Source organism: Lysinibacillus sp. OF-1, assembly GCF_028356935.1.
Classification (GTDB): Bacteria; Bacillota; Bacilli; order Bacillales_A; family Planococcaceae; genus Lysinibacillus; species Lysinibacillus fusiformis_D.
The window spans coordinates 346029-403499 of the sequence record NZ_CP102798.1 but is presented as its reverse complement, the minus strand read 5'-3'; the positions used below and the strand labels follow the sequence as shown (position 1 = coordinate 403499).

Genomic DNA, 57471 nt, shown 5'->3' with positions numbered 1-57471 from the left:
TACTGGTTGCTGGGCATCATAGGGCCTATCCCTCCGCCGCTCTTGATAAGAGTATGAGATTCAATTTCCATCGTTGTAACACAGTATAAACATAGAGTTTTTTTCTGTCAATATGTAAATTTTATTTTTTCCGAAACTTCTGTCAGCTCTTATACGTAATATGAACGCATACACTAATTTAGAAAAAAATTTGAAAGGAGTATTTTTATGGTAAAAGCCGTGATCATTTTTCTCTTAGTTGGATATTTAATTGGCTGTATTCACGGCTCTAAAGTGGCACAATTTTTATCGGGGGTTGATTTAAAAAAAGCTGGCCATGGCAATGCAGGTGCCTCTAATGCTACACTTTCCCTCGGCTGGAAATATGGCGTTTTAGTAGCCCTAATCGATATTGGCAAAGGCGTTGTAGCTATTATCGGTGCACACTTTTATTTAGCAGATGCTCCGCATTTAACCGAAGGAGAAATATGGCTCCTGACCTACATTATTGCTGCAGGGGTTATTTTGGGTCATAATTTCCCATTTTATATGGGCTTCAATGGTGGGAAAGGAACTGCCTCTATTATTGGAATTCTACTTGCTGTAGATTGGAAGATTGGTTTATTTGCACTTATTTTATTTGTCATTTTATCCTTTGCAACTAACTATTTAATTGTCGGTGTTCTAGAGTTTTATCTCGTCTTTTGTACGGCAACATATTTATGGATTCCTGGAATTGGCCCAACTATAATTGCTGTCCTTCTTTTTGGCATAGCTATTATCCTGCACATCGAAAATATCCAACGATTAGCGAAGGGTACAGAGCCTAAAGTAACGTCTGCATTTAAGAAAAAGAAATAATATTACAATGGATATTTTTGTATTTTTTATGACCGTATATTTTCTCTTTATCTACTTATATCGCTGTAAAAAGCAGCTATTCTGCATACTTATTTTTTTACAATAAAATAGACAAGTTCTTATCTTAATAAAACATTTTACTAACCGATGTTATGGATAATAATCGTCATATTTATCGTAGAAAGGATGAGAAAATATGTCTTCACCCAATCAAACAGCTACGAAACGGAATTTAAAGCCACTATGGATTGGCTTGGCCTTTGCTTTACTAATCATCATTACTTTTTTACCTAATAACGGTGACTTACCGATTGCTGGACAACGAGCTTTAGCCATCTTAGCATTCGCAGTCATCCTATGGGTAACAGAGGCCGTGTCCTATCCCGTTAGCTCAGCCATGATCATTGCACTTGTAACTGTTCTACTAGGGCTCGCTCCATCAATGGACGATCCTGCTACAGAATTAGGAACTGCTGGCGCTTTAAAATTATCCTTAAGTGGATTTAGTAATTCCGCTGTCGCATTAGTAGCAGCAGCTCTTTTTTTAGCAGCAGCCATGCAAATTACCAACTTACATAAACGGCTTGCTCTCTGGATCCTTTCACTTGTAGGAACAAAAACAAAAGCTATCGTATTCGGCGCCATTTTAGTTTCTATAGCCCTCGCTTTTTTTGTTCCTTCTGCCACAGCACGTGCAGGCGCAGTCGTACCAATATTGCTAGGGATGGTCGCAGCATTTGGTTTACCACGCGATAGTCGACTCGCCGCTTTACTTGTTATTACTTCGGTACAAGCCGTTTCCATTTGGAATATCGGTATCAAGACAGCAGCAGCTCAAAATATGGTCGCTTTAAACTTTATTCAGGAACAATTTAATGTGGATATCTCCTGGGGTGCTTGGTTGCTCTATGCTGCCCCCTTCTCAATCATTATGTCTGTAGCTCTATTTTTCATTATGATCGCTTTAATTAAGCCTGAGACTAGCAATATCGAAGGTGGTAAAGAGGTCATCAAAAAACAGCTTTCAGAGCTTGGCCCATTGAAGGCTCCTGAAATTCGCTTAATCATAACATCAATCGTTTTGCTATTTTTCTGGGCAACTGAAGGGAAATTGCATCCCTTTGACACAACTACAGTCACAATTATTGCCATCGCTATTTTATTAATGCCTAAAATCGGTGTTTATTCATGGAAGGAAGTTGAACCTCATATCCCGTGGGGGACAATTATCGTCTTTGCCGTAGGTATTATGCTAGGAACCATTTTACTTAAGACGGAAGGTGCATCATGGTTATCCGATAAAGTATTTGGTTCACTTGGGCTAGATACGATGCCAATACTAGCAACCATCGCACTCGTAACATTATTTAATATTTTAATTCATTTAGGCTTTGCAAGTGCAACAAGCTTAGCCTCTGCACTGATACCTGTATTCATCGTACTAGCCTCTACATTAACAACGAATGTTGATCAAGTTGGCTTTGTCATCGTGCAACAATTCGTCATAAGTTTTGGCTTCCTATTACCAATTAGCGCACCACAAAATATGCTTGCCTATGGGACAGGAGCATTTACAACAAAGGATTTCTTGAAATCTGGTATTCCATTAACGATTATCGGCTTCCTTCTAATTCTTCTGTTCTCAGCTACTTATTGGAAATGGATTGGATTATTATAAAACTCTAATATGCTCACAACAAAAAGCCTTGAAGCACAATTGTCCTTCAAGGCTTTAATGATGGTATTTTATTGTTTCGTAAACGCAGGGTCCTTCATTGTCCCACTTTTTGCATAATGAACATGCCATGACAGTGCTTTTTCTAGATCGTGTGGCGTATGATGTCCACCAGTCGCCTCATTGGCATCATTATAATACTGCCATAGTTGCTCACGATAATCGGGGTGTGCACAATTATCAATGATAAGCGCCGCTCGCTCTTTCGGGGCAAGCCCACGTAAATCAGCTACACCCTGCTCAGTTACGATGACATCCACATCATGCTCAGTATGGTCCACATGTGAAACCATAGGGACAATACTTGAAATGTTGCCACCTTTAGCATACGATTTCGTCACAAAAATCCCTAGACGTGCATTACGTGCAAAGTCACCAGACCCTCCAATGCCATTCATCATCTTTGTACCAGAAACATGTGTTGAATTAACATTGCCGTATATATCAACTTCCAATGCTGTATTCACTGAAATAAGTCCGAGTCGACGAATAATTTCTGGTTGATTGGAAATTTCTTGTGGACGTAATACTAATTTATCAGCATACTTTTCAAAGTTCCCATAAACACGGTTTCCTACTTGCTCTGAAAGGGTAATAGAAGTAGCGGAAGCGAAATTTACTTTCCCTGCATCGATTAATTCAAATACTGCATCCTGTAGAACTTCTGAATAAACTTCTAAGTTCTCGAACTCAGAATCTTTAAAGCCTAACAATACGGCGTTTGCTACCGAGCCTACTCCTGATTGAATTGGTCGCAAGCTCGTTGTTAAGCGACCTACTTTAATCTCTTCACGTAGGAAATTTAATAAATGATTCGCCATTACATCTGTCTCCCCATCAGCAGGAACAATTGTTGATGGCGCATCTAATATATCTGAAATAACGATGCCCTTTACTTTATCTAAATCTAGCGGAATCCCAATTATACCAAGACGATCAGACACATTTTGCAAAGGAATTGGATCACGCTTACCTTGTGGCGCAGGTACGAAAATATCATGCACTCCCTCTAATGCATCAAGCTGTGCTACATTTAATTCAATGATGATTTGGTCTGCTTCTTGTACAAAAATCGGAGAGTTACCAACTGAAGTTGTAGGAATTAATAAGCCGTCTTCTGTAATGGCAGCAGCTTCAATAATCGCGAAATCAATAGGACCTATAATACCTTGGCGAACAAGTTCAGCATTATGAGAAAGATGGGCATCTACAAATGTGATATCACCGCTATTGATTTTATTACGAATACCAGCATCTGCTTGGAAAGGGCCTCGTTTACGAATGACACCTGCTTCTGCTAAATATTGGTCTACTTCAGGACCAAGTGATGCACCTGTAAAGACATCTACTTGAAATTTCTCTTTTTTAGCTTTCTCTACAAGTGCAAGAGGTACGACTTTTACATCGCCAGCACGTGTGAATCCACTCATCCCTAATACCATACCATCTTTAATCCAAGATGCTGCTTCTTCTGCTGTTACAATCTTGCTCCGCAATTGTTCATGGCGAAGCTTTTTCGCTAACTTTTCTTCCATTCCTTATTCCCCCATCCCACTATATTTTTGTTCAACTTGCATATTTGGTTCCATTAAATGTGTGACATTCGTCAGAAGCTATATCTTTATCCAAATAATGTTGCATCAGATAAACACTAACATCCGTTGAATAAAGAAATTGTATTTTTTGGTAGCACAACCAAATAAACAGTCGCTTCAATAATTTTAAACTATTTAGAATATTTAATCTATATTAAATGAAATATTTTACTTTACGAGATAATTTCTACATTTGTAAACTATTTAAATATAACTATCTATCTTTTTTTCATTCGATTTTGGCGACAAAGCGTGCTATGCTCTTGATATAAAGCACGCATAAAGGAGAGAGTTTTTAAATGGTTAAAGAATTATTACGCAATCATTCATCGGTACGTATTTATGATGGACAACCAATTTCAAAGGAAATCATCGAAGATTTGATCGCAACAGCACAAATGGCTGCAACATCCCATTTTGTGCAGGCCTATAGTGTTATATGGGTAACAGATGCAGATAAAAAAGAAAAATTAGGTTTACTCTCTGGTAACCCACGTCAATATGAAACTTCAGGTGGTGCATTTGTCTTCTGCGTCGATTTCAAGCGTCTTCAAATGGCAGGAAAATTAGAGGGAGTAGACATTGTGGCTGATTCAGCTGAAAATGTCCTTGTTGGTGTCGCAGATGTTTCATTGTTTGCACAGAATTTTGTTATTGCAGCAGAGTCAATGGGGTATGGAATTTGCTATATTGGAGGAGTACGAAATAAACCTTCTGAAATAAGTGAATTGTTTAATTTACCTGATCACGTTTTCCCATTATTCGGTCTGACAATCGGTGTCCCAGCTCGTCGCAATGAAGTAAAACCACGTTTACCTGTATCTGCCATACTACATGAAAATGAATACAATGTTGAAAAATATGAAGAGCTTTTACCAGCTTATAATGAGACAATGGAAATGTATTACAATAATCGTTCATCAAACAGAAAAATTGATAATTGGACTAAACAAATGGCTGATTTTTTAGTCGAACAACGACGTCCTCATATCAAAGAGTTTTTAGCTACAAAAGGATTTAACTGGAAATAACCAAATATAAATGGGGTTACTATCGTATGATTAGAACCCCATTTTTTTCATAATTTTATTACTCATCGATATTAAGGCTAGTGATTTTGTCTCGATATAGATAGTAAGTTCACCAATAAATTAAACGAAAAGCCTCTTCCCTTTTCCAGCTATTCCATTCATATTAATAAATGATCCCTAATGGATGAAAGGAGTTAAATGAATAATGTCCAATATCAATAAACATCTTGCTCGTACTTTAGAACAACAACATAAAAGAAGTGTAAGAGGTTTATTTTTAAAAATAGAGGAATTAAATAATGCATGTACACAGCTAAGAAAACGATTAGAGCCTAATGTTGATTTGACACTGTATAAACAGGCTATTGATTATGTTAATCAGTTCGTTTCCCATACCTCTATTCTCAACTTAAAATTTATTACCAATACACAAAATTTAGAAGTAGCTGTTTTACATACTCTTTTTTTATCCTATATTTTAGAACGCGAATCCACACATTCTTTTGCGTACGAAAATAGATTACTGCAAGGCTATTTACATGAAATCTTTACATTAAATGACCACGCAAAAACACTCTTTATGAACCATAAAGAAAAAATGCTAACTTTTATTCAAGAGGACAAATCCACATAATAAAAGACGATCTTGATATATCGAAGATCGTCTTTTGTTCTTTTATTGTAATCCCTTAATCATGAGGGATCGAACTGGCAAGAATTGTTCACCTGTATCGCCATATGTGAGAATGACCTCATCACCTTCTTGTAAATATATTGCTAAAGGCTCTGTTTCGGCACTAATTAAATAATTTTCACCATTATTTAATAAGAAAGATACCATTGTAAAATCACCTAGACGTTCTTTGTAAACACGCATTACCTTCCCGCTCACTTGTTTCTCTTCCGCATTTGAGCTACCATCTACTGTATTTCCTCCACGACTTAAGGCCGTTTTATATAGCTTTAGTGCCTCTTTAGGAGTAGTAGCATAAACAGATATTTCAGGATTGGCAGCAGACACGATGAAGTAGTTTTGTAAAAAGCCGTTGGAATCTAGCACCGCTGTCAGCCAGCTTGCTTCACCATAAAAGTTATATAACACTGGCATTTCACCAGTCCATTTTTTCTCAATAAATTTCTTCTCGATAATTTGTAAATTACCCTGTGAATCCATATAACTTGAATCTAAATTTCCTGTATAGTATGTGGCATCCCCTGTACGAGCATTCGTTAAGGAATAGCCTAACATTGAATCTACACCTTCTTTAGGGCTTGTAAAATCAGTAAAGTAATACATATCACCCTTCTCATCGAAAATTGGACTTACATTCGATTCTGTTCCTTCATCGGAAGGGATCTTTACATCCTTTTTACCAAACATACTGTTCCAAAAACCGTGAACATAATTACCAAAATAACTGTTTTGTAAACTTACTGTCTCTGGTGAAACTGCACCATCAATAAATTCAGGTATTTTGTCCAGTTCAACCGTTTCCGATTTCCCTGTTAGTGCATCAACTAAAACAATCCCTTTCACATCAAAGCCATTACGCGCGGTAATAAATTCACCATATGAACGAATGTAATAAGGCTTACCTTCATCATCTACTTCAAGCTGAACGTCTCCATAAAAAATAAGGAATGGATGTTGTAAACGCATATGACGTTCTAAATTAGCATTTAAATATGCAGAAGGAACATATTTCATTTCCTCTTTAACGAATTTAGGATTATCTGCAGAATCTGTGGCACTCATAATAAAGTAACCAGGTGTTGTATCCCCATTCATCCATTTAAAGAATCCTGAAAATTCAACAGGTGCGATATAAACATAATCACCCTTCACTTTTTGGATTTGTAAGCGTCCTAACTCATAGTAACTAGTGTTTGGCACTTGCCCGAAAGCTTTTTTCATTTTATTGCGAGCAAATTTCGGTGGTACACTTGCAGGTGTTTGTGTCTCATCGAATGGTTTTATTTCAACTTCTTCCTTCATTTCTGAGGATTCAAATTTTTCATTAGCATTCCATAGAGGAGCCGATAATACATACACAGCTACGCCTAAACTTGCTAAAAATAAAATACCTTTTATTTTCCGTTCAATACCACTTGCAAGCAGGGCGCCAGCTAACGTTAATAAAATAATAGCAGGCCAAAAAACAAGCCAGTTTACATCAATTTTTGTTACATATAGAGTGATTGCAGTAGCTAAAAATCCTAGTACAAAGACACCAATAAAAAAGTATCCAATCACCTTTCTTGATTTACCATCTTCTCGCTTCTTTGTAATAAGCGGTGTCACTAACACACTCGCGATCAATGCAATGACTGCAGAAGCTATCAGTAGCTTAGTCATTTGGTTCATCCTCTCTTCAGCTTTCTGTCTACTTATTTACGGTTACATACTAAAAAAGTTTCATACATACGTTGTACAGAAAGGAATTCTACCATAAATATTGAATTTCAAAAGGAAAGGAGCTGAAAAATTTGTTAAAAAAATTTCTAATAGGTTTCATTATTTTATTTGGTCTTTATTATATATTTCTCTTTTCCCATATTGCCGAAAGTTTAAAACTCATTTTTAAAGTGATTCCCATGTTGCTCATCATTATTTTAGCTGCGATTCAGAAGCCATTACATATTAAAAAATACCAACTTTTAATTATTGCTGGGCTTATATTTTGTATGATTGGGGACTATACATTGCAGTGGTTTTTAATTGGTCTGACTAGCTTTCTTATAGGTCATGTCTTTTATATTTTTGCTTTCTCTACCGCAAACGAGCGGCAAGTACCCACGTGGGCAAAAATACTCTTACTGCTTTACGGAGCGAGCATGGCCATCTGGATTGCAGGGTCTGTCTTTAAAACAGGTGAAACGATACTTGGTATCGCAGTGATTGCCTATATTTCAGTGATTCTCACTATGGGATGGACGGCCATAAAAACCGATTCTACATTGGCGACAATTGGTGCTCTGTTATTTATTGCTTCTGATTCTTATTTAGCTATTAATAAATTTGTCACGCCACTAGCTTTTTCACACGAAGTAATCATGCTAACTTATTATAGCGCTCAATTACTTATTGCATTAAGTATCCTTCAATATTCCGAAATCCGAAGTAAAGTGTTACAATAATATCAATTATGCCTTGGCATAATGCGCCCAGAATCAACTTTGTGAATGCACAAAGAATTTTAACATATACACATTAGGAGGCCATACTTATGAAAGAACAAGTAATCGAGCGATTAATACGCTATGCAAAAATTGATACACAATCAGACTTCACAAGCGAAACAACTCCTTCTACCCAAAAACAATTTGACCTGTTACATGTCCTGAAAGACGAACTTGCTGAAATTGGCTTAACAGAAATTACATTAGATGAAAATGGCTATTTATTTGCTTCATTAGAGGCTAATACAGATAAAGAAGTACCAACTATCGGCTTTTTAGCCCATGTTGATACAGCTACCGACTACACGGGCACAAATGTGAATCCACAGCGCATAGATAATTATGATGGTGGAGATATTCAGTTAAATGAACATTTAGTGATGTCCCCAACTGACTTCCCTGAGCTTAAAAATTACGTGGGTCAGACACTTATTACAACAGATGGCACTACGTTATTAGGGGCTGATGATAAGGCTGGTATTGCTGAAATTATAACAGCGATGGAATACCTCATTAAAAACCCTACTATTAAACATGGAAAAATTCGTGTAGCCTTTACACCAGATGAGGAAATTGGACGTGGCCCACATAAATTTGATGTTGCCGCGTTTGGAGCAGACTATGCCTATACAATGGATGGCGGACCACTTGGTGAGCTACAATACGAAAGCTTCAATGCCGCTGGCGTAAAGGTTGTTACAAATGGAACAAGTGTACACCCTGGTTCTGCGAAAAATAAAATGGTGAATGCTATCACAATGGCCATTGCCTTCCAAAATGAAATGCCTGCTGACGCAGTTCCTGAAAAGACAGAAGGTTATGAAGGTTTCATTCATTTAATGGGCTTTAAAGGGGCTCTTGAGCATACTGAGCTATCTTATATCGTGCGTGACCATGATCGTCAAAAATTCGAAGAGAAAAAACAATTAATGCTCGATACGGCTGCAAAAATTCAAGCACAATATGGCGAACATGCCCTAAGTATTACTATTGAAGATCAATACTACAATATGGGCGAAAAAATTGAGCCTGTAAAAGAAATTGTTGATATCGCACGTGCCGCAATGGAAAAATTAGATATTACACCAAATACCTTACCAATTCGTGGTGGTACAGATGGTTCACAATTATCCTATATGGGCTTACCAACACCTAATATTTTCGCTGGTGGCGAAAACATGCATGGTAAATTTGAATATGTATCTGCTGAAACAATGGAAAAGGCAACACAAGTTATTATTGAAATCGTTCAGCTCTTTGAACAACAAGCTAATTAGTCTATCTTATTTCTGATGAATTTTCGAGTAAGTTCAATGATTCTAGACTCACGCTAAAGAACAATACTCATCGTTACGAAGAAAGGCTTTTCCTTTCTTCGTCATTTTTTTAGCAATAATTACTGAATTTTCAATTTACATAAAGGGTTTAAGCTCTAAACTCAAATTGAGGTGAACGATATGAAAGAAATTGCCTTAGGCATTTTAGCTTCTCTTTTCTTTGCCGTGACTTTTATTTTAAATCACGCAATGGAAATGCAAGGTGGCAGTTGGCTATGGAGTGCATCACTAAGATTCTTTTTCATGCTACCCTTTTTACTTATCATTGTCTTTTATCGCAAAGGCTTTTCACAGCTTTCAGGTGAAATGAAAGCACAGCCTATAGCTTGGTTACTTTGGAGCTTTGTTGGATTTGTTTTATTCTATGCACCATTAACCTTTGCCGCAGCGTTTGGTCCAGGTTGGTTGGTTTCTGGCACATGGCAATTTACAATTGTTGCTGGTGTATTATTAGCTCCCCTCTTTGTTTCAGTTATTGCGGGTAAAACAATACGTCAAAAAATACCTTTCATATCTCTTCTAATTTCATGTGTCATCTTAGTAGGTATTCTACTTATACAAATACCTCATGCACAATCGGTTTCGTTTAGAAGTTTAATGCTCGGTATTTTACCTGTCATCGTCGCAGCATTTGCCTATCCTCTTGGTAATCGCAAGATGATGGAGATTTGTGGGGGACGGATCGATACTTTTCAACGAGTACTTGGTATGACCATTGCTTCAATGCCAGCATGGATCATCATAGCTATTTATGCCAGTCTTACAGTTGGACTGCCCTCAGCAAGTCAGATGTTCCAATCATTACTCGTAGGAATTAGTTCAGGTGTCATTGCAACAGTATTGTTTTTCATAGCAACCGATCGTGTAAGAGACCATCAAGGGAAACTAGCCGCTGTGGAAGCAACCCAATCAACAGAAATTTTATTTGTTATTATCGGTGAGGTTTTATTATTAGGTATTGCATTCCCTAGCCCTATTGCACTTGCAGGTCTGGGCGTCATCATCGTAGGTATGCTATTACATAGTTACTATACTATGATCATTGGGAAAAAAAATGCTGTTCAACAGAATATATCTTCCTAACAGTCCTTTTATGGGCTGTTTTTTTAGTAGGCGTAATAAATTTACCAACAAAAAAGACGACTCCATCCTATTAAATAGAATGAGTCGTCTGAGATTTTCACGTTCCCAAAAAATGAGGGGGGTTTTAGGAGCGTAATCATGAACTAGCAAACTTCTGGAGAAAAGTAGCTAAAGTTCATCCTCTCTACACTGTATTGTAGCGGAGGAATAATCTTTATACGATAATGATAATCATTATCAATTAAATTGTCAACAATAATCTAATAAAATTTTTCCCTTTTTTAAAAAGATTTTTTTAATGAACGACGGTACTGCCATTGCTTCAATTGAAAATGTAGAAAACAACCAATACAAAAACCTGCGATTGCGATAGATGATGCGATTGCAACCATGCTAGTAAAGATATAACCGACAACAGCCCAATTCAACATATAACCTAACAAGCCTACCCCTAAACAAAAGCTAGCAATGCTGGAATTAAATTTTTGCTGTTGTGCATCCTCTGGTATATAAGCAGATGGGGCCTTTTTTAGAAATAGCTTACCGACACGAATAATAGGGTTATAATGGCATATAATACCCAATAAATTTGCAGTCAGTGGAATGACTAGAAGCCATGTAACCCCTGTTAGCCATGTAAAGATAACACTTAAAAGAATGATCCATTGATTCAGTCGAACGAGTGGTCTTGGAATTGCATGAGGCACTGACATTCTAAAACCTACCTTTCAGATATGTTTAATTTATTTTACTGCATGACATTCCATTTGTGAAGCAAAATTGATTACTTTATAATGAAATTAACAGAGTTCAAAGGAAAAGAGGATTACCATGCCAGCTTTAACGATGGATCAAGTTCAACAATTAAATTCCTATAGCATCTACACAGCTGAACCTAAGCGGACTTTATTTACATTAGCTGATATACATAAAGATTTTTACCATCCTGATTTTTTGAACCTCATGATGGGTATAACAGATGCCGCAACAGAAACGGCCGCTATTTCTCATTTTGCTCGCCGCTATGGTATGTTCTTTGCTATGCAATTTTATATGCTTGCCGCTTATGATGAGGTATGGGATGGCAAGCCACTCGAATTACGTTTCGATGCTGCAAAGGAATTCAATAGCTTTACCGTTGCCATGTTCGCCAATCCAAATGATTGGCGTTATGTTGAGGAAGATGAACGTCAAGCGGTCATTGAGAAAATCCTTTATGATGGCCATGTGATTGTTCAACAGCTTCGTAAAGTAACATCGATTTCCCCTCTTACCATTTGGGAAAACTTCTTTGGTTATTTGCTATGGCACTATCATGTTTTGTTATCTAATCCAGGCTTGGCCGATCAAGCCATGGACGATATTGAAGCTTTAGAAAATCCAGAAACATGGGCACGCTTCTCAAATAAATCTTGGTGGGCGCAATATACAGGCTGTCAGAGCCCTACGAATTTAATCAATATTCCTGTTAGAAAATCTTGTTGTTTTTCTAAAGATATCCCTGGTTTAATGGCCTGTGGCTTTTGTCCAATGAAGAAATAATAGACTCTCGTAAAAAAGCCTTACCCTCCACCAATTTATGCGAAGGGTAAGGCTTTACTTTATTTTTCGTATACAACAAACCAATCATTGTTTTCTTCAAACATCCTCGTACCAAGAAAGCCTTGTTTTAGCAGTTGCTGTTGTGCGGCTGTATCCCCCATTGATATTATTTGTTTGTCAGTAAATACTGGGGACAATTCCTGTTGTAAGTCTTTATAGAAAATATAACGGAGCTTATCAACATATTTAATTTTCAAGCCTTTAATAACGAGATCTTGCGAAAATTTATCTTTTAAACTTGGTATATTATATGGCTTTACAGTGGAGCAAACATAATCATATTTTTCTAAATCAATCGCATTCATTACTACTGTAGCCAATGTTTTTTGTAAGCCATAACCTCGATATTTCGGTGAAACATTCGATATTTCTTGATATAAAACACGCTGAAATTCATTTTCCGTAATTCCACAATCATAGCCTAGATGTTCCTCATCAATAGGCGGATTTAACAGTGCTCGAAAGGCAATTAATTCGTCCTCTACATAAGCACCAATCATCATACCGTTGCCATTTAGAATATATTCAAATTCCTCTGTACTTAAAGGCTGCAAGATACTTTGATCTGCTAATGCTTCATAAACTTCAACCTGTAACTCCTCAATTTGTTGTAAATGCTGAGGCGTTAATTTTATGACAAAAAACGGCGTCTTATCAAGCATACCTTCATAAATCTTTTCCATATTACGCCTCCTTAGGCTGTTACAACAGTTGAGAACTTACATAGTTCCTGGATTACATCCTCATCCACTTCTACACCTAGCCCAGCCTGTTCATTTAAGCAAATAAATGGAACATCATAATGTAGATTCCCTACATCTTTAGAGAATTTTAGCGGGCCTGTTAACTCTACACTTGTCATAATTTTCTTAGAGAATGCTACATGAAAACCTGCAGCAGAGCCAACAGATGATTCTACCATGGAGCCAATTTGACATTCAATTCCCGCCATCTCTGCCATGACAGCTAGCTTCATCGCAGGGTAGATGCCACCACACTTCATTAACTTAATATTTACTTTATCAGCGGCACGCTTGGCAATAATTTCACGCATTTCACGTACACCACGAAGTCCTTCATCAATCATTAATGACACATCGGATTTTGATTTAATCTCAACCATTCCATCAATATCTTCACTATCTACCGGTTGCTCTAACCAATCAATGTTTAAATCCTTCATAGCACGTAAACCCTGTAAGGTAGTAGACGCATTGCCCCACCCTTGATTTACATCCACTCGGATAGCAATATCTTCACCTACACGTTCACGTACTGCTTTAATGCGTGCAACATCACGAGTTACCTCTGTGCCTACTTTCATTTTAAAAGAACGATAGCCCATTTCTACTCGATTAGCAGCCTCTTCTGCCATCTCTTCAGGCGTCCCAATACTTAATACATGGGTAATTGGGAATTTGTCATGATAACGTCCACCTAAAAGTTGGTATACAGGGACTCCTAATGCTTTCCCAGTGATATCAAAGCAAGCAATATCAAGTGCTGCTTTTGCAGCTGGTACGTCTTTTACAATTTTATTCATTTTTTCGTGCAGCTTTTCAAAAGCCATTGGATTTTCTCCAATAACCGCAGGAGCAAGTTGATGTTTTAGCACAGCATATGTGCTTTCCCATGATTCCCCTGTTACATGCTCATCAGGAACTGCTTCCCCGTACCCCACAATACCTGTATCGGTAGTCACTTTTAAAATAATAGAAGGCATTGTATCATATGTAGCATAACTAATGATAAATGGATCAATTAGAGGTAAATGTATTGCAAAGATTTCTACTTGTTGGATTTTCATCATAATCAATCTCCCTTGTCGTTATATATGTCGTTAATACGTCGTTAAATATTTAAAAAAATAGAAAAGGAACGATGCCCATGTCTACCAAAATAGCGATTATTTGTTCTAAAGCATTTATGAATCGTATTATTAGTATCGCACAAAACATAGCCGATGTTCAATTAGAATTTTATCTTTACAACCACCCATCTGAAGCACCAACTTTAATGAAGCAAATTAAACCATGTGACGCACTGCTATTAGGAGGAACATTACCCTATTTACATGCCCAGTCATTACTTTCGGAAATCCCAATACCATGGAATTATATTAAACAAGATGAAACAGCCATTTCTACAACACTCTTATCACTAGTAGCCAAACATAGTGTAGCAATCGATAGAATTTCCATTGATGTCATGAATCCAGCATTCGTTGACAATGTTTTAACAGAAATAGAATATACTGGACCTAAGCCACATGTTCAGCATATATCGATTACAGAACCAACTGAACATATTTTACAGCGTCATATCACCTTGTGGAATGCCAAAAGTATAGAATTTGTCATTACAAGTATTCATAGTGTTTTCGATGAATTACAAGCACTTCACATACCCGCAATGCGTATGCTAGATACTACAAATTCTATTCTGCAATGTCTAGAAGAAACTAAATCCAAGTCATTACTAACCAAATCCGAAGCCTTTAAAGCCGTTGTCGGTCTATTAGAAATTCAGGGGGATTCTTCAATCGAATCAACTATTTTAAATCAAATTGCTAAGGCTACCTTTTCAACGTACAAGCAAATTGCTGCCCACACCTTTGAGCTCTACACAACCGCAGGTCATTTACAAAATGCACTAGAAAGGGAAAGCTTAGAAGAACTAATACAACAAATCGAACAACCATTTAAGCTAGCATTCGGTTATGGTTACTCCATTTTGGAAGCAACACAAAATGCACAGCAAGCTTTAACATTTACGAAGCCTTTCGAGATTTTCATTCTTGATGAACATAAAAATCTATTAGGACCTTTTCCGAATTCAGAAGGTAAAGTGTCTTTAAAAACAGATGATCCCTACGTTTTACAAATGGCTAAGCTAACAAGCCTCAGTCCATTAAATATCTCTAAACTAATCAATTTCAGCCATGATCGACAATCCGCACAATTTACATCACAAAATCTTGCTGAATATCTTCAAGTTACACGGCGAACAACCGAACGTATTATCAAAAAATTAGTTGATAATGGTTATGCAAACGTTGTCGGTGAGGAAATGACCCATCAACAAGGTCGCCCTCGTACCATTTATGAATTGAATTTTGCGACCTACTAAATGATGGCATCAAAAGAAAAAGGAATTCTCGTAGATAAACATGTATCTACGAGAATTTTATTTTAATCTGCAATCGCTACATTCTCAGAACTTTCTAGCTCTAATTCTTTTTTACGCTTCTCAGCTTCTGCTATTTCCTCTGGTGTTAATTTAACAATGGCAAATCCAATATATCCATAAATGATGGAGATAATAGGTACAGCAAAATTAAGAATGGCATATGGTGCGTACTCCATAGCACTTACACCTAAAGTAGCTAGAATAAATACACCACAAGTATTCCAAGGGAAGAAAACAGATGTTAATGTTCCCCCATCTTCTAATGCACGAGATAGATTTTTAGAATGCAAACCACGTTGTTGATATACCCCCGCAAACATACGTGAAGGGACAACAATTGAAATATATTGCTCAGAACAAGTTGCGTTTGTTGTTACACATGCTGCAATAGTTGAAGCAATAAGGCTTCCAGTAGACTTAGCAAACTTCACAATTACGTTCATAAGCGCTTTTAACATTCCTGAATACTCTAAAATACCACCAAAAGTCATCGCTACAATGGTCATTGAAACCGTATTCATCATTGAATCTAAACCACCACGGTTAAATAAATCATCCACCATGTGATTACCTGTCGAGATTTCGAATCCAGCTTGCAATGCTTGTACAGCACTTGCGGCTGAACCACCTTGTACAAAAATTTGCAGTAAGAAACCTGAAACAATACCAATAATTAAAGCTGGAATTGCTGGCACCTTTTTAGCTACTAAAACAATAACACCCACTGGTACAAGTAATAGTAAAGGAGAAATGACAAAGCTTTCTTCCATCACTTTTAACGTTGTTAAAATTTCTTCTGATTTCATGGAAACATCTGCAAATTTTCTACCGAGAATTCCAAAAACAACAAGCGAAATAATTAACGCTGGAATTGTTGTATAAAGCATATGCTTAATATGCTCAAATAAATTAGTACCTGTTAAACCTGCTGCTAGATTCGTTGTATCTGATAGTGGTGACATCTTATCTCCAAAGTATGAACCTGAAATAACCGCACCAGCAATCATAGCCGCTGGAATACCCATACTTAAACCAATACCCATACCTGCGACACCAATTGTCGCCATCGTTGACCATGAACTACCAATAGCTAATGACACGATTGAACATAACAGCATGATTGTCACTAAGAACCACGCTGGAGAAATTAATTTTAAGCCATAGAAAATCATCGTTGCTACGACCCCGCCGCCAATCCATGCCCCAATTGTCAAACCTACTAAAATAATAATGACAATGGCAGGTAATGCCAGTCGTATCCCCTTATACATCATTTCTTCAATTTCTGACCATTTGTATCCATGCATTTTGGCAACAATTGCTGCTACAGTTGTGCCAACAAGAAGAGGTACGTGAGGACTTTGCTCTAAAACAACTACTGTAATCAACATTGTAATAATCATAATTGCAAAAGTTAGTAGTGCCCAACCTGCATTAATATCCTTTTTCATTCTTCCATCCCCTTTTTTTGCACCAAATCCCATTTCGGTTTTTCAAAGACGCAAATAATTTTTTACGTTTTTTAGCTTAATATTCAAAAAATTAAAAGTCAACGCAAAAAATTTATGCTTCTCTAGCAAATCCCTTTGTTTTAGCGTAATAAAACGTTTTCAAGTAGCAATAAAAAGCAATGCAAACCCTTGAATATCCATACATTTCAGGAAATGTTCATGCAAAAAAAGCTATATGAAAAAATAAATTACATTTTTTCATATAGCTTAAAAATTATTTTTTTATTCAGGTTTTTTTTCTAATACACAAGCAAGTACTTTTGCAGCATCCATTAAAGCACTACGATCAAATGTCATCTTAGGATGATGTAATCCTGGCGTTAGGTTTGCCCCGATTCCAATCATCGCTGCTTTTAATTCTGGCTTTTTCACTGTATAGAAATGGAAATCATCACTACCTGGTGTCGTTATTTCATCCGCTAAATGTTCTTCACCTAAAGTTTCAATGATGGCAGCCTTCGCCATGTTTGCCGCAATTGGTGAAACTTCAGCACCTGGCGTAAAATCAACCCAATTCCAAGTCATATCAATTTCAAATTGTCGCTGTATTGATGTTAAACCAAACTCAATTTTGCTGCGTAGCAATTCGAGTTGTTGATTGTGTTGTGCTCGAATATCCATTGAAAAGCTAGCATTACCTGGAATAATATTTGTACTACCTCCATCTGCGATAATTTTCGTTAACTTCGCAGAATGTGGTTCAAATGGAGATAAATGAATACTGTGTAGCATTTGTTGCACAGCCATAATGACATCAATCGCATTTTTACCTTGGTGAGGTCTAGCGCCATGTGCATCAATGCCTTGAATAGTCCCCTCTAAAAAATAAGCTGCACCATGATGGATTGCTGGCGAAACTTTACCAAGTGGTAATTCTTCAATTGGTCTTAAATGGACTCCAAATAAATGTGTTACCCCATCAACCGCTCCTCGATCGAAGGCTGCACATGCACCATTTCCTAATTCTTCAGCAGGTTGGAAAATGAAACGCACACGATGTTGCAATGGGCGATCCTTCAGTAGTAGTAATGCCCCAAGAACCATTGTCATATTGGCATCATGTCCACAAGAATGATTCGCTTGCCATTTTCCATCAACTTCTTGCCATAAAGCATCGATATCAGCGCGGACTGCAATTATTTCTTCACCTGTTCCAATTTCAGCTATTAACCCAGGTATGTCACCTAGTAAACGATAACTAATCTGTAATTCATCCAGTATCGAAGCGATTTTCTTAGTTGTCTCGAACTCCTTCCAGCTTACTTCTGGATATTTGTGAAAATGATCAAACCATTGATAAATCGTTTCTTCTACTGTTAAAGCTTTTGACATAACTACACCTCTATACGCATTTTTGTTTCCCATTATACATGAATCTATTTCAGAAAAGTACATATGCCTTAAGACCTAACTAAAATAGTAAAGGGATGTATTTCATTATTATGCTCCTAACAAGCTGTTTATAAATAGAGGTGCAGAAAGTAATGGGCTATGTTAAAAGTTATCATCACTTTCAACATAGCCCATCAAATATTCATTATAAACTTGTAAAAAACCCTTCTGGATATTCTTCATAATGTACCTTCACCATTTGCTCCTCATTTTTTTCTTCCTCTTCATAGAAATCAAACTCTTGATCCATTAAATACGTTTCAAATTTTGAATTTAACAATTTCCCCATTGTATCACTCCTTATTTGATTGAATTTTCTGATAAAAGAATTATACAATAGTAATTTAGCAAAGTGCAATAAATAATACACATTATGCATTATAAATATAAAACTGATCTCATCATTAGATAGAACACCATTTTATTCCATATAATAAAAAACTGCATCTAATAATTATTAGATACAGTCTTCCACATCATTTTATTGAATTACACCGCAAGCAATTCTTGCTCCAGAATTACCTGCTGGATCTGTTTTATAATCGTCAGCTGATTCATGAATAACAATAGCACTGCCATCGCTATCTAATAACGAATTTGGTTGATCTTTTTGTAAAGTCAATCCCTCAGCTAGGAAATCTAAATCAACATTACCATCCTCACCAATCTCTAAATTTGGTAAATCCCCTAAGTGATAGCCGTTTGGATTTAATTTACCATGCTCTTTATTAGTTGGATTAAAGTGTCCACCAGCCGATTCAAATTTAGGTGGTTCACATTTCCCTACTTCATGAATATGAATACCATGTGTGCCTGGCGGTAAGCCAGTTAAGGCCAGCGTCATTCTAACGCCATTATCCTCTTCTTGAAAAAACGCATTCCCATAGCTTTCGTTATTTGCACCAATCACTTTTGCAGTAGCCGTTAAGGGGGACGTCGCATTTACAGGTAACTTTTCTTCTTTATTAAAGAAACTACAACCACCAACAAAAACTAATAAAGAAATGCCAATTAAACTTATTTTTTTCATAAAAAATTCCTCCTCTATTTCTGATGATTACCAACTTACCCAGTACTTATGCACAAAACAAATAAATACGACCTCCTCCTCTCCTAGGAAAAAGGAGTATTTTTAATCTCTGTACATCGTTTTTAGTATGAAATATTTTTGCTGAATCAAAAAAGGACTTCCCAAAGCTTGAGAAATCCCTTTTCATAGTTAATCTAAAATTTTTACTGTTACGTGTTTCACACCCCATTGGAGTGCTTGTCCTTCAGTAGGAATAAATACATCAATTTTATTACCCTTAATAGCTCCCCCTGTATCAGCTGCTATCGCTTCACCATAGCCTTCCACCCAAACTTTTGTACCAAGAGGAATAACTCTAGGGTCTACTGCAATGACTTTTAAGTTGGGATTAGATCTAATATCTGTGCCATTTGCGGTAATACCTGAACAACCTTCACAATAGGCCGTATATGCAGTCGCACGCATTGTCAATGTTTTACCAGAACCAGTTGCTGGAGCACTTGCCGGAGCACTTGCTGGTTTAGTTGTAGTCGTTGTAGCAGGTTTTGCAGCTGCAATTCCCTCAGAAGTTTTGGGCTTTGGTTTTGCAGCCGAAGCCTTAATAGCCAATGACTCACCAGCTAAAATTAAATCTGAACCAAGGTTATTCCATGCTTTTAGTTCATCAACCGTCACATTATTTGTACGAGCGATTGAAAATAATGTGTCACCGCCTTTGATGACATATTCATCTTCATTTGCCGACTCTGTTTTTGTTGTCGTGTCCTTCACTAAATCCAGCTCTGGATAGAACCACAACGACTCCATCTCATTTAGTTGCTGGAATTCTCCAACCGTTAAATTATAAATCTCAGGAATTGCCCATAGTATATTGCCTGGTGATTTGTCCTTCGCAGAGGAAGGACTTGCATACAGACTCAAACCAAAGGTCATCGCTACTGCTAAAGCTAATGCTTTTTTCTTCATGTTTAGTAATACCTCCATCATTTTATTATTTGTTGCAAATCTGCTGCTAGCACGCTAGAGTTGAAAGCTCTACTATGACAGCAACCATAAGTTTGCAAATTAATAACTCAGGGTTATCCGCCTGATATTAGGAATTATTACTATAAAAACGGAAAAATATACAATTTCAATTAATTTTTTAGTAATTCGCAGATTTTGAGGGTAAAAAATCTATAATTTTGTAGCACAGTTTCGGACTTTTTTATATTAGATATTTGCTATTTTTAGCCGATAAATAAAGAAAGGGGGGGGAATGTAGAAATGGAAATTAATTCACTCATGTCATCACAGCTGATGGAGCTTCAACAAACCGTACAAATGAGCGTAATGCAAAACGCACTCAATTTGAACACATCTACAGCTATTGAATTATTACAAGATCTACCTCAGCAAGTTCCTACACATCCATACAAAGGATCAAGAATAGACATCTCAGTCTGATAATGCAGCTATATTTAGCGGAAGGTGGTCCTTATATGATCCGGGTAATTGTGATGGACGATGAACCATTAGCTCTTGTTAATATAAAAAAACATTTAAATGCATTTGATGACATTGAGGTCATTGAAACGTTTACTACAGCAAAAGACTTACTGATAGAAGGACCTACCTTAGACTTTCAAGTAGCCTTTTTAGACGTTGAAATGCCAGGTATGAGCGGTTTAGAAGTTGCACAACTAATAAAAACATGGGACAAAAACATCTGTATCATTTTTGTAACTGCCTATCGAGACTATGCTGTTCAAGCATTTGATGTACAATCTCTTGATTACTTATTAAAGCCGATTTCGAAATCTCGCTTAGAAACGACGATTAATAGAATTCAAGAGCTGTTCCAGAAAGATCTAACATCAGCAGCTCAAACTCATCAAAAGCCTTCGCTTACGATCAGATGCTTTGGGGAATTTGTCGTTTCTTATGAAGAAAAAGCAATTCATTGGAGAACGATTAAAACAAAAGAATTGTTTGCCTTTCTTTTTTTACAGCTTCATATGCCAGTACCTCGTGATACCATCCTAGATACACTTTGGAGTGATACGGATATTAAAAAGGCAAGAGTCCAATTGCATACTACCGTTTCATACTTGCGTACAACGCTTTCATCGTATGGTTACTCTGATGTGATTGAATATACGAATGGCTGCTATATTTTGAAACTAGAGGATTTTCAATGTGATGCCCATGATTTGGAGTATATTTTAAATACTAAAGCAGAAACAGGAAGATTGGATATCGAGAAGGCGGAGGAGCTCATCCAAAATTATCATGGTGAGTTTATGGCGACATTGGACTATTCATGGACTGCTAGTAAAGCTAACTTAATGAATAAACAATTTACTCAATTACTCGATGAATTGATTCATTATTACACTAAAAACCGGAATTTTAAAAATAGAGAACGTTCATTATTGTTAGCTTTAGAGTTAAATCCATATTCCGATAAAACTGTTCAGCTATTAATTCGGCATTACACTGAGATTGGTAATCGTGCTGAAGCCATAAAAATGTATCATTCTTTTAATAGCCTTTTATTGTCAGAATTAAATGTATCACCCACTCAGGAGACAACAGACCTTTTTCAAAATGTTGTACAGGCACAAGCAAAGGAGCTTGAAAAAAGTATATAACCCATCATGTTGAGGATAGGAAAAAGCATGCTAGTGTACAGTACTAGCATGCTTTTACATTATTTAACAATCATTTGTCTCATATTTCTAACTACACATAAACAGTTACGTCCTGATTGTTTAGCTTTATACAAAGCATGGTCTGCAATTTCTATCAATTGGTTAGGACTCTGGATATTTGGTGTAAAAGCCGTAATTCCAGCAGACATGGTTACGGGTCTACCACATGCAGTTTCTTGTAAGGCTTGCTTAATCCGTAGACTTTCTGCTAATTGTACAGCATCATCTATGTTCATTGAAGGCAGGATGACCATAAATTCTTCTCCGCCATATCTAAAGCAAAAACCTTGATCCCCCACACTGTTTTGCATATTAATAGCAAAGGCTTTTAAAACTTCATCCCCTACTGTATGACCATATGTATCATTTATACTTTTAAAATCATCTAGATCTATTAAGATGATGGCATGCGGAACCTTATCTACAATCAATTCATGTAAAGTTTGATCCATTCTTCTGCGATTAGGGATTCCTGTTAATGAATCTAAGTTTAATTGCTCTGTTAAATCAGAAATTTTACTTTGCGAGCAAATCACCATTTTTTGTACATTGTTTTTCAACAGCTTTGCTTCATAATACCAATCAGCAATCTCCTCAGTCTCCTGGCCCTCTTCACCTACTTCAATTTTTGTTGAAAGATCTTTTAGAGGCTGTGTAATTTTGATAGCTAACCATACAGTTAGGCCCAATACAGCTGCTACAACTATGATGATTGGGACAATAATTTTCTTAAAAAACAAACTAAAAGAAACCATTCTTTCATCAAGTAAAGTATCAACTACTTGTTCCATATACGGTTCTAATGAATGATCATTTGTCTTAGCACCTTGTAAATAGTCTTCCGTAATTGTAGAGACTTCCTTTACATAGATTTCTTGCATGTCTGTTTTATTTTCCTTCAAAATTTCATTAAAATTTCGATAGCTACTCCAAATACTAATACTAGATGTCGCGAGTACAACGACAATCGTCATACTAACAATAAGAAACGATAACTTTAACTTGAATTTACCCACAATAGATCATTTCTCCCATTGAGATGATTTTTTCGTTAAATCTTATCTATGTTTCAACTCAAAATTTAATATATTTATTCAATCATCATAAGCCATATCTCTTAAAGAAAACTTAAAAACTAATGAGATTTTACTTTTTTTCAGATTAATAGGAAAAAATCGATAGTACTACGACCCCCATATAGTTCTATTTATATAGGTTTAAAGTATTCTTTTACACCCCTTCATATTTCCTTTTTTCCAATTCCATGGCATGGTAGATGAAGTTATTTAAGAAATACATTAGGAGGGAAAATGGCTGTGTTGAGAAAAACGACTATCCGACATCTACTTATTATAATTGCCATTTTTATAGTCCTTACTTCTTTACGATTGCTATGGTTAAACTACTTCCTGCCCTCTAATCATCAGCCTAGTGCCCAAGGTGGTATTGTAGATCTGAACAATCAGGACCTTTTGAATGAAGAAGTTCTTTCTTTAAATGGCGAATGGCTCTATTCCCCTGGACAGTTCGTCAATCCTGAAAATAAAGGAAGTAGTCAAAAGACCAATATCGAGGACCATACTATCCAAACTCTTCCTACACTAAAAGGCGGGAAAACAATTCACCCCTATGGTACTTATCAACTAAAAATTCTGCTACCTAATCTTGCAGATAACAGCCGATATGCCATTCGTATTCCTGCTATCTCAACCGCCTCTTCCTTGTATATAAATGGCGAACTTGTAGGACAGTCAGGTAAAGTGGCAGATAACAGGCAGGATCATAAAGGGCAAGCTGCACCCTACACAGTTTATTTTACAAATACGCATTCTGAAATTAACATCATGCTTCATGTATCTAATTTTGATACATCTAAAAGCCCAATTATTAATAAAAGGATTTCATTTGGCACTGCGTCAGCGATGACTCATCATCAATTAATTACAGGTCTATCTCTTTCAACAATTGTCGTTATGCTAATACTGTTTGCTCTTTTTAGCATACTTGTATTTCTGTTCATCTATAGGAAACCTATCGTTTTACTATTTACATTTGGCTTTCTACTACCCTTGGCAGATGAATTAATTACGTTTGATCGCTCTCTGCTAGATTGGTTGCACCTTGATTATGTATGGTCCTATAAGCTTTCTTCTATTATTTTTCTCGGAGCCTCTTTTTTCTTTGTTCAATTTATGAGAGTCCTCTTGGTTAAATATCACAGCACTAAAACATTTCAATGGATTGTTGCCTTTTATGTACTAGACGCTGTATTCATTATAATTTTACCAATGTCGTGGCTGGTACCTACTAAAATGATTTTCTTTGTACTTTATCTAGTGTCCTTTCTCTACGTCGTGGTACTGGCTCTTAGAGAGTATTTAGAAAACCAAAAAAGGAGCTCTGCTTTTATTGCTCTAACAGCTGTTGGTACAACAAACGGTATTTTATGGGGATTAATCAAATCTATTTACGTATTTGACATACCTGTTTATCCATTTGATTATTTATTTGTTATGCTCGGTTTTTCTAGTTATTGGTTTAGACGTTTTCATGAGAACTCCCAGCAAATCCAAAAGTTAGTCGCAAAACTACAAAAGGAGGATACTTTGAAAGATGAATTTCTCACAAGTAATGCACAGAAACTGTGGAGTCCGATGAATAGGATGATTACCCTAGGTCAGTCTATTTATGATAATCCGAAGAATAGACTTGTAGCTGAAGATCATCGAAATCTTAAACATCTGATTGATATAGGGAGAAGTATGTCCTTCACATTAAACGACATACTGGACTATACCCGCTTAAAAGAGGGTAATTTACATCTTCATACACAAAGTGTAAACCTTCAAGGTGCTGTTTATGGGGTCTTTGATATGCTTCGTTTTATTATAGACGGAAAGCAAATACATATGGTATCATCGGTACCTCGAAATTTCCCAAATGTGTTAGCTGACGAAAATCGTCTTATTCAAATCCTTTTTAACCTTTTGCATAATGCGCTAAAATATACAAGTGAAGGCTCTATAGAAATTACCGCTCGTGAGGAACAGCATATGGCCATTATCCACATTCGTGACACTGGACAAGGAATGGACGATTTTGTGAAAAGTCTTGTGTTTACACCTTATGAACAAGGTCAAGAACATGATGAAGGCATTGGAATTGGGCTTCTCATTTCAAAAAAACTAATTGAGTTACATGGTGGTACGATGCATATACAATCTGTTCAAAATAAAGGATCAGACATTTATTTTACATTACCGCTTGCAGATGAAAGTAAACAGAGCGAACATACATCCTACATGTTTCAAGATAATACTCAGTTACCAACTATAGAACAAAGGCTGTCCACAGTATCAGAAAAGCATTTCAGTATTTTAATGATTGATGATGATCCTACAAATTTAACAACGATGAAAAGTATATTTTCGAAGTCTGAATACAAAGTTACTACTGTTACAAGCAGTGAGAAAGCTTTAACGCTCATTCAGCAAGCCTCATGGGATTTGGTGATTGTGGACGCAATGCTGCCCTATATTTCAGGCTACGCTGTAATCGAAAGAATACGAAAACAATACTCATTGCTCGAATTACCTATCTTATTACTAACAATAAGAAAGCACCCTGAGGATGTTTATACAGGCTTTGCCTATGGGGCCAATGATTATGTAACAAAACCTATTAATGCATTAGAGTTAAAAGTAAGAAGTCGCGCCTTAATTGATTTAAAATACAGTATTCAACAACACTTACATTTGGAAAGTGCCTGGCTTCAAGCTCAAATCCAACCACATTTTTTATTTAATACGCTCAATACGATTGCTTCTCTTAGTACCATTGATACTGATAGAATGATTGACTTAATGCACCATTTTGGTGAGTATTTACATGCCAGCTTTGATGTTCGTAATCTTCAACGAGTTGTACCGCTAGAGCACGAGCTCGAGTTAGTTCACTCTTACCTTTACATTAAACAACAGCGATTTGGGGAATTAATTCATATTGAATGGGATATTGATGAAAATATAGAAATTGAAATACCCCCCATTTCTTTACAGACTTTAGTTGAAAATGCCATTCGACACGGTATTTTAAAAAAGACAGAAGGCGGTACTGTTTGTATCCGTATTAAAGATTACACAACTTATATAGCCATTAGCGTGATTGATGATGGTGTGGGAATTAGCCCTAGTCTATTAGAGGAATTACAAGCAAATCACGAAACTGCATGCTCTGGTATAGGTATACGAAATACGGATTTACGCCTTAAAAGAATTTATGGTCAGCGATTACAAATTCAAAGTACAGTCAATCAAGGCACAAATGTAACCTTCCATATTCCCAAAAAATAATAAATAAGAGTCATTACATCCTCTTTCCGAGTTTGGAGTGGCTCTTATTCCTTATTTCAAATTACAATTCTTCTATAGATTTAAGGGAATCAGGGTACATTATACATATAGAATGAAGAAAGGAAGGATCGATAGATATGTACAAAATATACATAATAGAGGACGATGTAAATATTGCTTCACTAATCGTTGAGCATTTATCCAAGTACCAGTATGAATGCTATCCTGTCCAACAATTTCAGCACATTATCGAAGAATTTAATGCCATTCAACCCCATCTAGTCATTATGGATATCAATCTCCCAACCTATGATGGCTATTTTTGGTCACGAAAAATTCGTCAGCTCTCAACCTGCCCCATCATCATTGTTTCTGCCAGAGTAAATGATATTGATCAAGTATATGGTATTGAAAATGGGGCTGACGACTTTATCACGAAACCTTTTTCATTAGACGTCTTTATGGCAAAGGTTAATGGATTACTCCGACGCACATATGGTGAATATGCTTCAACCGAAACAACTACCATGACCATAGCTAATACTACATTAAATCCAGATACAGTTCGTCTTCAGGCAGAAGGTAATGAGAGCCTGTTAACATTAAAAGAAATGCAGCTAAGTAAGCTATTATTTGAAGCCTATCCCAATGTTGTGCCTCGTCAAAAGCTACTAAGTGCTATTTGGGATGATGAAGCCTTTGTAGAGGAAAATACATTGTCCGTGAACATTGGTCGACTACGTAGAAAAATGGAAGCAATCCACTCACAACTTGAGATTAAAACCATTCGTGGTCTAGGTTATCAATTAGTGGAGGAAGGTAAATGAAGCTATTCTTTCGAGAACATCTAAGCATTCTTATTCTCTATGGCATAAGCTTTCTGCTATTACCTTGGATTATTCATACTTTAGATGACCTTGCGTCACACTATGGCTACTTTATCTTTCTTGCCAGCTTTCTGTTTAGTATATGGCTACTAGGTCGTTATTATCGTAGACGAAAGTTTTATAAGCATCTACAGAAAGATATCCACACACAGGAGGATCTTCATCTGTTTGAACCACGTGCACCAATTGAACAAGTTTATAGCGAAAGATTGAGACAAATACAGTATCTATTTTTAACTCAGCAACAACAATTAGACGAACAAGCACAAGAAAAGCAATTGGTTCTATCACATTTTGCACATCAAATGAAGACGCCATTATCTGTTATTCAATTAATTGTTCAATCCGCATCCAACAAAACTACTGAAGAATTACTACAATGGCAAATCGTTAATAAAGAATGCGATAAACTGACATTTACACTTAATCAGCTATTAACGTATGAGCGCACATCTCATTTAGTAGCCGATTTAAAAGTTGAACCCATTGTTTTAAAGGAACTAGTGCAGGAGGTCATCAATGATTTGAAGGATTACTTTATCATGAATGACATTTTTCCAAAAATGATGCTTGCTGAAAACCATATTATTTATTCAGATCGAAAATGGTTAAAAATTGTACTTTATCAAGTGTTCAATAACGCCATTAAATATAGTGACATAGCAAGCACAATTCAAATTCATTATGACAACGCCACTTTACACATAAAAAACTATGGTGAAACAATCCCTACTAGCGAAATATCACGAGTGTTTGATTTATTTTATACGGGTATGAAGGGGCGAACGAGTGGCGAAGCAACAGGTATAGGATTATATTTAGTGAAAAAGATATTAACTACATTAGATCACCCCTTCACTCTTCAATCCTCTGACCGTGTTACGACTTTTTCCATAAATTTTTCAAACAGCCAAAAAAAATAAACATAGGAACTGTGTCAGCCAAGAGGGCTTTTTCTACTATGACGTCATCCTTTATCAACATGAACGAAGATGACAACTTTGTCATCTTCACGTCATCAAGCGAAATAGGTTATATCCCGCTCCTTTTTTATACTAAAGTTATCTAATGATCATAAAGGAGTTGTTTCAAGTGGGGAATACAATACTTCAAGTAACCAATTTACAAAAAGAATATATCGGTGAGCTCACATATAAAGCGTTAAACGGAATTGATTTTCAGCTAAGTCAACAGGAATTCGTAGCTGTCATGGGTCCTTCTGGTAGTGGAAAAACAACATTTTTAAATAGTGTATCTACTATTGATCGGCCTACTGCTGGTGATATCATCATCAATAATAGAAATCCCTATGTCTTAAATGATGAAGAACTCGCCCAGTTTAGACGCTCTGAACTAGGCTTTGTTTTTCAAGATTTTAATCTTGTGCATACACTAACAGTGAAAGAAAATATTTTATTGCCATTAACATTAGATAGCTTTCCTGCACCCAAAATGCGTCAGCGCTTAAAGCATGTCGCTCAATTTCTTGGTATCGAGGAACTGTTACCTAAACGTATTTATGAAATTTCAGGTGGACAAAAACAACGAGTAGCCATAGCTCGAGCTGTTATTCATGAACCTAGCCTATTGTTAGCAGATGAACCTACAGGAAATCTAGATTCAAAGGCGGTCAATGATGTGATGAACTTATTTACCTCCATTAATCACGAGCTCAAAACAGCTATTCTCATGGTGACCCATGATCCTTATGTAGCCAGCTTCGCCAATCGAATTATTTTTATGAAAGATGGCAAGTTGTATAATGAAATACATCGTGGCAACAACCGCAAGCAATTTTACCAAGAAATAATGGATACGCTTGCTTTTTTAGGTGGTGGGCATCATGAGCTTTAATCACATCGTCCTTCAAAATATTTTACGGGACAAATGGACATACGTTTCTTATTTCTTAAGTAGCATGTTTTCCATTATTATTTTCTTTTTATTTTCTGTGATCGTCTTTCATCCAAGTCTGAAAAGCTTAGACCCCGATTCGACACTTGGTATCTCACTGATGTTAGCTAGTATGCTCGTTTATTTATTTTCTTTTATTTATATCACCTATTCAATTATGGCGTTTTTACGTAAGAAGACCAAAACGCTAGGAATATTTATGATTACGGGAGCTTCCATGAAGCAAATTCGTAAGCTTGTATTCCGAGAAAATTTGTTAATTGGCATTTTAGCTATTCTATTTGCGATCGTTCTCGGACTTGTCATTACGCCACTTTTTTTAATGGGGGCAAAGGTTGTTTTAAAGGCAGAAACGTTTGGTATGTACATGCCTCTACAAGCAATTGGCTTAACGATTGGCTTATTTCTGATTTTATTTGTGGTGATATCGACAGTCATAACGAGGTTCATTAATAAAGAAGCATCTATTCAGCTCTTAAAAAGTGATACGATTATCGAAAAATCGATTAAGCCGCATTATGTGTTGTTCATTTTAAGCATAATGATAACTGGTATATTAGCGTACTTCTTAAAAACTGAGCATGCCATTGTAGACACGCTAGGTATTCTCTATTATCTGTTATTTTTCACTAGTATTCTTTGTACAATTCATTTAGTCATCGCACAGGGCTTGAGGCTATTTTTAAAAATATTTGAAAGGTCCCCTGCCTATCTTCGTAAAACGAATATGCTGTTGGCATCCAATTTAAATGCAAAAATGAAATCACATGCAAATATGCTGTTTCTAATCACTATCCTATTAAGCGGTGTCTTTCTATGCACTAGCATTTTATTTAGCTCTTATTACAATGTAAAAAAGGATAGTGAAGAAAATTACCCGTATAGCTTTCAATACATTGCTGATCCAAAGGCTGACGACAATATGGTAAAGGCTGATCTTGATTATCTTGAAAATAATCTATCATCGGTTCGTGCACAAAAGTTTTTTATTGAATTTAAATCAAATGAGGATCAACGCATTGGCTATATGGCATTAACGGATTATAACCTGTTACAACAACAGGAAAATGTCCTACATCAAAATGAATTTATTGCTGTAGCAGGAAGTCGAGGTGTAGCGACTATAACAGACAATGCCAGTGACCCGTATATAAAGTCGTTCAAACTTACTAAAACGATTGAGCAAAATCTGCTATCTACTGGTTTCCAGCATAGTTATTTCATTGTACCTGACAGCATCTACCAAGCCATAGACTACCCAGTTTATAAAACCTATATTTATGAGCTAGACAACTGGGCAGCCCATATAGAATTGGCGAATATAATTACTAAAAACATACCATCTCTACCTGGAGAACGTTATGTTACTTCCAAAATTGATTTGTATGACACGGAGATGTTTATCAAAAGCGTCATGTTCTTTATAGGCTCTATGTTAAGTTTAATTTTCTTAAGTGCTGCCATGAGTATACTGTATTTCTATTTGCAAACTACATTACTACAGGAGAAGGAAAAGTATATTGGCATCCGTAAGCTAGGGCTTTCCAAAAAAGAATTAGCTACCGTTATTGCCAAAGAGTTAGCGATCCTTATATTTGTGCCGTTCACTATTGCCATTATGCTATTGCTGACGACATTATTGTCTATGCGTACAATGGTCTCTACGGCATTTTTACAGGTTTCCATGGCTAGCTCTTGCTGTTTCTTTGTGCTTTTCCTCATTAGTTACCTATTTATTCGTAAAAGCTATTTTAAACGCCTTGTAAGCTAAAGAGGCTGGACCACAACTTTGGCCATCACGCAATCTAGATACAATTAACAAATAGATATACGCAGAAAACCCGAACTATGACAAGACACTAATTGTGTTTTGTCAAATAGTCCGGGTTTTATTGGCTAAAATCTTTTTGTTCCATGCTCTTTTTACCAGAAAATCGGCTTTGCTACCATTAACCAAAGCATGATAAGCAATAATAAAATATACATCCACGTTTTACGCTGTAAAAGAGAAACAAATTGTTGTTGATTATAAGAAGGCGTATTAAATGTACGTAATGTCGGTTTAAACGCTCTAGCTAAAAATACAATGGATGCAAACATCACAAGGAAGGTCATGACAATCCATGAAGTATTCCAATGATAGCCTGCATACCACATTAGCAAAATACCTGAGGCTACTAGGACATGTCCTGAATGTTTAACAATAGCAATAGCCCCTTTAAACGCTTCTATATATGGTGGCATTTCATCATTGGAAGCTGTGCGCATTTTTTTAACAATCGTTAACACAACGAACAAAGGCCCAATCGAAAGAACGGCACTTAAAATATGTATATAAAGAAGAAGTGTATAAATGGAAAACATGATGTGTACTCCCCTTTTCATCAGTCCTCTACATTATAGCACCCAACCTAAGTCTACTTTATCAGCAATTGTGAATCCTTTGTAAACACAGCTTGAATCATTGTTAAATTGTTTGAAAACTGCACAAAGAGGGTATTGTTTATAGTAACATGCATTTATAGAACAAAAAGGAGTGATTTTTATAGGAATTCATCAATTTTTTACAAACCTTAATGACTTAGAGCGTATCATTCGCTGCCCTGGTCGCTTCAAGTTCGAAGAGCATAATGTGGCTGCCCATTCTTGGAAAGTCTCACAATACGCAATGTTCTTCGCAACATTAGAAGAAATGAATGGAGCAGAAGTGGATTGGAAGTCCTTATATGAAAAAACCATCAACCATGACTTTGCTGAAGTTTTTATTGGAGATATAAAGACCCCTGTCAAACATGCGAGTCCAGAGCTAAAGCAAATGCTAGCACATGTGGAAGAAAAGATGATGGAAAAATTTATTATCAATGAAATTCCACAAGAATTTCAGGCTATATTTTTTGAACGGATGAAGGAAGGTAAGGACAACACGTTAGAGGGGCGTTTGCTCGAATTTGCGGATAAGCTCGATCAATTTTATGAAGCTTTCGCTGAATTAAAGCGTGGCAATACTGACAAAGAATTTGTCTATATGTACCAATCAGCCCTTTCAAAACTTTTGGCGATTCCACTTGAAGCAACAGTGCAATATTTCCGCACAGAAATTTTAAAGGATGCAGTAAAGGAAAAAACGCATATCGATATTCAAGCCTTAACAGATGAAGTACTAAAGCCAAATAAATAAGATGCATGTACAAGTTTTCCGATTGAAAAATTCACGGAAGGCTTTTTTTATTTTCTAAAAAAAATCGTATAATGAGAGGACATGGATTGGAGGGAAAGTATTGTCACAGGAATGCTCGATTGTAGAAGATTTAATACCTCTTTATAAAAAACAAAAGCTCCAAGCACCGACGATAGAATTTGTAGAACAACATCTAACAACTTGTCAGCAATGTCAGCGGCTAGCCCATTCACAGCCAACTCAAGATGAATACTTACCCATGAAAAGAACATTATCCTTTTTTCACATCATATTTATTGTGTTATCTTTTATGTTTGCCATTAATTCATCCTTACTCGGCAATCAAAAGGGCTTTGTTATCTCATATGCACTTTTCGGTTGTCTTTCTTACCTTTTCTATAAAAACATCTGGATTGTCTTTATCATAAGCTCCGTGCCTGTATTTGTTTGGGCTATCATTAATAATCTAAATAATGGGCTCTATATTACAACCTATTCCTTCGCAGAAATAGGAGCACTCGTGATTGCAGCCGGCTACATCGCTCTTTTACATACAATTTTCGCCTTATTAGGTGCTGCTTTTGCCATTCTACTACGTAGGGTTTTTCAATAAATAATTATACAAAAAGCACCTTAAACTGATTTCTAAAGTTTAGGTGCCTTTTGGTTTTTATGCTTTTTTCACGAATTCTGACTTTAATTTCATAGCACCAAAGCCATCAATTTTACAGTCAATATTATGATCGCCTTCTACAAGACGAATACTTTTTACCTTTGTCCCAATTTTTAAAGTGGAAGAACTACCCTTCACCTTTAAATCCTTAATAATGGTAACTGAATCGCCGTCAGCTAACAGATTGCCATTTGCATCCTTTACAATAAGTGCATCCGACTCCTGTTCTGATGCGTTCATACTCCACTCATGTGCACATTCCGGACACACATAGTTTACGCCATCCTCATACGTATATTCAGAATGACATTTTGGACAATTTGGATAAGCTGCCATTTCCGCTTCCTCCTTTACATATTTTCTAGGAAAATCCTCTTTATGCTCCTATCTTTACATAATCAATCATAATAAGTAAAGACTGTTCGTATTTTCCGTTCGTATTTGTGAAAAAAATATGAAGCAGTGGCACCATTTTGAAGGTATTTCTAGATGTCGATTACACCATTTGGAACACTTGCCCATTGACTAATTTACAGTAATCATCTTACTTGCATGTTCGTCGATCATGCTTTATTATATCCATAAAGGCTGCATTGTTCGTATAATATTAAGTTTTAACCTTTAAGCTGTAAAAGGGAGTTTTATTATTGGAGTTGGAATGACGGGCCTCACACTACGGTGCATGAGGATAAGCAGGAAAACTTCTGCGAACACCCACTTTGAGGAGTGGTGGTTTAAAACTTTCTATAATAACTACGGCATACGCGGCTTTTTAATTTAACCTTACAGCCACAAGGCTTTGAAGCGAATCACCCTTCATTATTGGAGGGTGATTTTTTTTTTGCACTTTTCTATCGTGTGCAAATCGTGTGCAAAAATTTATAATATCGCATGAATAATCTTAGTAAAACGAAGTAAAGCAATACCACTTTATTTAGATTGTTGCTCTAAATAGGCAGAACAATTTTGATACTGTTTTGTACCTTTTAAGAGCATCTTAATAATATATTGAATTATATAGTTCCTAACTTTGAAATTATACCATTCACAAATGTATTTAAATTGGTATAATTTCATTAAATTAGCATTATGCTAATACGCTTTAAAAATTTACTATAGTCTGACTAAAAACAAATATTAGAGTTAAAGTAGGAAAAGAATCAGCTTAGAAAAGCTCGCTCATTTTTAAGTAAATTTCAATTAAAAAAAGTTAGTTTAAAATTTAATAATAGGAGGAATTGTACATTGTTAAAAAGTTGGCATTTAAAAGGATTTAAATCTATTTACGAAAGAACAAATTTCGATATTTTACCACTGACGATTTTCACTGGAGCTAATAGCTCAGGTAAAAGTTCTGTAATTCAAAGTATTTTATTGAGTACTCAAACAATACAAAATAATGTCCCCTCAAAACCAATAATTTTAAATGGACAAATAATTAGACTAGGGAGCTTTAATGATATTTTATCTTTTAATAATGAAGACAAAAATATCACTATTGGCTTTGAATTAGAAAGTTCTCATGTTTATCACGAAGAAGAAGAAGAGGCCAAAGATAAGAATAAAAAGAAGAATATAATTTCTTGTACCTATAAATTCTCTATTAAAGATGATAATGAAGTTTCATCCCTTCAGCCTGTATTAACTAATAGCAAAATCTCTATTTATAACCCAGACGATGCTACAAAAATTTTAAATAATATTGAAGTGAAAAAAACACCGCTCTCAATAAGTGAAAAATTAAAAAAATATAATATTGATTCAATTAATGAACGCTCATATCCAAGTTTAGATTTAGATGTAATTAGCCCTATAGTTCCTAAGAACTATTCCTATTTATCAAAGTATAGATATGATGCTTTTTCTTCTTTAAATGAGGTTTATATTGGGGCTGAAATGTTACATTTTATTCCTCAAAAAATAGTTTCTCTATATAATCGAAATGAATTAACTGCTATTAAATCTTTAAATTTCCTTAAATTCCCTATGTATGAAGATATTCCTCCAACTAATGAATTAGCAAATCCAAAATTAGTTGATATCTTAAACCATAAAATTACTGATATACTTAATGAATTTAACACTTCGGATCGGTACAAACACTCTAACAGGAATCACTTTATTAATTCACTAGCAGATAGTTATTTTAAAGATGGAGAATTTAAACATTTAAGTAAATTTATTAGCGTATTACCAACTGCTTTCTCACGAGAATGGACAGAATACATCGAATCAAATCAGAAAAAATTAATTGAACTAATGATTTCTGATTCAAAACCGAAGTACGAGTTGTCTTCAAGAATCCACTCAATTAATCCAATATTTATTGATGAGATCGTTAGTTACTTTAATAATAAGGTTAAGTATTTAGGCCCTTTGAGAGACGAGCCAAAGCCTATTTATCCTAATTCCAGCTCCCTTGATTCCAAAGACGTTGGATATCGCGGTGAATATACAGCAGCAGTGCTTGAACTACATAAAGACACTATCATAAATTATTACTCTCCTGTTGATTTAGAGCTTGATGAGTATATTGAAAAAGAGGGACGACTTCTTGATGCAGTTCTTGAGTGGTTAAACTATATGGGAATTAGTGAGAATGTGAAAACATACGACAGAGGAAAACTTGGACACGAGCTACAAGTTAAATTAAGCTCTGAAGGAAAATATCATGATCTTACAAATGTTGGAGTAGGGGTTTCGCAAGTTTTACCAATATTAGTTATGACTTTATTGGCAGAAAATAATTCTACGATAATTTTCGAGCAACCTGAGCTACATCTGCACCCAAAAGTACAAACAAGACTAGCTGACTTTTTTGTAACAATGATCAAACTAAATAAACAGTGTATTGTTGAAACTCATAGTGAATATCTAATAAATAGGTTAAGGTATAAAGCTGTTTCTTCTCCAAAAGATAATATTAATAAAAATGTAATGATTTATTTTGTAGAACAAGAAGAAGGCAAATCAAAATACCGTCCGATTCAAATAAATGATTATGGTGTAATTGAAGATTGGCCAAAAGGCTTCTTTGATGAACATGAAAAAAACGCTACAGCTATTTTAAAAGCAGCAAGACAAAAAAATAGGAGGAAGTGACTTTGCAAAATGTAATAATAGATCCATACACTCTCATTTTCAATCCACTATATAATTCAAAAACTGAAATGTTGAATTATATAGATAGAATCTTAGACGCCGATGAGATTAAAAATTATAACTTCATAAAAGCATTAATATCTGATAATACGGCAAATTTACTAATGTCACAAAATAATTTTCCAGAATGGGATGTCTTAAATACCGAATTAAAAAAATTCGATTTACATGGTCAATACCAAGCACAAGATATTTTTCGTGCATTAGAAGGGATATTAAATTTAGACACCATTGAACGTCATACTAACGTTCAAGATATCTTGTATACACCTTTATCAGCTTTAACTTCTGAAGTGAAAAATGCTGCTGATGAGTATTTAATAGAATTAGAAAGATTATATGTATATTGTGTCTTAAACAGTAGAATACACGGTTCAACGATTCTAAAAAGTATTAATACTTGTGAAGTAGAAGTATGTAGTGAAATTTTGGAATTTACCCCTCCACAGCAAGATATTGAATTACCTTTTACTTTTACTGAAATTCTAAATACTATCGATACCCTACAAGAAATTCTTTTATCTATAGATTGTATAGACCTTTGGAAAAATTCTACTACTGAAGATCAATTTACTGAAATCATTAAATTATATCTGATACAAGAAAACGCAAATTGCAGGAATAATTTCGAAATAGGTTCAAGTTTTATAGAAAATTTTAAAAAATATGGATTTTTCCAAGAAAATTCGAAAATAAAAGGGGTTCTAAAGAGTATAACTGAAGTTCTAACAGGTTCTACTCTTAATAAAGTTCATGCTCTTAGGATTAATGAAGCAGGTAACTCCCCTCAGATTGAAGGGAATTTAGGAAAGGCATGGAGACATGATATAGATAAAGAATTTCACTTACATTATTGGAAAAAAGGGAACACTATTACCTTTGCCTCTATAGGTCCTCATAATACTTTCTCTATACCTGAGTAGTTGATGATAACTATGTAACAAAATAAAAATTATTGAATATAAATGTAGCTCTCGAATTGATGGCTACTTTTATATTCAGCTATTCAGTACAAGCATCCTCCAAAGCATCGATTCTAGCATCCCATAATTTACGTATACTCTTTTTTCCTGCTCCACCAACCTTGAAAAATCACAAGCACTGCATTCGGATTTACCTTAGCAAGTACGCATACATTCTTGCTAAGTCTTTACTAAACATGACAATTTTCTCCCTTACTATTATTGTTAGACATGTTTACTCAAATGATTGTTAGCATCATTCCATATTGTCTTAACACCTTTTTTCCCATCCCCCCAAGCTTGAATTAACTCAATTGCTTTATCAGCATCTACTTTGGAAAGCTCACTAAGTTTACTAGGTAAATTTGAGACTATCATTACGATCTCCATATCAATAGGTAACATGCTGGTGCTCGCCTCCTTTTAACTCTTTTTTATTTTGCTCTTTAAGAGCATGTTTATACGGTAGACATATTTGGAGTAGAGCTAATACGGCAAACAAAAGGACTCTCCGTATTTGGAGAGTCCCCTAAATTTATTCATTAGCGTAAACCATATAATCGACTTCAACATCCGTTAAGAAGTAATCCTTTAAAGCCCCATTACGCTTTAAAACCTCGATGTGCTCATAAGCTTCTGCTGCAGTCTTAAACATTATCATTTCCTCGCTATCATTATCGAATAGAATTTCACCACTTACCCGGATAATGAAGCATACAGCTATTTTCTCCATCTCTATAGCTACATCAGCTAAACAGTCATTACGATAAAGATTGAAGTATTCTACAAATTGTTTCACTTCTAGCTCTGATCGATTCATGACATCTTGCACTTCAACATAAAAGATTTTGTCCAGGTATTGTCCTGCTTTATCATAAGTACACGGATGTGTTTGTGAAGCTTTCCATTCTGTAAATTGAACATCAACTGCCTCTAATCTAATCTCGCTATATTCGTGGATATTCATAGTCTCTGACATTGTTAATTGCCTCTTTTTATGTGTAGTTTTTTATAATTCAAATCTCATGGCTGATTAATTGGCCACCAATTTACTTCTTCAAAAACGGTAAATACTCTGGCACTTGCAGTTTACAAGTAGCAGGACGGTACCCTACGTTGAGTGGGTACCAAGTTGACATCCCCTCACCTTGAGGGTAACCATTAGGTAGATATCATTACCTTTTTGATATTCAACTACTGTATGGCTGTCAGTGGTTCACCCTTTAATTCGTATAATCACATGGTTACTGTCTTCGCTTAATTCAGTCGGAGTAGGTGCACCATTAGTCAAAACAATAACATTCACCTGTTCGCCTTTACGCTCAACCACTTCAATCTCAATTGACTTTACTTTACGGCTCAAGGTTATGCCCCCTTTGACACTATGATGATGGCGTGAAATTGCTTATTTCGTTTCATGCGATCGCTTCGATTGTTATACGCTGCATATCCGCGGTAAACAGCCACTTGAAAAGTATTCACTCCACTTACGGCTTCTATTAGCTCCTCCAGGCGATTGAGGCGTTTTTCAATGTTACTCATCTCCGAACACCTCAATTCCCTTGTCGCTCAAATACTTCATGAACTTTTCAGCTTTCTCAATACGTTTCTCCAGCTCACAGTCACGTAGGTTCATCTGCATAAGACTGGCAAGATATCCAAGGACACGTGCCTTTTCAATTTCATCTTTCGGCGCCCTTGTTTCTACTCTCCGTAGATTATTAATCGTTTCAGTTAGAAGCTGTCGCACATGAGATTGTGTAGTTAGCCTTTTGTTTTTCACTTCCACTAATTCCGTCAACTAATTCACTTCCTGTCATCTAATCGTTTTTTCCATTTAAAGATCTCACCTATATGAAACACTTTGTCGGATGCTGTAGCATTATCTTGAAAATAAGCTGTTAAGTGCGTGAAATACTTTCTTAATTTCGTTTCTGTAGAAGGCTCTCGTTTCTCCTTCATCAACTGCTCAATACGAGCTATACGTTTTTCAAGATTACTCATACCCCTACCCCCTGTATAAAAATAGCTATATATCATAGGTTGAGCGCTATTTTACATTTACATTTTGTAGCGCTCAACGTGTCGTTTTATCACTATACGTGATCTATTAATGTCACCATTTCGGTGAAGATCCGTTAAATAGCTGACTTCCGTCTATATATGTGACTGTTTCATATAAGAAAGCTCGGTCAACATCTGGTGTAGAGCCAACTAACATTAAATTTTCATTAATAAGAGCTTTTTGCTCTTTTTCCAGATCGCGTAGCCCTTCTGGATATGTCACATCTTTATATCGCTCATGAATAACATCGTGTAGCGCTCGTACATTTTGTACAGTGTAATCAGTTGACTTCCTTCCCTCAGAAATATGGGCACCTAAGCTAATTTGGCCTTTGTCCCAGGCTTCAGCTTTTATGAATGAAGGTTTGAAGCCATTTGCAGTAATACTGTATAAGACCTCAATAGCCTGTTTATTATCACTTTCAGTAATTTCGGTAATAGCACGTAGATAATCGTCATAATTATTGAGACGTGACAGGGTATTTTCTACATATTCACTTAGATACTTAATCCCTGTGATGTATTCAACATCTATCACCTTTTTCGTGCCTAATTTTGTACCGTATTCACTTTTAATATCTTCATTTTTGAAGTAGTGTTCAAAATTAAAAATCGGTAATGGTTTAGCTGCTGAGATTAATTCATCCAGTTCCTTTAATCGTGCTTGTACTTCAGCTTTTCTCTGATTCGCTTTATTGTTATATTGATCCAATAGACTCTTTGCTTTCTTTTGGTACTCCTTACGTTTGATTTTTAACATGCTCTCGTTATATATGTCTTTTGCATCATCATATTGTTTTCTGATTTTCTTTGCTTCTTCTACCCAATTCATCTATAATCTCTCCTTAATATTCAACGTAATTTCTTTTTTTGATTCTATTAATAAATGCGGCTAAGTCCTGAATTTCATATAGTTTAGCTTCATAGAACGGACTACCATAGCTCAGCTTCTTAAGCTCACGTTCTAATACATGAAGCTGCCTTTCAAAAGGTTTAATGGCCACTGATCTACGTTTCATTAGCTATTACTTCCTTTGCCAATCTTTTAAGCTTTTTACAGCTTGATCGTATAAGGATATAAATTCCCTCATTTGAAGATGTAATTGATCATTCTCATAAGATGCTTGTGTGTAATTTTCCAATCTGGGAAACATCGCATAGTTCTTTTTACAACAAGGCGTTTTACGCGCACATCTAGGGCGATATTCAAACCCCCATCGTTCTTTAATTTCAGTTCCGCAATAAGGGCAATTGAACACATTAAAAAACTCATATCGGAACACCTTGGCTTTTGGATTCGTTTCTACTTTTTCGACTTGCACTTTTGTAACATCTAAACCTCGTGCAAATCGGTTGTTTCTTATTCGCATGTGACTCACTCCAATCCTATATTTTTATTCGCATACGGTTTTTACTGCTCATATACGTGTCATATACGCACTGCATACGTCTACTTTTCGCATTCTAAAAATCGCCCCATCACTTATGGCTGTAAGGCTCTTGGTTATTTTGAAAATTCTTCATACGTCTTATACGCTTTTCTATCAACTCCTATGCTAATCTTTAATAGCAATGTGCATAGTCACGGTGCATAACGGTTCTGTCACTCTAGCTATACTATTACTTTCTATTTTTCTATAAGAGTTAAAAAAAAGACGTATGAAGCATTGATAAGACCCCAAAAACCCTTATGGCTCTAAGCTTTAAGGCATACGCCCTAACTCTTTAAAAAGCGTATAGAGGGCATATAAGATGGGTAAAAGGCGTATATCTTGTTCAATAAGCGTATGCACTATGTTAGTAAATCGTCCTTCCCTTTGAAATCACCCTCAACTGAATTATTACCACTTAATAAGGCGATGCCTAAGAGTTGCATTTTGGTACTGCCGAATGTTCGCTTATATTCGAAGCCTTTAGATTGCATGTCCCCTACAAATTGACTACGAGTAGGCGTGCTGTACACGTTACTTTCTCGTAAGTATTCGATGTAAGCATTATGCAATTCTTCTGCTACTACTTTATTTTCTTCATCCAGATCACATAGGTCGTCAATAAATGTTTGAAGAGGGTCACTAACAGCTATATAGTCTTTAAGTGCTTCGCGCGAGGAAGCCGTATCCTCGAAACGGCCACGCTCCATTAATGTTCTCAAACCAGCTATAGCCTTATTAAGCAAGCCAGAAAGCTCTTGTTCTGTGGTTAATTTCTCAAGAAGATTCACATCCGCTTTCTTACTTTTCGCACCGTTTCCTCCAAAACTATTAGGAAAAGTGATAATTTTAAGGCGGCGAATAAAGCCTTTTGAGAAATCCCTAGAATGGGGTATTTTGTTCATTCCGTATACTAGCCGGGCATAAGGTCTAAAATTAAATGCATCTACATTTTTTCGTTCTGCATTAAGCTTGTCCGATGTTACAACCGCCTTAAAAATATCAGTGTCACTTAAAGCACTGCCAGGTAAATCTGCTTGGGTATTGAGTAGCTTGTTCTGCAGCTGAGCAAGCTTGAACCTATTAGAAGATAAATCTTGTAGACTCACATTTGATATATTTTCCTCACCAATAAATGCGTTCAATAAATCGATAAATACAGACTTCCCGTTTGATCCTGAACCTAAGAGGAAAAATGCTACTCCTAAATTCTTAGGAATGAGGCATAAACCGAACAGCTCGTACACCATATTTATTGAATCTGCCGGTACTACTTCGCTGATGAATTTTTCAATATTGGGGCAAGTAGCTGTCTCATCGTATCTAACAGGTATTTGACTGAAAGAAATGAAATCACTACAGTGCTCCATCAACTCGCCTGTTCGCCAATCAAGTAGACCATTTTTGAGGTTAACTATTTTGGTGCTTGGCTTCTCCAGGTGTATCGATTTCACCGTATGCAAGTCTTTAATTATCTCCACTACCTCATTACCATGTGTACTACGATATCTATCACCTAGCACTCTAGCAGTCATCCTACGAACCTTGCGCTCGTTATCAGCTACATAAACCCCATTCTCGTACACATAAACAATGCCATCGACTGTAATAATTGGGTTTGCCTGAACTAAGCACTCAGCTAACTTAGTTGGATTAAAACCATGCTTGGAGAAAAAGTGATCAGCAATATCAAGGTTTTTATTAGTTTGTTCTTCCTCATCCTCTAAGTCGCCAAAATCATCTATAGCGCTTTGTTTAGTATCCTCAATTAACTGCTGCTGTGCCTTCTTATCCTTTTGAACTAATTCGACCATACGAGCATATGAGGGCCGTTTAGTAACGTCTTTCGCCATATCCTCCTCGTCGTCAATATCACCAAATAAATGGATACGCACTAAATCAAAAGCATTCACCAGCTGTTGAGAAACTGGATCGGTACCATGATGGGAATATGAGAATACATCTTCATAGGTTCTCATGCCTCCCCAAGTGGTGCCTTTAATGTATGTGTATCGGTTTATTTCAGTAGTTTGCTCATATACATCAGGTAGAAAGGTTTCAATCGCTTCGTGAATGCTATATGTTCTACAAAATAGCCCTATAACATTTGGCTTTTCTAATGGATTGCCTGCTTTTTTAATATCTCGTTCGATTTGTCTTCGCTCTTTCATACGACTGCTATAAGGCCATTCATTCGGATCCTTAAAATCTTTATATCTTGAAAGGACCTGGTCAGCACTCACTAAATGGCCATCCTGATAATCGAATACATACTCACCATCTGAACTCGTTGACGGCCAAAACATCATACGAGACTTTTGATAAGTCGTATCATCGAAGTAATCTATTCCAAGATCACTAGCTAAAACTCTCGCTATTGGTTCATATTCTTCAGCATTTATTACTCTGTCTAATGGAATAAGTAATCGTAGACGTTTAGCTTCACTGGTATGCTTATGTGTGCTATATATCGCACACTCAAAGCCATGAAAAAGTTGTAATTCTTCCCAAAACTCATGTTTGCCAATATGATCAGCATCAAGTGTTACTATCCGTCTATTTAACACATTGTCGTTTTGACGAATACCATCTTTAAGTTCGCCTATGAGGTATCCACCTACGTCCTTTATAGATGCTTGTTCATCAGCAGACATGTTTAGATATTCGTTAAATGTTTCGTTTGTTCGAGTCGTCTTACTAATACGTTGTAATAGCTCTGACCAACTCATTTGTTCATTTTTCCATCTTGATGAAGTACGATGCTTAGCTATCGCTATGGAAAAATAGAAGTCATTTGATGTTATAATTTCCTGCATCTACTCACTTCTCTTCACTTTCAAATATTGTACTTTAAGTAAATATTCGCTATAATATTCCTGCATTTATTTTCGCGTAATAAATGCTTAAACAATGTTCTCTTTTAAAGCTGTTACCTTATTTGGTAACAGTGATTTTTTTTAGTCCAAATTTATAAATTCTATTTAAGTCCATAAGATACCCTCACTGTGAGATAGCAGCCGGATACATTCTAGGTTGCCGTTTGTCAATCACTTTAACTATTGCATTCGCTTCAGAGCTAATACGTTCTAACTCAGATATTAAGACTGGTGCTTGTTTAACAGATCTAGCCATTCGAATAAAAGCAAGAACTGATTCTGGAGAAATTTCCTCATCGCTCTCAATACCTTCATAAGCTGTATCGAAATTCGTAATAGTTTCAAGCAAACCTTTTAAATCTTTCGTTACTGCTTGCAGTTCCACTGCAGTATTTTCTACTTCATATACCAACTGCTCCGTTGACATTGAATCGATACGTTCCGCGTAATTGACCATTTCTAATTCCTCCTACAAATATTATTTTTTCTGTGTTGATTCATTACACAAAGACTTAGGTATAAGAGCACAAAACTCAACACTATTCACAAATGTGCTAACAAGAACTTTCGAAGAATCGTGTGTCTCTTGAATTTCATACTCATCGAAAAGCTCTATAAAGACCTTGTGTGTTAACAGGATTGAAGGTGAATCAAACCTACTGATACTTACTGTTAAAAACTGAGCTTCCTCACCTGACTTTGCTTGTGCGTCAATCAAATTAACGATCGCAGCTAATGACTGTACATTTTCAATATTCATCTTACTCACCTCCCTCTGCATGCCACCAAAGCTTGGGATTTAGCTAAATATGTTGCATTTGCTTAACTTCACCTTTAGTCCAGGCTTCAACAACTTCACGATTGAAAAGGATTTTCCCACGTACTTTAAAGTGGGGGATTTCAGACTTCCTTACTGCTGAATAGATTGTAGCTGTAGAAGTGCCTAGCATCTCCGCCACTTCATTAACCGTCAAAGTGATTTTTATCATAATAATCCACCTCTCCATAAAATTTACTAATAGTAAGTATCCTCGAACATAATATTTACTATGAGTAAACAATAACGCCTTTCTTACTAACTGTAAACAAAAATGATGCAAAATATTTTTACAGGTAGTAAAATATAATAAAATATACTACGCACACAGGGGGATATTTAAACTTATGGATTATGTAAAGAATTTTGGTATTCACTTAAAAGCAGCAAGGGAGCGAGCAGGACTAACGCTTTCAGAATTAGGTAAGATAGTAGGTTACTCAAACCCTTACCTTTCACAAATAGAATCAGGCAAACGAAGTAACCCACCAGCACCTGAGTTGATTAGAAAAATTGCAGACGCTTTACCTGACGTATCATACGGGGGGTTATTAGAAATAGCGGGGTATCACGAGCTTGCTAAAAACGAAAAGATCAGAAGTGCTTATGAAGATTTCAAAGATGAACTGGATGATTTTGAAATAGATATTAATGTTTTACATGAGAAAGTTCGAGTTATAGATGAAATAACGGATATTAACAATCTTCTTTTATCCGAATCTGTACAACCCATCTACAAAGGCCATTTACTTAATGAACAAGATCGCAAACGGATATTAACGATGCTGGAAGTGTTATTTCCTGATTACCAAAATGAGGAGGAATAAACCAAAATGGCTAATATAAAGAAGTACGAAAACGATGATAATAAGTACAGATTCACTGTTAGTCTAGGAAAAGATGCACAAGGCAATTACAAACGAGCAACAAAGGTTTTTTATGTAGAAGGTAAATACACACCTAAACAAAAAGAAGAGTATGTCCTTAATGAGTACATGAAGTTTAAAAAAGAGGTACTATCTGGAGAATACATTGCGCCATCCAATATGATATTTTCCGACTTCGCAAAAGAATGGGAGAATAAATTTGCTCTTACGGAACTATCACAAACAGCAATAAGTAACCATCGATTAAAACTTAAAAATCATATCTTGCCAGTGATCGGTCACATGCACATGGATAAAATAAACCAGCTCATGCTGCTGAATCTAATACAAAACCTTACACGAAAAGATGGTAATAAGGGAGAGTTAACTTACCATTCCAAACAAGACATATACCGCACGCTTCAAAGTGTTTTTAAGTATGCAACCGAATGGAAAGTAATTGAAAAGAATCCCATGGACGGCATTAAAAAGCCGAAACCACCTAAAGATGCAGTAAAGGAAAAGTTACAGGTTTATAATGAGGATGAAATAGCTCAACTATTACAGCTAGTGCAAAGCGAGCCTTCACACTGGAGACTTCTATTCACATTAGCGGTAACTGCCGGCCTACGTAGAGGAGAATTACTTGGTCTTGAGTGGAAACATGTGGACTTTGATAATCAACAAATACTAATAGAACAAACGATTGTATTAACAGGAAGTGGACCTCTAATAAAAGGTACGAAATCAGATTCATCAGAACGTGTTGTTTCCTTACCTGGGAGCATGATGAAGGAATTGAAAGAGTATCACTTTCAATGGAGAAAAGATAAATTGCGACTGGCTGATAAATGGACAGAGAAAGAAAGAGAATGGATTTTCTGTAATGAACATGGACAGCACCTCTACCCTTCTAGTCCTTCCAATTGGTGGAGTAAGTTTGTGAAGAAGCATGAATTTCGATATATCCGACTGCATGATCTACGCCATACATCTGCAAGTCTTTTAATTGCCCAAGGAGTACACGCCAAAATTATATCTGAGCGTTTAGGACATTCAGACATTTCAATTACAATGAATACTTATGGACATGCTTTAAAATCAGCAGATCGTGCAGCAGCTGATAAGTTTGAAATGTTGTTTTCGAAAAGCAATTCAAACTAACATGTGCAAATCGTGTGCAAAAATTCAATTAAAGCAATTAAAAAACATTATATACGAACAAAAACAGAACAGTATAAACACTGATATATCAACATTCATCACAATCCATTCAATTATACTTTAACGTTATCACCACATTTGAGGAGTGGTGGTTTAAAACTTTCTATAATAACTACGGCATACGCGGCTTTTTAGTTTGATCTTACAGCCACATGGCTTTGAAGCGACTCACCCTACTTAATTGGAGGGTGAGTTTTTTATTATCAAAATGGGCATTGTTGCAAAACTGTTGCAAAAATTAATAATAATTAACGATAATACTTAACACATATTAGTAATTACCTACACACAATATGCCCCACCTTACATGGGACAACCACAGTCTTTTTATCAATAGGTTTACTAACAATTGTGGATGCCTTTTTGAATTTCATTTCCTCATATTGGTCCTCTAAATCAAAAATCGATAATTGCCCTTGTTGCTCCATATATTCAAAATGCGTCATTTTCTATTTCCCCTTTCACCATTCAAGTCAGTTTTCTAAGTTTGGTCTACTGCATATTTCCGAACGATTAGCACGCTCATTCAGCCAATTATAGAAAGGTACTGGACGTTCTCTATTAGCTGTTTCTTCAATAGATGATGATTTCCTAAGCTTCACACTTGAACGCTCCACAGCCTTGTTATACGCTCCTGCAAATACGGCTCTCAATGTGCTTGTAACTGTCAGAACACCTTCTTTAATATCCATGACAATTTTAAATAGCACGTTCTTAACTTTTATAAAGTCAGGTGCATTTTGAACCTGAGTAGCTAATACTACTTTGTGCAATTCGTCTTTCAAGTTATCAGCTAATGGCAAACTATTCATGAAATCGAATAGCATCACCTGGTACTCGTTCATGTATTCCTTATGAGCTTCTTTTTCAGCGTGTGCATTATTATATATATTTTGTAAAGTGCTTGTTTTAAAAGATAAATGATTAAAATATTTAGATGATTGGTTTTCAGATAGTTGCGCTTCAACCTTACTCTCACAGGGTTTTTCAGCATTTCCACGTTGGGGCATTGTAAGGCAAAATAATGTAGATGCTTGCTCCTTGTCCACCTTTGCTTTTTACAGTCGTTTCTTTTTAACAATCCCTAAAGATTCCAGTTTTGATATAGCTCGATAAACTGTCTTTGTGCTGATCTCCATTGCTGCAGCAATTGTGGCAGCTTTCAAATGACAAGCTCCTGGATTCTCTAAAGCATGACTAGCGAGTTTGAAAACGATGACACGTTCTGACTCAGTTAAATCGTAATAATGAGCAGCCTTATGATTCTCTACAGCTGAATCCATATCTGCTATTGAATCAAATGTTTTGTAAGTTGCTAAGTATTCAAATGCCCTCGTTTTCACCTCGCTTTCCAATTCCGAACTTTCTAGGATCCATTGAATCAATATTGTTCGTTTTTACTTAAATGCTTTACGTAAATTATCACGTATCTCTTTTACTTCTAAATCTGTAAGCAAACTATGATACCTAATAGTCCACTTCAATCGATTTTGATACTTATGAGTATCGGTAATTGCACTATTGTTCAATTTAACAAATTAGAAAATGGCATGACAAAAGATCAAGTATTTGAAATCCTTGGTGGTGAAGGTGCCGTTATTTCTGAATCTGGAGATGTAGTTATGTACAGCTATAATGGTAAGTCTTTAGGTGCAAATGCTTCTCTTATGTTCCAAGGCAGTAAATTAATGAACAAGACTCAAATGGTATTGGAATATATGTAAATTTAAAAACAAAAAAGGGAGTACCCCTAACATTTAATAGACGTTAATTCGTTTATTTGTTAGGGCGTGCTCTCTTTTTTTGTTTTTTAAAGGAGGTGGATTATAATGTTAACTGGTATTTGGTTTAGTGTTTTATTCATATTTTGGTTTGGGCAATTTTTATCTTTAGTAATATATTGTGTTAATACTTTCATAAGAGGTAACATCAAAATAAACTGTATTAGCATTGGATACGTAATAAGTACATCATTTATTTTCACTTACATCTAAAAAAGACCAGGTACTCAATTGAGCGCCTGGTCTTTTTCGTAAGATAAATTTCAATTAATTTTAATTAATAACTAAAGCTAGCAGCATAACTTCTTATATCGACATTTGATTGATTAGGTGTAATACTTACTCCAATAGGAAGTACTGAGATACCTATTGTACCTGTAAATTTCTTATGACCATATTCGAACTTAACTGTTGCTTTACCTGAAGATGAAGACTTAATATAGAATGTTTGAGCAATAGTGCCTTCATGTGTTTGGAATTTATTTAAAGTTCCACTAAGATCAAACGAACCTGCTACTCCTAAAGATGGGTCCCACGTTGATGGTGTAGTACTACTTGACATTAACGTAGTTCCTCCTGTTGAAGTATTGTATAAAGAATATGTTGAGTTAAAACCTTGAAGTTTTCCTGATTGAGCTGGTATATAAACACCAAGACTTGATGGGAAACCAATAGCTATTTTATCTGTCAAAGCAAAAATCGGTTTATTTAACCATCTGAAGTTTGCGTGTGCATAAAATGCATTGTAACCCGAAACAGTACTATTATTCAGCTTTAACACATTACCTTTAAAACTCATATCTGCACTCGGAATATCACCAAAAGTTGTAACTTCTGATGGATCGCTTGTTACTTCATCAAAACTATAAATCTCTTCAAAACTTGTTAATATTTCAGCTTCACTATCAACTAAGAACTTTAGTTCTTCATATGGCATATTCTCAACTTCTACCTTACTAAAATTCAAGCCATATAAATAATCCTTTTCAGCATCCGTTAAAGATGATTCACCTTCTGCAGCTTCAACTTGATGATTGAATCCCAAAGTTAGTGCAAAAATGACACCTAAAAACATTAAAATACTATTTTTCTTCATTTCCATGCTCCCTATTTTTTACAATTTTAATTATATACATATTTTATCATTTTTGGATAAATATTTTAAATTTGAATAAAAAGTACTAGTTTTTTCAGAAGTATATTAGTTTATTATAATAATACATAGATAGGGAGGTTTAGATAATGGAGGCATTCTTTTCTTTCAGCTGCTTTTTTCTTATGCCAGTATATGGGTTTTTATTTTGTTTCTATTTTATAAAATTAATAAAGAAATTAATAAAGGGACAGAATGATACAAATGTCGAAGCAAGTGTTATGACAATAATGTTTATTTTAATTATATGGAGTATCAGCTATACCGTAGCTATAGGAAATTAATTAATAGTTTTTTTATGAGGGCACTTGATGTAGTTTTTATTTTTCAGTGCCCCTCTTTTCTCTTATTTACTATTCCGCTGTAATTTTTATTCCTTCAAAATCGCCACCTGTCAACGTACCAGTATCAAATTTGTCTAGGTGTGACTTATCAATAAGCTTTTTATCTACTGCTTTTTTGAGGTAATCCCGGACTGCAGTTTTAGTTGTCTCATTTGTGAATTTCATTGTGTCATAATCCTTTTCAGTTGGTTAATCGGATTCTTTTGGTTTCATTGATTCTTCAATTCTTTTCAAGAAACTACCCCAACGATCTTCCGCTAGTATACGGTGAGGGCAATATTTGCCATTCCAGTCCTGGTGTTTCTTCACTCGTTCAATGCTCTAATCGTATTGCTTTAAAAGCTTTGCAATGTATTGAACAGCGTTTTCCTCCGCAACTCCATAACGTACACCACCACTTTTGCTGTAACAAATTTCGATGCTAATAGAAAGACGGTTGCCTTTCTTTAAAGCGTTAGGATCACTACTGCCTCCGCCATCTCCACAATGCCAAGTGTTACGGTTGAAAGGAATTGCTTGAATAACCTCTTTATCATCTAGAGCAACGTGATATGATACATAATTGTTATTTCCAATCATGTACGAAATTTTATTAGTAGCTGGTCCATCATTGGCTGTACTATGTACTGTAATAAATTGTGGTGCCATGATGAAAGGTGCCTTTAGTGAATACTTGTTTGAAGGTAAAAGAGTTTGTTTGAAATAAGTAACTCATTTAACCTCATCCTCTCCTGTTTTATCCTTCACGATTGCCAAAATGTTTTTGATAAAGTCAGGCATTGGCTGCCTCATCCCCTGCGTACTCAATGCTAGGAATCACAACGGGCAATAAGTAAATTGACCCGACCAGCATTAAATAATAAATCTTTCGTATGATTCCGTTAAAGCCTGTATGACTGTTTAAGTTTTGATTAACGACCCGAGCGAAGCGACTCATCGGGCTTCCCCTGGAAAGGACGCTGGCGGAACGGAAATCAACCTCTCGCCTTGCCAAAGGGTCTTTTTCTATTATTAACATCATCTTTTTTTATTTGTGGAGTTAAAGTTCTTTGCTTTTTTAATATACTTTCCACTTTACAAATTTCATTATAGAAAACGCCATAACCTTTTACATAATATGGAACGTTTCTTCTTTATATAATACGACTAGTTCCCCTCCTAATTTAAAAAGTCTGTACAACCTTTCCATAGCCTGTATAATTCCCTCCCATTTTGCGCATATATGGAGTAACAAGGGAGGTTAGGATATTGAAAAAAATAATTTATTTACTTGTATTCACTTCACTACTTTTAGCAGCCTGTGGAAAAAGTGCGGATCCAAAGGAAGTAGCCGTCGATCAAAACACGACCGTTGAAGATATAGTAGGTGCGATTGTGAAAAATGAATTCTCTGTAGAGGAATCTAAAGATGGTGTTGTCACAATTTCCATTCAGGATACAGATGTGACAGAGGGATCAAAAAGTCAAATGTTGAAGGATTCCACTAAAATTTTTGCTGAATTATCCAAGCTAAAAAGTGTGAAGACACCTGCTATTACTTGGTATGCTCCACTCACTGAGCCTGATGGTGATAAAACAATGACAGAGGTCTTGAATATTTATTTTAGTGAAGAGGATTATCATAAAATAGACTGGGCAAATTATCTACAGGTGGATATAGAATCTAGCGCTACGAACTTTCACGAAGATGAGGCTTTAGAGGATTAACCATTAAGATACCCCACAACCTATTGTGAGGTATCTTTTTTAAGTTGTTGTTTTTACATACTGCTTTATAGCCTCTACTAAAAGAGGTTGTTTTATCTTGTCATGCGTTGCTTGCCAAATTCCCTTCCCATCCTGCAATATTAATAGCTGTGGTGATTCATGCTTCACCTGAAGATCACCTGCAATAGCATTAGAAACCACTCTATCCATTTGGACAATCACAAGATACTTCGGCAATTTTGTTATGAGTGCTTTATATTCCTTTATAGCTGCAATACTGCTCATACATGTCATGCTAATTTTTAATACAAGACATGGCATGTGCTTTGATTGCTCTAACACCTCGCTCCAATTATCCAATGTCTTTATTCGTTGCATAGCATAACCTCCTTTATAAATCATTATATACCACAATGGGTATTTATCATCATAAAAAAACACGAGACTATATGTATAGCTCGTGCTTTGGATTCTTTAGTTAGATGCCCGCTGTATTCATTAATACAAGACGCCAGCCGTCTGGGTCTTCAATAGTTATCCCTTGCTCTGCCCAATAAGGATTTTCAGGCTCCACTTCGGGATATCCCATAAGTTCGAGACGTTCGGTAATATGACGAATGGTTTCACTATTTGGAATATAAAGTACTAAAAGGTTGTCCCTAGTTGGTGCTGGACAAGGACTTCCATCAACATGCGCTGTAAATTCTAGGTGATAGCCTACATTCGGGAGACCAATCATAATTCCATCATAGCCACGGTGTGCCGTAAAAGAGCCTATTTTCTTTAAGCCGACTCCTTCACAGTAAAAACGCTCTATTTCTTGTAATTGATCTGTTGGTCTTGCTACTCTAACCTGTGCAACTGCTAATTCATTTGTCCATTGTTGTTCCATCGTTATGCCTCCCTTTTTAAACTATTGTAGAATGAGACAATAATGCTGGAAACAGTCCTAGGTCTGAAGTTATTATGCTAAAGCAACGCTAAACGAAGCAGCAGTCTTCTCTTTTACTTCCTCTAAAGTAACACCTTTTGCTAACTCTATTAGTTGCATGCCATCTTTAGTAAAATCAAAAACAGCTAAGTCTGTAATTAAGCGATGTACTACTCCTTTACCTGTTAAGGGGAGCTCACATTGCTTTTTAATTTTAGATTCACCGTTTTTATTTACATGCTCCATTACGACGATCACTCTTTTAGCTCCTACAACAAGGTCCATAGCGCCACCCATTCCCTTTACCATTTTCCCTGGAATCATCCAGTTTGCAAGGTCTCCTGTTTCAGATACCTCCATGCCACCTAAAATGGCAAGGTCAATATGACCGCCTCGAATCATTGCAAATGATTCTGCACTGTCAAAGAAGGATGCTCCTGGAACTGCAGTGACCGTTTCCTTCCCCGCATTAATTAAATCAGGGTCAACGGCTTCCTCTACTGGATAAGGTCCAATACCGAGAAGGCCATTTTCAGATTGTAACAGCACGTCATAATCGGCTGGAATCACATTGGCAACAAGTGTTGGGATGCCTATACCTAGATTAACATTCATCCCATTTGCTATTTCCTTTACTGCTCTGTTAACCATTTTTTGTCTTGTATCCATTACGCTTCCCCCTTTTTCACCGTTAAACGCTCGATACGCTTCTCATAATTTTCACCTACCAATACACGTTGTACAAAAACACCTGGTGTGTGAATGTGATCTGGATCTAGCTCGCCCACTTCCACAATTTCTTCAACCTCAGCAATCGTAATTTTCCCTGCCATAGCAGCCAATGGATTAAAATTACGTGATGTTTTTCTGTAGACTAAATTTCCTTGCTTATCTGCTTTCCATGCTTTGACAAGGGCAAAATCAGCCACAATGCCTTCTTCCAGAATAAATTCCTTCCCATCAAAAACCTTTACTTCTTTTCCTTCCGCAATTGGCGTTCCAACACCTGTCGCAGTATAAAATCCTGGAATTCCTGCGCCACCTGCACGTAGTCGCTCCGCAAGTGTTCCCTGAGGCGATAATTCCACTTCTAGCTCGCCACTTAAAAATTGTTGTTCAAAAATTTTATTTTCTCCTACATAGGAAGCCACCATTTTTTTTATCTGCTTATTCGCTAAGAGTAGACCTAAACCCCAATCATCTACACCGCAGTTATTACTGACAACCGTTAAATCCTTTGTGCCCTGCTGTACTAACGCTGCAATCGATTTTTCTGGTATACCACAGAGCCCAAATCCTCCTACAGCTAATGTGTCTCCATCTCTAATATCCGCAACAGCTTCCTCAAACGAACTCCATACTTTCCCATTCCCCATCTCGAAACCCCCTATAATTGCTCGCTTATTAAGAAAAATTCTACATCATTGCTATTTTACAAGTAAAGGAATTAATTTGAATACTATTTATTCCTTATTGGAATAAATCCATTTTCAGTATTTCTCCCAATCGTTTTGAGTAACTGCTTTAACGCATAAGATTGATACGTGTTTTTCTTCGTAATAATCCCTAAACGCCATGGCATATGAAATTGATGTAATGGGATCGTTCTCACATTGGCATTTGTTTGCTTCGCGGCAATTGAGAAGGGTAATAGTGTAACGCCCAGATTGGAGGATACTAATTCCAAAATCAAATCCCATTGTGAACTTTTATAGCCGACTATCGGTGTAAAGCCTACGCTTTTACATGATTTAATAATATAGTCATGGAGCGTGAACTCCTCTGCAAAGATAATAAACGTTTCGTTTTTTAAATCCTTCAAAGCTATAGAATCCTCTTTTGCCAATGGATGGGATTCATTCATAAATACAAAAAATTGATCCTCTACAAATGGCTGAACGGAAAATTTCCTTTCATCTGCTGGTAATACAACAATGCCCATATCAACATCGCCATTTTCAACTAGCATTTCTACCATTTTAGCGCCTCGTTCGACAAGCTCTAAATGCACCTCTGGGTATAGTTGATGAAATTTCCTGGCGATGTCAGGAAAAAATAATGTGCCAATTAGAGGTGGAATCCCTAATTTGATAGCGCCTGTTTTAATATTCAATAAATCATCCAATAAAATATGCAACTCTTGAACACCGTGCAATATTTTTTGTCCCTGTTGAAAGACAATACTCCCTGCGTCTGTTAGCTCTACTTTGCGAGTAGACCTGTTCAACAATTCAACTTGTAATGTTTCTTCTAATTTCTTGATACTTTTGCTTAGTGATGGCTGAGATACAAAGGACACATTTGCAGCCTTTGTAAAACTTCCCTGTTCAACCACAGCCATAAATGCTTTTAAATCCCGTAATTCCATAAACATCTTCCTCATTTATTCATATTTATTATGAAATGATATATAGAATTCCTTTTAGTAATAAATTCTCCTTCAATTCGTTTAATCCTTTACTGGATAAAGAACCCAAAGAAGAAGGGTTCCGATTAAAAGACATCTTTAAACAAGTCGATATTCCAGAAGCAACGTATCACTATCACATGAAGAACTTTTTTGGCTTACTCAAACAAGAAATGTAATAGGGAGAAGAATTAATTTCCTATGAAGCGTTAAAGAAGAAAATAGAGGAATATATCGATTACTATAATAACGATCGAATTAAGCAAAAATAGGCAGACATGAGCCTGGTAAAATACCGAACTTATGCCAGCCGATTAGCTACATAACTAAAACTCTATTTTTAAGGAGTCACTACCCATTTAATGGGCTTTTTCTAATGCCAGTTTAATACCGAATCCAATTAATACAGCACCCGTTACGCCTTCAATTATTGCCTTCGTCGATGGCTTTTTCATAAAGGCGCTAATTCGATCTAATAGATACACATAGAAGACAAACCATAACATTGTTAATGCTGTATAAATAAGACCCATTATTAAAAATGGAAAAAATGTCCCGCTCGTACCGTCTACAAATTGAGGTAGAAACGTTAGGAAAAATACAGCGACCTTTGGATTTGTCACATTTGTAAGAAACCCTTGTTTAAAGCAGGACTGCTGCGAATATTTGTGATCCATATTTGCAGCATCTTGCACTACAGGTGATTGTGTGCGAATTGTCCGTAGTGTCCATAATGTTTTGATACCTAAATAACATAAATAAACTGCACCAATGTACTTTAAAGCAGCAAATACATAGGCAGATTTCACAATAATAGCAGAAAGACCAATTACAGCAGCACATGTGTGAATTAATAAACCACAACAAGATCCTAAGATTGTCTGTAATCCTCCCTTTCTACTTACAGTCAAGGTATTCTTAGTTGCAATCGCTGTATCAGGACCAGGTAAAATAATGAGCAAAATGCACATAATTAAGAACACGGATATGTTAACCATAGTACATCTCCTTTCTATGTCAGAAAATTATAAATAATTTTAACATAAGCGATGACCTACTGAAAGATAGAAAATAATATCATCTTTTTCCATTGACATATAACCATAAGGTGTTATATATTCATAACACCTTATGGTTATATGTCACTCAACTCTGCAAACGCTTTTGGTTTGAGCAGGCTCGTACCATCAGTGTCATTTCATCAAACAATAAAGGAGTAACTATACATGACTGAAAAATTACAGGATATTGTCAAAACGATTACTTTGAATGCCCCTATTGAAAAAGTGTGGGAGACAGTCGCAACCGCTGAAAAAATTGCTTCATGGTTTATGCCAAATGATTTTCAACCAATCGAAGGACATGAATTCACTATTCAATCACCGTTTGGTCCTTCACCCTGTAAAGTAGAACGTGTCGAAGCACCATATTATTTACGTTTTGCCTGGGATCAAGATGGATGGTTCGTCACTTTTGAGCTAAAAGAGGTTGGCGATCAAACAGAATTTACGTTAACGCATGGTGGCTGGAAGGAAGCTTCTCATATTATTCCTAAAGCGAATACTGCTGCTGAAGCTATTCGGACAAAAATGGATGACGGCTGGACAATACTTATTCAGCATAAATTAAAAGAGATTGCCGAATCCTAATGACTCAATCAGCCGTAAAATATGATGTTTTTCAAGCCATTGCTGATCCCACAAGAAGGAATATTTTACAGATACTTGCCGCAAGTGATAGACCTATTTCCAATATTTCTGAGCACTTTGCTATTAGTCGAACTGCTGTCGTAAAGCATTTAAAAATATTAGAGCAGGCTGAGCTCATTTCTGCTGAAAAAAAGGGTCGAGAAAAAATCTATACTTTGCATAGTGAGCGTTTGCAGGAAATTGAAGATTGGCTTCAGTACTTCCATTTATTTTGGGACAATAAATTGGTGCAGCTTCAAAGAATGGTTGAAGAGGATTAAAGCAAAAAAGGAGCTGTCTTTATACTGGACAGCTCCACATTTAAAAGAGATAAAATACCCCCCCATTAATGATTTCAATTTTAATTTTAGATTCGTATTGCTCCTCTAATGCTTTGCGTTCAATTTCATAGCATTCAGGTTTATCCTCCACATCCTCATAAAAATAATCTAAGACTCGTTGATCTCGTTGCCAACGTTTCTGTGCTTCAATTGCCCATGAATGATCATCTTGTTCAATGATGGCTTCAACTGCTGCATGTAGTCGTTCCAGTGCTCGAAGTGGCTTAATAATATATTGCACATGAAATACATTATCTGCGGGCTCCATGTCGAATTCTGAGGTACAAATCGTTTCATGAAAATCTTCCTTTACCACACCTGTCAATAAATTGATACCAAATGAATAAAGCATTTCTTTTGTGCGATCACAGCAATAAGAAACTTTAAAGTTAACACCTAACCAAGGTGTTAGGATGACCTGACCCATTGCACTATCCACCTTTTCAAACAGTTGAACATAGGCTCCTAATTCTTTTGTTGCTACAAATAGCTGATT

At 36.0% G+C, this 57471-nt stretch carries 66 protein-coding genes, 1 other RNA gene, 1 pseudogene and 1 riboswitch (2 of these 69 running past the window's edge); of the genes and pseudogenes, 28 read left to right on the top strand and 40 right to left on the bottom strand.

Annotated features, from left to right (window positions below; genetic code table 11):
- Window positions 1-52: riboswitch (SAM riboswitch) on the bottom strand (it extends 62 nt beyond the left edge of the window).
- Between the two features lie 155 nt (window positions 53-207).
- Window positions 208-840 carry a glycerol-3-phosphate acyltransferase gene (locus NV349_RS01970; protein WP_271912213.1) on the top strand — a complete coding sequence of 211 codons (633 nt, stop codon included), beginning with the start codon at window positions 208-210 and terminating at the stop codon, window positions 838-840.
- 196 nt (window positions 841-1036) lie between these two features.
- On the top strand, window positions 1037-2518 hold the full coding sequence (locus NV349_RS01965) for a DASS family sodium-coupled anion symporter (protein ID WP_058844783.1): 1482 nt from the start codon (window positions 1037-1039) through the stop codon (window positions 2516-2518).
- A 68-nt stretch (window positions 2519-2586) separates the two neighbouring features.
- On the opposite strand, the gene NV349_RS01960 is transcribed toward NV349_RS01965, so the two are convergent.
- The gene (locus NV349_RS01960) at window positions 2587-4110 is read right to left on the bottom strand and encodes a succinyl-CoA:acetate CoA-transferase ScpC (RefSeq protein WP_271912210.1); all 1524 of its coding nucleotides are present in this window, start codon (window positions 4108-4110) and stop codon (window positions 2587-2589) included.
- A 359-nt stretch (window positions 4111-4469) separates the two neighbouring features.
- Here NV349_RS01960 and chrR point away from each other — a divergent pair, with 359 nt between their 5' ends.
- Both chrR and NV349_RS01950 read left to right on the top strand, forming a co-directional pair.
- Complete coding sequence (chrR, locus tag NV349_RS01955) at window positions 4470-5201, top strand: class II chromate reductase ChrR (RefSeq protein WP_141905162.1); 732 nt, start codon at window positions 4470-4472, stop codon at window positions 5199-5201.
- A gap of 205 nt (window positions 5202-5406) precedes the next feature.
- Window positions 5407-5835: a hypothetical protein gene (locus NV349_RS01950; RefSeq protein ID WP_036117773.1), complete on the top strand. Its 429-nt coding sequence runs from the start codon at window positions 5407-5409 to the stop codon at window positions 5833-5835.
- A 42-nt stretch (window positions 5836-5877) separates the two neighbouring features.
- On the opposite strand, the gene NV349_RS01945 is transcribed toward NV349_RS01950, so the two are convergent.
- Window positions 5878-7557, bottom strand: a complete 1680-nt coding sequence (locus NV349_RS01945) for a hypothetical protein (protein ID WP_036117776.1) — start codon at window positions 7555-7557, stop codon at window positions 5878-5880.
- Between the two features lie 131 nt (window positions 7558-7688).
- Here NV349_RS01945 and NV349_RS01940 point away from each other — a divergent pair, with 131 nt between their 5' ends.
- The 3 genes from NV349_RS01940 to NV349_RS01930 all read left to right on the top strand — a co-directional run bounded on the left by NV349_RS01940 (window position 7689) and on the right by NV349_RS01930 (window position 10801).
- Window positions 7689-8339 carry a lysoplasmalogenase gene (locus NV349_RS01940; protein ID WP_036117779.1) on the top strand — a complete coding sequence of 217 codons (651 nt, stop codon included), beginning with the start codon at window positions 7689-7691 and terminating at the stop codon, window positions 8337-8339.
- An 89-nt stretch (window positions 8340-8428) separates the two neighbouring features.
- Window positions 8429-9658 (top strand): peptidase T, encoded by a 1230-nt coding sequence (pepT, locus tag NV349_RS01935; protein ID WP_271912205.1) that lies wholly within the window; start codon window positions 8429-8431, stop codon window positions 9656-9658.
- Between the two features lie 180 nt (window positions 9659-9838).
- Window positions 9839-10801: a DMT family transporter gene (locus NV349_RS01930; protein ID WP_036117785.1), complete on the top strand. Its 963-nt coding sequence runs from the start codon at window positions 9839-9841 to the stop codon at window positions 10799-10801.
- A gap of 281 nt (window positions 10802-11082) precedes the next feature.
- On the opposite strand, the gene NV349_RS01925 is transcribed toward NV349_RS01930, so the two are convergent.
- Window positions 11083-11514 carry a DUF4395 domain-containing protein gene (locus tag NV349_RS01925; RefSeq protein WP_058844788.1) on the bottom strand — a complete coding sequence of 144 codons (432 nt, stop codon included), beginning with the start codon at window positions 11512-11514 and terminating at the stop codon, window positions 11083-11085.
- Window positions 11515-11632: 118 nt separating this feature from the next.
- Here NV349_RS01925 and NV349_RS01920 point away from each other — a divergent pair, with 118 nt between their 5' ends.
- Complete coding sequence (locus tag NV349_RS01920; protein ID WP_036117844.1) at window positions 11633-12343, top strand: Fe-S oxidoreductase; 711 nt, start codon at window positions 11633-11635, stop codon at window positions 12341-12343.
- A 59-nt stretch (window positions 12344-12402) separates the two neighbouring features.
- On the opposite strand, the gene NV349_RS01915 is transcribed toward NV349_RS01920, so the two are convergent.
- Both NV349_RS01915 and NV349_RS01910 read right to left on the bottom strand, forming a co-directional pair.
- The gene (locus NV349_RS01915) at window positions 12403-13086 is read right to left on the bottom strand and encodes a hypothetical protein (protein WP_036117848.1); all 684 of its coding nucleotides are present in this window, start codon (window positions 13084-13086) and stop codon (window positions 12403-12405) included.
- Between the two features lie 11 nt (window positions 13087-13097).
- Entirely contained in the window at window positions 13098-14210 is a 1113-nt protein-coding gene (locus tag NV349_RS01910) for a mandelate racemase/muconate lactonizing enzyme family protein (protein WP_036117901.1), read from the bottom strand.
- 80 nt (window positions 14211-14290) lie between these two features.
- Here NV349_RS01910 and NV349_RS01905 point away from each other — a divergent pair, with 80 nt between their 5' ends.
- Window positions 14291-15532 (top strand): hypothetical protein, encoded by a 1242-nt coding sequence (locus NV349_RS01905; RefSeq protein ID WP_271912201.1) that lies wholly within the window; start codon window positions 14291-14293, stop codon window positions 15530-15532.
- A gap of 62 nt (window positions 15533-15594) precedes the next feature.
- On the opposite strand, the gene nhaC is transcribed toward NV349_RS01905, so the two are convergent.
- The 5 genes from nhaC to NV349_RS01880 form a co-directional block, all read right to left on the bottom strand.
- On the bottom strand, window positions 15595-17043 hold the full coding sequence (gene nhaC, locus NV349_RS01900) for a Na+/H+ antiporter NhaC (RefSeq protein WP_271912200.1): 1449 nt from the start codon (window positions 17041-17043) through the stop codon (window positions 15595-15597).
- A gap of 282 nt (window positions 17044-17325) precedes the next feature.
- Window positions 17326-18435, bottom strand: coding sequence for an amidohydrolase (locus NV349_RS01895; protein ID WP_271912199.1), 1110 nt, complete (start codon window positions 18433-18435; stop codon window positions 17326-17328).
- A gap of 205 nt (window positions 18436-18640) precedes the next feature.
- Window positions 18641-18784, bottom strand: coding sequence for a hypothetical protein (locus NV349_RS01890; RefSeq protein WP_170829843.1), 144 nt, complete (start codon window positions 18782-18784; stop codon window positions 18641-18643).
- Window positions 18785-18976: 192 nt separating this feature from the next.
- Window positions 18977-19525, bottom strand: a complete 549-nt coding sequence (locus NV349_RS01885; RefSeq protein WP_036117859.1) for a superoxide dismutase family protein — start codon at window positions 19523-19525, stop codon at window positions 18977-18979.
- A 189-nt stretch (window positions 19526-19714) separates the two neighbouring features.
- A complete protein-coding gene (locus NV349_RS01880) occupies window positions 19715-20491 on the bottom strand; it encodes a 3D domain-containing protein (protein WP_036117861.1) in 777 nt (258 codons plus the stop codon).
- Between the two features lie 300 nt (window positions 20492-20791).
- Here NV349_RS01880 and NV349_RS01875 point away from each other — a divergent pair, with 300 nt between their 5' ends.
- The gene (locus NV349_RS01875) at window positions 20792-20971 is read left to right on the top strand and encodes a YjfB family protein (protein ID WP_141905175.1); all 180 of its coding nucleotides are present in this window, start codon (window positions 20792-20794) and stop codon (window positions 20969-20971) included.
- Between the two features lie 35 nt (window positions 20972-21006).
- The gene (locus NV349_RS01870; RefSeq protein WP_271912197.1) at window positions 21007-22158 is read left to right on the top strand and encodes a response regulator; all 1152 of its coding nucleotides are present in this window, start codon (window positions 21007-21009) and stop codon (window positions 22156-22158) included.
- Window positions 22159-22217: 59 nt separating this feature from the next.
- On the opposite strand, the gene NV349_RS01865 is transcribed toward NV349_RS01870, so the two are convergent.
- Complete coding sequence (locus NV349_RS01865) at window positions 22218-23234, bottom strand: GGDEF domain-containing protein (RefSeq protein WP_271912195.1); 1017 nt, start codon at window positions 23232-23234, stop codon at window positions 22218-22220.
- Between the two features lie 294 nt (window positions 23235-23528).
- Between NV349_RS01865 and NV349_RS01860 the strand changes: the two genes are divergently transcribed.
- The 5 genes from NV349_RS01860 to NV349_RS01840 all read left to right on the top strand — a co-directional run bounded on the left by NV349_RS01860 (window position 23529) and on the right by NV349_RS01840 (window position 31142).
- Window positions 23529-26570 carry a hybrid sensor histidine kinase/response regulator gene (locus NV349_RS01860; protein WP_051891569.1) on the top strand — a complete coding sequence of 1014 codons (3042 nt, stop codon included), beginning with the start codon at window positions 23529-23531 and terminating at the stop codon, window positions 26568-26570.
- A 137-nt stretch (window positions 26571-26707) separates the two neighbouring features.
- Window positions 26708-27397 (top strand): response regulator transcription factor, encoded by a 690-nt coding sequence (locus NV349_RS01855; RefSeq protein WP_036117873.1) that lies wholly within the window; start codon window positions 26708-26710, stop codon window positions 27395-27397.
- Window positions 27394-28380: a sensor histidine kinase gene (locus tag NV349_RS01850; protein WP_036117876.1), complete on the top strand. Its 987-nt coding sequence runs from the start codon at window positions 27394-27396 to the stop codon at window positions 28378-28380. Before NV349_RS01855 ends, NV349_RS01850 begins: the two co-directional genes overlap by 4 nt.
- A gap of 169 nt (window positions 28381-28549) precedes the next feature.
- Window positions 28550-29311, top strand: coding sequence for an ABC transporter ATP-binding protein (locus NV349_RS01845; RefSeq protein ID WP_036117879.1), 762 nt, complete (start codon window positions 28550-28552; stop codon window positions 29309-29311).
- Entirely contained in the window at window positions 29301-31142 is a 1842-nt protein-coding gene (locus tag NV349_RS01840) for an FtsX-like permease family protein (RefSeq protein ID WP_271912193.1), read from the top strand. The genes NV349_RS01845 and NV349_RS01840 overlap by 11 nt, the downstream gene beginning before the upstream one ends.
- Window positions 31143-31294: 152 nt before the next feature.
- Here the strand turns inward: NV349_RS01840 and NV349_RS01835 are convergent, their stop codons facing one another.
- A complete protein-coding gene (locus NV349_RS01835) occupies window positions 31295-31735 on the bottom strand; it encodes a DUF2269 family protein (RefSeq protein ID WP_036117885.1) in 441 nt (146 codons plus the stop codon).
- 172 nt (window positions 31736-31907) lie between these two features.
- Between NV349_RS01835 and NV349_RS01830 the strand changes: the two genes are divergently transcribed.
- Both NV349_RS01830 and NV349_RS01825 read left to right on the top strand, forming a co-directional pair.
- The gene (locus NV349_RS01830; protein ID WP_080717022.1) at window positions 31908-32549 is read left to right on the top strand and encodes a YfbR-like 5'-deoxynucleotidase; all 642 of its coding nucleotides are present in this window, start codon (window positions 31908-31910) and stop codon (window positions 32547-32549) included.
- A gap of 100 nt (window positions 32550-32649) precedes the next feature.
- Window positions 32650-33162, top strand: coding sequence for a zf-HC2 domain-containing protein (locus NV349_RS01825; RefSeq protein WP_101966956.1), 513 nt, complete (start codon window positions 32650-32652; stop codon window positions 33160-33162).
- A 57-nt stretch (window positions 33163-33219) separates the two neighbouring features.
- Here the strand turns inward: NV349_RS01825 and NV349_RS01820 are convergent, their stop codons facing one another.
- Window positions 33220-33558, bottom strand: coding sequence for a zinc ribbon domain-containing protein YjdM (locus NV349_RS01820; protein ID WP_036117890.1), 339 nt, complete (start codon window positions 33556-33558; stop codon window positions 33220-33222).
- Window positions 33559-33804: 246 nt separating this feature from the next.
- Here NV349_RS01820 and ssrS point away from each other — a divergent pair.
- From ssrS to NV349_RS01805, 3 genes are all read left to right on the top strand, one after another.
- A non-coding RNA gene (ssrS, locus tag NV349_RS01815) (6S RNA) lies at window positions 33805-33997 on the top strand.
- Window positions 33998-34467: 470 nt separating this feature from the next.
- Window positions 34468-36324, top strand: coding sequence for an AAA family ATPase (locus tag NV349_RS01810; RefSeq protein WP_271912191.1), 1857 nt, complete (start codon window positions 34468-34470; stop codon window positions 36322-36324).
- 2 nt (window positions 36325-36326) lie between these two features.
- Window positions 36327-37307, top strand: a complete 981-nt coding sequence (locus NV349_RS01805; RefSeq protein ID WP_271912189.1) for a hypothetical protein — start codon at window positions 36327-36329, stop codon at window positions 37305-37307.
- Window positions 37308-37571: 264 nt separating this feature from the next.
- Here the strand turns inward: NV349_RS01805 and NV349_RS01800 are convergent, their stop codons facing one another.
- The 13 genes from NV349_RS01800 to NV349_RS01740 form a co-directional block, all read right to left on the bottom strand.
- On the bottom strand, window positions 37572-37751 hold the full coding sequence (locus NV349_RS01800; protein WP_271912188.1) for a hypothetical protein: 180 nt from the start codon (window positions 37749-37751) through the stop codon (window positions 37572-37574).
- Between the two features lie 130 nt (window positions 37752-37881).
- Window positions 37882-38325 (bottom strand): hypothetical protein, encoded by a 444-nt coding sequence (locus tag NV349_RS01795; RefSeq protein WP_271912186.1) that lies wholly within the window; start codon window positions 38323-38325, stop codon window positions 37882-37884.
- Window positions 38326-38562: 237 nt separating this feature from the next.
- Window positions 38563-38709 carry a hypothetical protein gene (locus NV349_RS01790; RefSeq protein ID WP_271912184.1) on the bottom strand — a complete coding sequence of 49 codons (147 nt, stop codon included), beginning with the start codon at window positions 38707-38709 and terminating at the stop codon, window positions 38563-38565.
- Window positions 38710-38711: 2 nt separating this feature from the next.
- On the bottom strand, window positions 38712-38888 hold the full coding sequence (locus tag NV349_RS01785; protein WP_271912183.1) for a hypothetical protein: 177 nt from the start codon (window positions 38886-38888) through the stop codon (window positions 38712-38714).
- The gene (locus NV349_RS01780) at window positions 38881-39147 is read right to left on the bottom strand and encodes a hypothetical protein (RefSeq protein ID WP_271912181.1); all 267 of its coding nucleotides are present in this window, start codon (window positions 39145-39147) and stop codon (window positions 38881-38883) included. The genes NV349_RS01785 and NV349_RS01780 overlap by 8 nt, the downstream gene beginning before the upstream one ends.
- Before the next feature lie 5 nt (window positions 39148-39152).
- Complete coding sequence (locus NV349_RS01775; RefSeq protein WP_271912180.1) at window positions 39153-39350, bottom strand: hypothetical protein; 198 nt, start codon at window positions 39348-39350, stop codon at window positions 39153-39155.
- A gap of 112 nt (window positions 39351-39462) precedes the next feature.
- A complete protein-coding gene (locus NV349_RS01770) occupies window positions 39463-40242 on the bottom strand; it encodes a hypothetical protein (protein WP_271912178.1) in 780 nt (259 codons plus the stop codon).
- Between the two features lie 13 nt (window positions 40243-40255).
- Window positions 40256-40429, bottom strand: a complete 174-nt coding sequence (locus NV349_RS01765) for a hypothetical protein (protein WP_271912177.1) — start codon at window positions 40427-40429, stop codon at window positions 40256-40258.
- A gap of 6 nt (window positions 40430-40435) precedes the next feature.
- On the bottom strand, window positions 40436-40780 hold the full coding sequence (locus NV349_RS01760) for a hypothetical protein (RefSeq protein WP_271912176.1): 345 nt from the start codon (window positions 40778-40780) through the stop codon (window positions 40436-40438).
- Window positions 40781-41202: 422 nt separating this feature from the next.
- Window positions 41203-43656 carry a DNA primase family protein gene (locus NV349_RS01755; RefSeq protein WP_271912175.1) on the bottom strand — a complete coding sequence of 818 codons (2454 nt, stop codon included), beginning with the start codon at window positions 43654-43656 and terminating at the stop codon, window positions 41203-41205.
- 184 nt (window positions 43657-43840) lie between these two features.
- A complete protein-coding gene (locus tag NV349_RS01750) occupies window positions 43841-44173 on the bottom strand; it encodes a hypothetical protein (RefSeq protein WP_271912173.1) in 333 nt (110 codons plus the stop codon).
- 21 nt (window positions 44174-44194) lie between these two features.
- Window positions 44195-44476 (bottom strand): hypothetical protein, encoded by a 282-nt coding sequence (locus tag NV349_RS01745; protein ID WP_271912171.1) that lies wholly within the window; start codon window positions 44474-44476, stop codon window positions 44195-44197.
- A gap of 43 nt (window positions 44477-44519) precedes the next feature.
- Window positions 44520-44705 carry a helix-turn-helix domain-containing protein gene (locus tag NV349_RS01740; protein WP_271912169.1) on the bottom strand — a complete coding sequence of 62 codons (186 nt, stop codon included), beginning with the start codon at window positions 44703-44705 and terminating at the stop codon, window positions 44520-44522.
- Window positions 44706-44880: 175 nt separating this feature from the next.
- On the opposite strand from NV349_RS01740, the gene NV349_RS01735 reads away from it, so the two are divergent.
- Together NV349_RS01735 and NV349_RS01730 are read left to right on the top strand one after the other, a co-directional pair.
- Window positions 44881-45360, top strand: a complete 480-nt coding sequence (locus NV349_RS01735; protein ID WP_271912168.1) for a helix-turn-helix domain-containing protein — start codon at window positions 44881-44883, stop codon at window positions 45358-45360.
- A gap of 6 nt (window positions 45361-45366) precedes the next feature.
- Complete coding sequence (locus NV349_RS01730) at window positions 45367-46563, top strand: tyrosine-type recombinase/integrase (RefSeq protein WP_271912167.1); 1197 nt, start codon at window positions 45367-45369, stop codon at window positions 46561-46563.
- A gap of 338 nt (window positions 46564-46901) precedes the next feature.
- Here the strand turns inward: NV349_RS01730 and NV349_RS01725 are convergent, their stop codons facing one another.
- From NV349_RS01725 to NV349_RS01715, 3 genes are read right to left on the bottom strand one after another with little or no spacing between them, the layout of a single operon-like run.
- Window positions 46902-47069 (bottom strand): hypothetical protein, encoded by a 168-nt coding sequence (locus tag NV349_RS01725; protein ID WP_155273174.1) that lies wholly within the window; start codon window positions 47067-47069, stop codon window positions 46902-46904.
- Window positions 47070-47096: 27 nt separating this feature from the next.
- On the bottom strand, window positions 47097-47672 hold the full coding sequence (locus NV349_RS01720) for a helix-turn-helix domain-containing protein (protein WP_230593748.1): 576 nt from the start codon (window positions 47670-47672) through the stop codon (window positions 47097-47099).
- A gap of 9 nt (window positions 47673-47681) precedes the next feature.
- The gene (locus NV349_RS01715) at window positions 47682-47978 is read right to left on the bottom strand and encodes a helix-turn-helix domain-containing protein (RefSeq protein ID WP_230593749.1); all 297 of its coding nucleotides are present in this window, start codon (window positions 47976-47978) and stop codon (window positions 47682-47684) included.
- A gap of 195 nt (window positions 47979-48173) precedes the next feature.
- Between NV349_RS01715 and NV349_RS01710 the strand changes: the two genes are divergently transcribed.
- Window positions 48174-48347: a hypothetical protein gene (locus tag NV349_RS01710; RefSeq protein WP_244504844.1), complete on the top strand. Its 174-nt coding sequence runs from the start codon at window positions 48174-48176 to the stop codon at window positions 48345-48347.
- Window positions 48348-48681: 334 nt separating this feature from the next.
- On the opposite strand, the gene NV349_RS01705 is transcribed toward NV349_RS01710, so the two are convergent.
- The 4 genes from NV349_RS01705 to NV349_RS01690 form a co-directional block, all read right to left on the bottom strand.
- Window positions 48682-49500 (bottom strand): hypothetical protein, encoded by an 819-nt coding sequence (locus NV349_RS01705; protein WP_036117894.1) that lies wholly within the window; start codon window positions 49498-49500, stop codon window positions 48682-48684.
- Window positions 49501-49910: 410 nt separating this feature from the next.
- On the bottom strand, window positions 49911-50066 hold the full coding sequence (locus tag NV349_RS01700) for a hypothetical protein (RefSeq protein ID WP_170829845.1): 156 nt from the start codon (window positions 50064-50066) through the stop codon (window positions 49911-49913).
- 156 nt (window positions 50067-50222) lie between these two features.
- Window positions 50223-50549, bottom strand: a complete 327-nt coding sequence (locus NV349_RS01695) for a peptidoglycan recognition protein family protein (RefSeq protein WP_051891571.1) — start codon at window positions 50547-50549, stop codon at window positions 50223-50225.
- Between the two features lie 124 nt (window positions 50550-50673).
- On the bottom strand, window positions 50674-50838 hold the full coding sequence (locus NV349_RS01690) for a phage holin family protein (RefSeq protein WP_155273175.1): 165 nt from the start codon (window positions 50836-50838) through the stop codon (window positions 50674-50676).
- A gap of 311 nt (window positions 50839-51149) precedes the next feature.
- Between NV349_RS01690 and NV349_RS01685 the strand changes: the two genes are divergently transcribed.
- Window positions 51150-51608 carry a hypothetical protein gene (locus tag NV349_RS01685; RefSeq protein WP_058843969.1) on the top strand — a complete coding sequence of 153 codons (459 nt, stop codon included), beginning with the start codon at window positions 51150-51152 and terminating at the stop codon, window positions 51606-51608.
- A gap of 39 nt (window positions 51609-51647) precedes the next feature.
- On the opposite strand, the gene ytxJ is transcribed toward NV349_RS01685, so the two are convergent.
- The 5 genes from ytxJ to NV349_RS01660 all read right to left on the bottom strand — a co-directional run bounded on the left by ytxJ (window position 51648) and on the right by NV349_RS01660 (window position 54907).
- Entirely contained in the window at window positions 51648-51986 is a 339-nt protein-coding gene (gene ytxJ / locus NV349_RS01680) for a bacillithiol system redox-active protein YtxJ (RefSeq protein WP_036117923.1), read from the bottom strand.
- A gap of 100 nt (window positions 51987-52086) precedes the next feature.
- On the bottom strand, window positions 52087-52500 hold the full coding sequence (locus NV349_RS01675) for a VOC family protein (RefSeq protein ID WP_058843970.1): 414 nt from the start codon (window positions 52498-52500) through the stop codon (window positions 52087-52089).
- Window positions 52501-52572: 72 nt separating this feature from the next.
- Window positions 52573-53208, bottom strand: coding sequence for a 3-oxoacid CoA-transferase subunit B (locus NV349_RS01670; protein ID WP_058843971.1), 636 nt, complete (start codon window positions 53206-53208; stop codon window positions 52573-52575).
- Window positions 53208-53915, bottom strand: coding sequence for a CoA transferase subunit A (locus NV349_RS01665; protein ID WP_058843972.1), 708 nt, complete (start codon window positions 53913-53915; stop codon window positions 53208-53210). Before NV349_RS01665 ends, NV349_RS01670 begins: the two co-directional genes overlap by 1 nt.
- Before the next feature lie 83 nt (window positions 53916-53998).
- Entirely contained in the window at window positions 53999-54907 is a 909-nt protein-coding gene (locus NV349_RS01660) for a LysR family transcriptional regulator (RefSeq protein WP_101966965.1), read from the bottom strand.
- A 179-nt stretch (window positions 54908-55086) separates the two neighbouring features.
- On the opposite strand from NV349_RS01660, the pseudogene NV349_RS23180 reads away from it, so the two are divergent.
- Window positions 55087-55218 (top strand): annotated as a pseudogene (locus tag NV349_RS23180) (IS3 family transposase); the annotation flags it as partial.
- Window positions 55219-55305: 87 nt separating this feature from the next.
- On the opposite strand, the gene NV349_RS01655 reads toward NV349_RS23180, so the two are convergent.
- Window positions 55306-55944: a LysE family translocator gene (locus tag NV349_RS01655; RefSeq protein ID WP_089933101.1), complete on the bottom strand. Its 639-nt coding sequence runs from the start codon at window positions 55942-55944 to the stop codon at window positions 55306-55308.
- 228 nt (window positions 55945-56172) lie between these two features.
- On the opposite strand from NV349_RS01655, the gene NV349_RS01650 reads away from it, so the two are divergent.
- Together NV349_RS01650 and NV349_RS01645 are read left to right on the top strand one after the other, a co-directional pair.
- Entirely contained in the window at window positions 56173-56595 is a 423-nt protein-coding gene (locus NV349_RS01650; protein ID WP_036117940.1) for an SRPBCC family protein, read from the top strand.
- Window positions 56595-56915 (top strand): ArsR/SmtB family transcription factor, encoded by a 321-nt coding sequence (locus NV349_RS01645; protein ID WP_271912159.1) that lies wholly within the window; start codon window positions 56595-56597, stop codon window positions 56913-56915. Before NV349_RS01650 ends, NV349_RS01645 begins: the two co-directional genes overlap by 1 nt.
- 40 nt (window positions 56916-56955) lie before the next feature.
- On the opposite strand, the gene NV349_RS01640 is transcribed toward NV349_RS01645, so the two are convergent.
- On the bottom strand, window positions 56956-57471 hold the 3' portion of the coding sequence (locus NV349_RS01640) for a YqhG family protein (protein ID WP_036117946.1). The gene runs 264 nt beyond the window's last position; only the last 516 of its 780 coding nucleotides appear in the window; its start codon lies off the right edge, out of view; the stop codon is at window positions 56956-56958.

Bases quoted from the DNA above. Each gene is read 5' to 3' on its own strand.
- NV349_RS01700 (WP_170829845.1), bottom strand. From the start codon at position 50,066: ATGAAATTCACAAATGAGACAACTAAAACTGCAGTCCGGGATTACCTC.
- NV349_RS01660 (WP_101966965.1), bottom strand. From the start codon at position 54,907: ATGGAATTACGGGATTTAAAAGCATTTATGGCTGTGGTTGAACAGGGA.
- NV349_RS01650 (WP_036117940.1), top strand. From the start codon at position 56,173: ATGACTGAAAAATTACAGGATATTGTCAAAACGATTACTTTGAATGCC.
- NV349_RS01835 (WP_036117885.1), bottom strand. From the start codon at position 31,735: ATGTTTTCCATTTATACACTTCTTCTTTATATACATATTTTAAGTGCC.
- NV349_RS01890 (WP_170829843.1), bottom strand. From the start codon at position 18,784: ATGGGGAAATTGTTAAATTCAAAATTTGAAACGTATTTAATGGATCAA.
- NV349_RS01920 (WP_036117844.1), top strand. From the start codon at position 11,633: ATGCCAGCTTTAACGATGGATCAAGTTCAACAATTAAATTCCTATAGC.
- NV349_RS01785 (WP_271912183.1), bottom strand. From the start codon at position 38,888: ATGAGTAACATTGAAAAACGCCTCAATCGCCTGGAGGAGCTAATAGAA.
- NV349_RS01725 (WP_155273174.1), bottom strand. From the start codon at position 47,069: ATGACGCATTTTGAATATATGGAGCAACAAGGGCAATTATCGATTTTT.
- NV349_RS01765 (WP_271912177.1), bottom strand. From the start codon at position 40,429: ATGAAACGTAGATCAGTGGCCATTAAACCTTTTGAAAGGCAGCTTCAT.
- NV349_RS01745 (WP_271912171.1), bottom strand. From the start codon at position 44,476: ATGAATATTGAAAATGTACAGTCATTAGCTGCGATCGTTAATTTGATT.
- NV349_RS01895 (WP_271912199.1), bottom strand. From the start codon at position 18,435: ATGTCAAAAGCTTTAACAGTAGAAGAAACGATTTATCAATGGTTTGAT.
- NV349_RS01905 (WP_271912201.1), top strand. From the start codon at position 14,291: ATGTCTACCAAAATAGCGATTATTTGTTCTAAAGCATTTATGAATCGT.
- NV349_RS01710 (WP_244504844.1), top strand. From the start codon at position 48,174: ATGACAAAAGATCAAGTATTTGAAATCCTTGGTGGTGAAGGTGCCGTT.
- NV349_RS01970 (WP_271912213.1), top strand. From the start codon at position 208: ATGGTAAAAGCCGTGATCATTTTTCTCTTAGTTGGATATTTAATTGGC.
- NV349_RS01770 (WP_271912178.1), bottom strand. From the start codon at position 40,242: ATGAATTGGGTAGAAGAAGCAAAGAAAATCAGAAAACAATATGATGAT.
- NV349_RS01740 (WP_271912169.1), bottom strand. From the start codon at position 44,705: ATGATAAAAATCACTTTGACGGTTAATGAAGTGGCGGAGATGCTAGGC.
- NV349_RS01960 (WP_271912210.1), bottom strand. From the start codon at position 4,110: ATGGAAGAAAAGTTAGCGAAAAAGCTTCGCCATGAACAATTGCGGAGC.
- NV349_RS01910 (WP_036117901.1), bottom strand. From the start codon at position 14,210: ATGAAAATCCAACAAGTAGAAATCTTTGCAATACATTTACCTCTAATT.
- NV349_RS01795 (WP_271912186.1), bottom strand. From the start codon at position 38,325: ATGTCAGAGACTATGAATATCCACGAATATAGCGAGATTAGATTAGAG.
- NV349_RS01880 (WP_036117861.1), bottom strand. From the start codon at position 20,491: ATGAAGAAAAAAGCATTAGCTTTAGCAGTAGCGATGACCTTTGGTTTG.
- NV349_RS01690 (WP_155273175.1), bottom strand. From the start codon at position 50,838: ATGAGTCGCTTCGCTCGGGTCGTTAATCAAAACTTAAACAGTCATACA.
- NV349_RS01885 (WP_036117859.1), bottom strand. From the start codon at position 19,525: ATGAAAAAAATAAGTTTAATTGGCATTTCTTTATTAGTTTTTGTTGGT.
- NV349_RS01925 (WP_058844788.1), bottom strand. From the start codon at position 11,514: ATGTCAGTGCCTCATGCAATTCCAAGACCACTCGTTCGACTGAATCAA.
- NV349_RS01965 (WP_058844783.1), top strand. From the start codon at position 1,037: ATGTCTTCACCCAATCAAACAGCTACGAAACGGAATTTAAAGCCACTA.
- NV349_RS01950 (WP_036117773.1), top strand. From the start codon at position 5,407: ATGTCCAATATCAATAAACATCTTGCTCGTACTTTAGAACAACAACAT.
- NV349_RS01655 (WP_089933101.1), bottom strand. From the start codon at position 55,944: ATGGTTAACATATCCGTGTTCTTAATTATGTGCATTTTGCTCATTATT.
- NV349_RS01675 (WP_058843970.1), bottom strand. From the start codon at position 52,500: ATGGAACAACAATGGACAAATGAATTAGCAGTTGCACAGGTTAGAGTA.
- NV349_RS01850 (WP_036117876.1), top strand. From the start codon at position 27,394: ATGAAGCTATTCTTTCGAGAACATCTAAGCATTCTTATTCTCTATGGC.
- nhaC (WP_271912200.1), bottom strand. From the start codon at position 17,043: ATGAAAAAGGATATTAATGCAGGTTGGGCACTACTAACTTTTGCAATT.
- pepT (WP_271912205.1), top strand. From the start codon at position 8,429: ATGAAAGAACAAGTAATCGAGCGATTAATACGCTATGCAAAAATTGAT.
- NV349_RS01870 (WP_271912197.1), top strand. From the start codon at position 21,007: ATGATCCGGGTAATTGTGATGGACGATGAACCATTAGCTCTTGTTAAT.
- NV349_RS01820 (WP_036117890.1), bottom strand. From the start codon at position 33,558: ATGGCAGCTTATCCAAATTGTCCAAAATGTCATTCTGAATATACGTAT.
- NV349_RS01875 (WP_141905175.1), top strand. From the start codon at position 20,792: ATGGAAATTAATTCACTCATGTCATCACAGCTGATGGAGCTTCAACAA.
- NV349_RS01755 (WP_271912175.1), bottom strand. From the start codon at position 43,656: ATGCAGGAAATTATAACATCAAATGACTTCTATTTTTCCATAGCGATA.
- NV349_RS01695 (WP_051891571.1), bottom strand. From the start codon at position 50,549: ATGGCACCACAATTTATTACAGTACATAGTACAGCCAATGATGGACCA.
- NV349_RS01670 (WP_058843971.1), bottom strand. From the start codon at position 53,208: ATGGATACAAGACAAAAAATGGTTAACAGAGCAGTAAAGGAAATAGCA.
- chrR (WP_141905162.1), top strand. From the start codon at position 4,470: ATGGTTAAAGAATTATTACGCAATCATTCATCGGTACGTATTTATGAT.
- NV349_RS01730 (WP_271912167.1), top strand. From the start codon at position 45,367: ATGGCTAATATAAAGAAGTACGAAAACGATGATAATAAGTACAGATTC.
- NV349_RS01760 (WP_271912176.1), bottom strand. From the start codon at position 40,780: ATGCGAATAAGAAACAACCGATTTGCACGAGGTTTAGATGTTACAAAA.
- NV349_RS01775 (WP_271912180.1), bottom strand. From the start codon at position 39,350: ATGAGTAATCTTGAAAAACGTATAGCTCGTATTGAGCAGTTGATGAAG.
- NV349_RS01645 (WP_271912159.1), top strand. From the start codon at position 56,595: ATGACTCAATCAGCCGTAAAATATGATGTTTTTCAAGCCATTGCTGAT.
- NV349_RS01915 (WP_036117848.1), bottom strand. From the start codon at position 13,086: ATGGAAAAGATTTATGAAGGTATGCTTGATAAGACGCCGTTTTTTGTC.
- NV349_RS01860 (WP_051891569.1), top strand. From the start codon at position 23,529: ATGGCTGTGTTGAGAAAAACGACTATCCGACATCTACTTATTATAATT.
- NV349_RS01735 (WP_271912168.1), top strand. From the start codon at position 44,881: ATGGATTATGTAAAGAATTTTGGTATTCACTTAAAAGCAGCAAGGGAG.
- NV349_RS01840 (WP_271912193.1), top strand. From the start codon at position 29,301: ATGAGCTTTAATCACATCGTCCTTCAAAATATTTTACGGGACAAATGG.
- NV349_RS01855 (WP_036117873.1), top strand. From the start codon at position 26,708: ATGTACAAAATATACATAATAGAGGACGATGTAAATATTGCTTCACTA.
- ytxJ (WP_036117923.1), bottom strand. From the start codon at position 51,986: ATGCAACGAATAAAGACATTGGATAATTGGAGCGAGGTGTTAGAGCAA.
- NV349_RS01800 (WP_271912188.1), bottom strand. From the start codon at position 37,751: ATGTTACCTATTGATATGGAGATCGTAATGATAGTCTCAAATTTACCT.
- NV349_RS01945 (WP_036117776.1), bottom strand. From the start codon at position 7,557: ATGACTAAGCTACTGATAGCTTCTGCAGTCATTGCATTGATCGCGAGT.
- NV349_RS01705 (WP_036117894.1), bottom strand. From the start codon at position 49,500: ATGAAGAAAAATAGTATTTTAATGTTTTTAGGTGTCATTTTTGCACTA.
- NV349_RS01665 (WP_058843972.1), bottom strand. From the start codon at position 53,915: ATGGGGAATGGGAAAGTATGGAGTTCGTTTGAGGAAGCTGTTGCGGAT.
- NV349_RS01930 (WP_036117785.1), top strand. From the start codon at position 9,839: ATGAAAGAAATTGCCTTAGGCATTTTAGCTTCTCTTTTCTTTGCCGTG.
- NV349_RS01750 (WP_271912173.1), bottom strand. From the start codon at position 44,173: ATGGTCAATTACGCGGAACGTATCGATTCAATGTCAACGGAGCAGTTG.